This window comes from Melioribacter sulfuriphilus, assembly GCF_052656625.1.
Genome location: NZ_JBQXXK010000001.1, coordinates 304,793 through 362,463, shown reverse-complemented (window position 1 = coordinate 362,463; position 57,671 = coordinate 304,793). Strand labels below are relative to the sequence as shown.

The following is a 57,671-nucleotide window of genomic DNA, read 5'->3' as shown; positions in this document are numbered from 1 at the left end:
AGCATAGTCTGATCGCCAAGTTCGCTAAATTTTACGTCCGCCAGTCCTGCAATGTTAACTGCATTGTCGGAATTTCCGTCATTATCTGCCACTCCAGAAGCGGCAATGTTTTTTGGATTGTTTAATATATCCGGATTGATCTTAATCTTTCCGTCAACGAAAGCATCGACCACTGATCCGCCGCTAAGCGTCCCAAAAAACGGGATATCGGTAGACGACGAGCCACTTTGAACCAGTGTATATCCCTGTCGGTGCAATTCATTAACTTTGTCGATGAATACATTGGCAAGGTTTTCCAAGTCGGTTTTGTACTTTGGAATTTGCTTAGAATAAAGATCTGTGAGTGCGTACAATTCACCGTTATTAAGTACTACAGAACTACTTTCATCCGACTTAGGTACAACTTTTAATTTTGTCCCATCAAGTTTTACTGTAAATTCAGTATACACATTACGGTCGGCTGCTAGAACACCACCAACACTAACCGTCACAGTGCCATATTCATTATTGCTGATTGTTATATTTGCCAATTTACTTAACTCACTCAACAGTAAATCTCTTCTATCCTTAAGCTCGCTGGCTTTAATTCCAACTGCTTCGCTATCATAAATTTTCCTATTTAAATCATATATTTCTTTTAAGTAAGAATTCATTTCGTTTACTTTCGATACGGTTTCATTTTTTAGAAGATGCTGTATGGAGCTGATACTATCATATACCTCCTTAAAACGTTCACTGAGTCGTTGAGCATTTTGAACAATCTGAGTACGATACTGGATCGATGTTGGATTTGTAGCCAGCTGACTCCACGAATTAAAGAATTGGTTGAAATAGCTCGATAATCCGTAATCTCCGGGTTCAGCTAATATTGTTTCGACCTGTTGAAGTAACTCTGAACGTTTATTGGCATCTGAATAAGTCGACTGGTATTGATAAATCTGCTTATCAATCAAATCGTTTTTCACACGAACTACATCCTGAATTTTAACACCCATTCCGATACCAGCTTGAGTTTGTTCAGTCCCAAATACAACTTTCTGACGTGTATATTCCTCATTACCAGCATTCGATACGTTTTGAGAAGTCACATCCAGAGCACGCTGGTATGTTGCCATCGTACGCACAGATATATCGAATATTTTACCAATACCCATAACTAAACTCTTTTATTAACAAGCGATTTTTTGCTTTTGCTCAGTAATGTAGTTACAGTATCACGAATAAGATTACGCGATACTCCAACTAAAACCGTAAGCTGAGAATTAATTTTTATAATTTCAGCAGCTTTTTCTTTAATTGAATCCCTAAGATTCTTTAATTGACTGCTTAGATTTGGCAATTTATTCAACAACTCTTCAATCGATGCGTTTTTTAAGTCGATTGAATTTTCCGTTGCGAATACATATGTAAGTCGCTTTCTTTCTCGCTCTTCTTTTTGAATTAAATGGAGCAATTTTTGTTCTGCATCGACGGCTTTGTCGAGTTTTGGAATATCGTTTTCTAGCAATGCTTCTTTTTTGGTTTTGATTGTATCAAGAAGCTCGCTAAAATTTTTTTCCTGCCTTCTTAGAGATTCAATTAACTTTTCTAAGTTCATGATTCATTCTCATTAAAATGATTTAAATAAGAAATTACTTTTTCAATATATCTTTGTGTTTCCTTGAAAGGAGGAATACCATTGTATTTTTCAACATTATTTGGTCCGGCGTTATAAGCCGCCAGTGCAAGCTTCAGATTTCCATTGTATTGTCGAAGCATTTTAGCCAGATATTTAGTGCCTCCAAAGATATTCTGTTCTGGATCAAAACTGTTTTTTACACCCATCTCTGTTGCAGTCGAATCAATCAATTGCATGAGTCCTTTTGCCTTTGCCGGAGATATGGCATTATGATTAGCGGCCGACTCAGCCAGTATAACCGACCTGATCAGATTTTTGTCAACTCCAAATTCATTCGATGCCTTGTCGATAATATCCTCATATTTCCTGAGACGATTCAAAGAATCCGACGCAGGTTTAACACTTTTGAATTCAGTATCATATTTTCTTGTATCCACATCAACTGTCCGCTTGAAAGAGCTTGTCTTAATATTTTTGGGCAACTCTTCACCGGTGACTTTTTTATAGACGGCGTCTGCGATGCCAATACTTTTACCCCTGGTCATAAAGTCAGCAAACTGTTGTTCAAAAATTGCATCGAAGCCGTCGGGCAATCCGAATAAGTTGGAATTATTTTTAACACCGAATTCATTTTCGCTGTTATCAAATATTTCTTCAGTAGCACTATTCATCGAGCGAAGTAGCATCGATGTAAAGAGCGCTTCGAATTGCAATGCCGCTTGAGCAATTTTTGATTTTTGCTTACTGTCGTAGCGTTCATTGACATTTTGCATCTGATTGAGATGCTTGCCCGGTTCGGTTATTTTTACACTCAAATTATTCATATTACATTATCACCAATTCTGCAATTAATGCTCCAGCTTCTTTGAGAGCCTGGAAAATAGCAATTATATCGCGCGGCGATACCTTGAGCGAATTTAATGCAGCTGCAACTTCCTGAACATTAGTTGCACCCTGTATGGCTACCGTTTTAGTTGAATCCTGTGAAACATACGGTACCAGATTATTTAATACGATTGTCTCACCTCTCGAGAATGCATTGGGTTGAGAGATTATCGGGTAAGAACGGATTTGTATATTCAAACCGCCGTGTGTGATCGAAACCGGTTGAATTTTAACATTGCTGCCAGCCACTACTGTACCGGTCCTCTCATTGAGCACAACGCGAGCAACTTCATCCACTTCCACGTTAATGTTTTCAAGTTCTGCCAGAAAACCAATTAAATTATTTTGACGCTCCTGCGGTACCGACACTCTTACTTCAGCTGCATCGACAGCTCTTGCAATATTGCCGCCAAATGTTGTATTTATAGCGTTACTTATATTGTTTGCTGTCGTAAGATCAGGCTCTTTAAGATAGACGGCAACTTCTGATTCATATAAATCAGGAAAAGAGACGGCTTCCTTTAATCTACCTCCGCGTGGCACTCTACCGGCGAGTGAGTGATTTTTTGAAATTCTATTGCCTGAAAAAGTATTGACATCGTAACCACCCACTGAAATTGGTCCCTGAGCAAAACCGTAGACCCGCCCGTTTATTCCAGATAATGGGGTCATTAGCAATGTACCGCCTTGAAGACTTGTAGCATCTCCAATTGAAGATACGGTTACATCGAATTCAGCGCCAGGTTTCAAATTTGCATTCAACGTAGCAGTAACCATTACTGCAGCTACATTTTTGGTTCGGATATCCTCCTGCGGGACTGTAATTCCAAACCGTTTTAGCATGCTTGTTACTGATTGAATCGTAAAGGACGACCTGTAACTGTCACCCGTTCCAGCAAGACCGACAACCAATCCATACCCGATTATTTGTTCGGCGTCATTTCCATTTAAATATGCAATATCCTTGATGCGCTGTGCATTCAAGGTCGTCATTAGAATAAATAGTAATACTGTTGCCTTAATTTTCATTTTCACACCTTAAAATAACCAATGGAATAACCTGGTTAGCCAGCCTGGACTTTGAGAACGGTCGATCATACCGCTACCTTCGAATGTAATTTCCGCTTCCGATATATTATATGAATAAACGGAATTGTCCGGCATTATGTCACTCGGTCTTACAATTCCTTTTATTTTTATAACCTGCTCTTCTCCATTGATTACAATTTTTCTGCTGCCAGTAATTAACATGTTGCCATTTGCATAAACTGTATCGACCAGCGCGCTTATTTTAGTTCTTACAAGACCGGTAGTTTTTGTAGAACCGGTACCTTCGAAAGTATTAGTTGTGCCCAGACTTCCATCTGCTTTTGGTAAAGGAGTGCTGTCCATATTACCCGAAAAATTACCTCCGATATTGCTCGTCCTGCCTGTAGTTGTCTCAGCGTTATTTGATGCCTGTGAAGATTCCATAACAATAATTGTAATTGCATCGCCGATTCCAACAGCTTTGTTATCAGCAAAAAGAGAATAGAGCGAATTCTGTCGCATATTTTGACCGAATACAGTTGCGGTCGTAACTATTAATAAAATCATTATATTTTTCATATTAGTCTTCCAGTATTACGTTTTTCTTGTCGATTATTCTTGCTTTGAATATTTTATTATCAGCTGTAATTACTCTAATTATCTCACCAATTCTTCCTTCCTGACGCGCTGTTGCTTCGACCGAAACATCTACATTTCCTTTTATAACATGGAGTGTAACTTTACTATCAAGATAAATGTCGGGTACAGGTTCAATTATTTCTTCCGTCACTACCACACCCTCATTAATATCGGTTCTGCTTCTTTTTCCTGCAATTTCATCAATTTTGAAAAGTGGAGTCCCTTTAATCGACGTTATTTCGACTTCTGAAGAATCGAACATGTCTGCGTTCAGTATTTCTCCTTTTTTAATTTTTCTATTTGCAGTGAGCACAGTTTTATAAAGTTCAATTTCAATGGTTATAAACGAGTTGCTGATATTGTTGTATGCATCGTAAACCTGCACTGGCAAGAAAGCATATCTGTTACTAATCCTCATCTGTCGACTATCGTCAATTTCAATTCTACTATTGTTGATAGGAAGACCGTTAACTTTGTAAGAAAATCTGGAATACTCCGACAATTTTTCTGACAAATAATTTTGCAGTTTCGATTTGAACGAATCCTCAGGAAATAGTTGAAGCAATATGATTAAGAATATTGCTAACATTATCCCCTCTTCAGATTGTTTGCCATTGTCATCATATCTTCAACTGTTTTAACAGTTTTTGAATTGATTTCGTAAGCACGCTGAGCAGCAATCATTGCAATCATTTCTTCAACTATATCGACGTTGGAAGTTTCGAGATAGCCCTGATGAATTTCGCCGTAGCCGTCTTCACCTGGTGTGCCGAGTATTGGTTGCCCGGAAGCGGGGGTTTCTCCATACAAATTGTCACCGAGTGCAACCAAACCACCGTTATTCATAAATCGGGCTATTTCGATGCTGCCAAGTGTAACTCGTGAACCGTCCACCAATTCAGCTTCGACAGTACCATCTTTGGCAATCATTAAATTTACTACGTCATTATTAATAGTAAAACCTGGATCGAGTTCGTATCCGCTTGAAGTTACGATTCTACCGTCGGCATTTAGTTTGAAGGAACCATCACGAGTATAAGCGAAAGTTCCGTCACTTTTGCGTACCTGGAAAAATCCGTCGCCGTAGATTGCCAGATCCATCTGATTGTTTGTCGCTATCAGGTCTCCCTGTTTGAAAATTTTTTGAGTCGAAGCCGGCTTGACACCATTTCCTATCTGGATTTTATTGTTCGTAGTTTCATAAACACCTGGCGTTGAGCTTGTCAATGGATTGATGTTGACCTCCTGATACATCAGATCCTGGAAGTCGGCTCGGTTTTTCTTAAAACCGGTTGTGTTGATGTTTGCTATATTGTTCGATATAACTTCGATATTAATCTGTTGCGCGTACATTCCGGATGCAGCCGTTCTCAAAGCTCTCGTCGGCATAATCTACCTCGTTTATATTTTGCCAATTTGATTTGCATGATCAAGTGACTGATCAAGCACATTTATTATTTTTTGTGACGTCTCATACGATTTGTTCAACGAAATCATCGCTTCCATTTCCAGAATCGGATTCGTATTCGATTCTTCCAGATATCCCTGTGCCAGTTTGAAATCATTTTCATTCAATTCTTTAAATGGCTGATTTTCCAGCAAAAAGTTCGAAGCACCAATACGGTTTAAACTTTCCGGAAATTCTACGTCTACAACGAGGATCGTATCAATGTATTGGTTGCCAACTCTAATTTCTCCGTTATTGGAAATTTTAACTTCCGCATCTTTATTCCTGATCAATTCACCCATATAAATTTCGCCGCCCTTGCCCTGCACTCTATTCCCCTGTCCGTCGACAAGATAGCCGTCGTCCGAAAGTCGAAATCGACCGTCTCGAGTCAATTCGTACTCACCGTTTCTGTTTTTAATCATAAAAAAACCTTTTCCATAAATGGCAACGTCGAGAGGATTTGAAGTAAGTACAGCTTCACCCTGCTGCATGCTTGTTAATTTTTTGAATTGAGCTTCGCCCGCTTCGTTTATATACTCGGAGAACGGAATTTCTCTTTTATATGCGGTTGTGTTAATATTGGCAATATTATTGGCAATGATGTCGATATTCTGCGATCTCTGCACCATCCCTCTTGCAACAGTATAAATTCCTTTAATCATATAAACTCCTCAGTTATGAAACTCGTAATATTTAAGCCTGGCTGCCAGCATCAACTCACCCTGCGCCACTTTGAGTTCCTTAGCCTTCTTGCTAATATTTTTATCATTCAATTTATTTATTACAGGATTGTTCAATAATTCTTTTCTGAATTTACTTTTTCTGTGGTCGGTTACCAGCTGCAATTTTTCTTGTCTCATCATTCCGATGTTATTTTTCAGTTTCTTCTTCGACATTTTCTGTGCTCTAAGCACGGCTCTTCGAATGAAGATTAGGACGAATAAAAACGCCGAGAAGGAAATCAATAGTTTTATATTAAACGGCAATTCCAGATACAATTGATAAAACGATTTTTTCTTATTAATCACTACGGGCATCTCGTTTTCATATTCAGGAGCTGTTTCAATAATATCAGGCTCTTTAACTGCATTATTTTCGTTTTTAATTTTTGCCATAAGAATTTGTTGAGCGACGAGTTCTCTTATATCGATCGAGTCTTGAACGTCGTCTTCATAAGCCGTTTGCAAAGAGAGCGTATCTTCCTGTGCCTGAGTAGAGAAGCCAGCTAAGAGGATCAATATTGCAACCAGAACTTTCATCTTGTTAACTTCCTTTTTAATGGGAATAACAAATGAATAGAAGTACCTTTTAGCGGCATCGAGTCGTATTCGATTTTGCCGTCACATTTTTTCATTAATTCACCGACAATCTTTATAGTCAGATTGGATATATAGTCTGTCGATTTTCCGAAATCTTCCCAGTAATCTGTAACAAAAACAGAGAGGACAATAACTTCGTTAATATATTTAGTTTGAATTACGATACCGCTGCCGCGTTTCGATTTCTTTTTAATCATTGAAAAGATATTCGTTAGGATTTGCTTAATCTCTTTAGCGTTTGCAAGTACTGGTGGAATATTATCTTCCAGGTCGAGTTCACATTCAAGTTCTAGACTTTTGAGAGTTGCTACAACCACGCCATAGAAATCTTTTACCAGAGAATTGAGGTCGCACGGCAAATTTTGTTTTTCAAAGTTTTTATTTATTTCATTGAATTTGAAAAGCTTTTGAGACAGGCCGCTGAGTCGTTCTACTCGTTCTCTTATTTTTTCGAAAATTTCGGTTTCAACGCCTGTATTCAAACTTTCGATATAATCAACATTACTCAAAATAACCTGCAGCGAGTTGAGCATATCGTGAATAATGCCTTCGGCAAATTCTCCGACGGCATAAAGTCTGAAATCATTATTTAATTTAGACTCGTAAGTGTGTAAATCGTCGTAGAGTTTGTTTATTTTATTTTTCTGCTGTATTGAGATAATTTGTGGTACAACTGAACTCAACAAAATATAGATGGCCTGATTTTCGAGCGAGTCCTCAGATATCTTATAAGCCGGTCCTAAGAGCGACACCACTCCAATCGGATTTTTCTGAAAATAAACCGGAAAGATTGTTTGATATAATTTCGAGCCTTCACCTGTAATTGAACTTAAATCCGGAATAAGTGTCGGCTTTTGTGTTTCGAATATCCAATCCAGTATTCCGTTTTTAAAGGCTTTATTGACCAATTTATTCTGGAGCACCGACGAGTTTGTACTTACAGAGTTTAAGATTGTGCGCGAATCGTCAAACATAAATAAATCGACTTCTTTGGAAGAGATGATCATCTTAACATGATGGCTGAACAAAGAATGGATCTCATCGATATTTTTCAGACCCGCAAATTTTTTCTGAAAAGTAAAAAGCGATTGAATGATGTAGTTGTACTTTTCGAACAAATTGTTTCTCGAACGATGAGTTTCGATATTAATCAGCTGGAAATCCCCTGACGAGTTTCCTTTCGTATAGTATTGAAGCGATTTCGAGAACGATTCGAATCGCGCGGTATTATCTTTAATTACTCTCAAAGCAAATTCCTCAATGATTCTATTTGTGATGAAATTGGTTCTCTGTAACTCTCAATAAATTCTTCAATTTCCTGCATATCTTTAAACTGCAGAATGGTAGCTGCTTCGGCATTTAATTCGAGGTCATTATCCCAATCAAATTTTCCGATATCGAGTTTCTGAGTCATATAATCGCTCAGATGAATAATTGAGGATAGAATTTTTGTATTTGTCGATTGTTGAGGATTGTGGTGATATTTTACCATTTCGCAAATATGCTCTGGAATATTCCAGTTGCGTAAAAGAGTATAGCCGACCATCTGATGGTCCATACCAAGTTGTTGATTTTCGGCCTCTGAATATTTCGAACCCTTTTCCACGCTTTCTTTGATTTTTACAAAGTCTGAATGCATATATCGATGGATAACCGATATGCCCAGGTCGTGAAGCAATGCGCCAATAAACACATCGTTGCTTTCACGAATATTCATATCGTCGGCAATCTTTTTTGCAGTTGTTGCAGTTATATATGAATGAAGCCAGAAGTTTTTCTGGTTCATATATTCATCGTTTTTATTTTTCATAGTTTCCATCAACGAAAGCGCCATAACAATATTTCTGATTTCATTGAAGCCCAAAATCATAATGGCATACTCGATGGACGATACCCTTTTGGCTAGTCCATAAAAGGGCGAATTGGCTATAGTAAGAATTTTAACCACTATGCTCTGGTCCTTCGAAATAGCTTTAGCCAGTTTTTGTGGACTTGTATTGAGATCTTTCAACAATTCCAGAACTTCGGAAAGTATTTTAGGTACCGGCGAGAGCGTCGTTACGCGCTTCAATACGAGTTGTGTACGTTCCCTTTTTTGTGCCTGGTCAAATACTATTGTGTTCATTGCTCTTATCTGTTTAGTGATTCAAAATGTTGATTAAATAAAGGTTTATAACTTTCAATAAATTGTTCGAGATATTCCATATTTCCGAATTGAAGTATATCGAGAATATTGTCGTCCAGAGGCATATTGTTGTCGCACATAAAAGCCCCGATATTAAATTTTTGAGTCATATAGTCAGTTAAATGGACGAGCGAAGTCAAAACGGGATTATATTCCGATTCAGATGGTGTGTGATGATTAACCACGGCATCAACTATATTTCGGGGGAAATTCCACTTGTCCAATAGAAATTCCGCTATATGACTATGAGTATAACCGAGAATTTTATTTTCGGCTTCAAGAAAACTCAATCCCTGATTTTCAACCAATTCAATTATTTGTTTGTAATCGTAATTCATGTATTTATAAAGAATAACCAGTCCCAGATCGTGCAATAGACCGGCAGTAAAAACTTCGCCCGACCTGGGATAGCGTAAATCGTCGGCAATTCTTTTAGCGCCGGTGGCAGTTAGAATCGAATGTCGCCAGTAATCCTGATGATTCCAATCTTTTGCATTTCTTACTTTAAATGTATCGAGAAGAGAAAGCGCCAGAAGAATATTTTTGATGTGATCAAAACCGATAATTACAACGGCAAATTCTATGGTAGAAACTCTGCGGGGTAAACCGTAGAGCGGAGAATTCGCAACGGCAAGAATTTTGGCTGCCAGCGCCTGGTCCCTCGAAATTACTTTGCAAAGATCCGAAGCACTGGTCATTTCATTGTCGAGCATCTGAGAAACTTCAGCTATTACCTGTGGCACAGCAGGTATATTGCCAATCCCTGATAGCTGCTTGCGTATCTTTTCTTTGATATCTGTTGTTCCCTGTTCAACCATTTTTTTCTGTCAGTTTTTGTTTGAGTATTTTCATTATCTTAGAATGCAACTGAGATACGCGCGATACGGTTATATTCAAAACTTTTGCAATCTCCTGATAGTTTAGTTCTTCATAATAATAAAGAGTAATCAACATTCTATCGCGCTCACTCAATTCCTTGATAATCTTAACGAGTCTTTCTTTCATTTCATTTTTTTCAAGAATCTGAAGAGGCTCCTCGCTATCGTCGGCCATCATCTCGTAGACCTGCATTCCCTCTTCTTCGATATAATTGCTGTTGAGCGATACCGTTCCGCTGCTAATTGTGGCAACCGGTTCAGGTTCGCCAATCATTTCGTATTTATGACTGTACTTACGAATTTCATCGTAAATTTTGCCTCGTATTCTTTGGATTGCATACGTTTCGAACTTTGTCCCGTAATCCGGGTCAAAACGATCGATTGCCTCGCTTAAACCTTCGATGCCAAATTGAAAAAAATCTCTCCTGTCGAATAATTCGCTTTGATTGAGATTTGTTTTGTGGATTACATAATGGACAAGATTGATGTAGTTGAGTATTATCTTTTTCTTCAATTCAGGCGAAGGATGCGCCTTGAAGGATTCCCATAATTGTTCGTTTTTATTCATTACTGTCTTTTCCTGATGGTTCTTCTTTTATTTTTTCGAGCGAATTGCGATTGATGGCTTTGATTAAACTGATTGTGACGAAACTTAACATTATCGTCAAAAGGAGAAATATCGAAAGGGAATTCAGTATTACTCGCGTTACATCGAGCCCCTTTTGAACAAAATAAATAACGGAAAAGAAGAAAACGAGTAATCCGAACTGCATTATTATTTTGTTCATCACCTCTCCAATTATTTTGATTAAGAAAGAGGCAAAGACTATACCATTCGAAAAGCTTTATTTTTAGGCTATATTGAGGGTTTTTGACTGAAAAGCTGGCTACTATTAGCCATCTGTGCAATATTCAGGAAACGATGTGCCAGGTCTTCTATCTGGAGGGCAGCCATAGAATTCGGATAGTGTTCGACCAGTAATTCCTGGTTAATAATTGATTTATATGCAGTTCTGTCGTGTCCAATCACACCGAGAAGCATTATTTCTTTGTTGAGAAAATGGCGCACAGCAGTAGATAAATTTTGAAATGCCTGTTCGCCTTCTTCTTTGTCTTCGGCTTTATTGATAACCACTATGTTTTGCGGCATATTCATATACTGCTTTTCAGTAACTAACTCAGTAATCATCTTAATCAACACGTAAGCATCCATAATTGCCGTCGGTTCTGGCGAAGCTACAATCAAGTTCAAATCTGACCGACTGATTTGATACATTGTATTCAAATCGGCTCCAGCAGACGAATCGATAATAATAAAATCGTAATTTCGAGCCGACTTATCGAGATGAATAAAGAAATATTCGATCAAATCATTTGTAATTTTCGGGAAATTATTGCTACCGGAATCTCCAAAAATCAGATGCAAATTTTCGTTATATCTAAAGATCAGCTCGTCAAAAGTAACTTTTTGATGGAAGAAATTGGAAAGCGGTTCTTTTACAGTTTCATTTAAAAGTAAATGCAAATTCGATAAGTTGAAATCGAAATCGACCACAAGTACTTTTTTGTTCAGTCGCGATAGTTTATATGCCAGATTTAACGAGACAAACGATTTGCCAGTTCCTCCTTTTCCAGAACATACGGAAACAATAAGAGTAGAGTTCGCTACCCTCTTATTTTGCAGTCGACGCAATTCCAGCAAACGTTTTATCTGATCGTTCATCAGTAGAGCTTTCCTTTATAAATTACATTGGCAAGGTATTCCGGATTGACGGATAAAATATCGTCGGGAATTACCTGACCATTCGTAAGAAACATAACCGGCAAATTAAATTTATTCGTCAGGTTTAATATATTGCCATAGGTTACTGCTTCGTCAGCTTTTGAAAAAATAACCGAACTGTAATTGAGCACTTTGAACTTCTCGGCTACATCAAAAAGCGTTTTCATAGAACTCGTTGCACTTACGACCAATACAGTTTCGTCCACTTCGGCGGCTTCAAGATATTCATTAATCTTATTCAAATTTTCTCTACTTTTTTGGCTTCTACCAACTGTATCGATAAATATCAGATCTTTATCTTTGAATTTCTTAATTAGCCGGGGCATATCCGAAGGTTCATATGCCACGCTCATTTCGATATCGCTTATTTCCGAAAATATCCTGAGTTGATCGATTGCACCCAGACGGTATGTATCAATCGAAATTAGTCCGACTTTAAGTTTGTGAATAATTTTTGAAATGACTGCCAGTTTGGCTATACAAGTAGTTTTACCGACGCCAGTAGGACCTACAAGTGCAACTTTTGTATTCCGATTTTTTTTGATTTTGAATTCTTTGGTCGGTATCATTGAAGCCATCCCTGCAATCAGATAGCTCTCCAGATTCGATTCTCCGAGCAGACCGTCGTAATTCTTTAATTGTTCTATTAGTTCTTTTGCAAGCTGACGGTTAATCTCCAGATCGAGTAATTTTTCAAAATATTCGTCAAGCTGCGATGTGGTCAATTTTTTTGTTTTTGTATGGACCTCTTCGGCAATAACTTTTTTATTTTCTTTAGCCTCAAATATTTTTTTTGTTAGTTTGGACAATTCAACATCGATATCAACTTTTTCAGATTCGTAATCGTTATCTAACGTGGGAGTTTTTTTAATTTCTTCATCCACTCCAGCAGTTATTTCGAACATTTTCCTAAGGTTAAATCTTCTGTCGTTTTCGATAACTCTTGTTCCCAGAATTATTGCTTCGCCGCCGAGTTCGTTTTTCATTTGTTCTTTGGCTTCTCGTAATGTTGGCGCAATAAATTTTTTAATTTGCATTACCCACCTCTACTTTTCCTATAAATTCAATTTCGATATTTGACGGCAATTCACTATAAGAGAGCAAAACGAGGTCGGGAAAACTCGAATTGACCAGTCGATAAAAATATGGTCTAATTGCCGCCGAGGTTATTATGATTGGAGGATATCCCATATTGTTGAATTTTTCTATCTCTTGTTGAATTCTGATATTCAATTCACGCAGCACTTCGGTTGAAAGTCCAAGTGTAATTATATTGTCTTTTTGAGCCTGGAGCGATTTGGTTATCATCATCTCCAAATTTTCACCCAATGCAACTGCGTGAATCACTCCGTTTGAATCTTTATAGAGGCTTGCAATAGTGTCTCCAATTGAATGCCTAACATATTCTGTAAGCACATCGATATTCTTCGTTATCTTTGAATAATCGATCAATGCTTCGAGAATTCTCACAAAATCTTTAATTGGAATTCCTTCTTTCAAAAGATTCTGAAGCACTTTTTGAATCATACCGAGATTGAGGATATCCGGATTAATATCTTCGACAACAGCGGGATATTCTTTTTTGAGATTCTCTAACAATTGTTTTACTTCCTGACGTGAAAGTATTTTGTCAAAATTTCGTTTGAGAGATTCCTGCAAATGTGTTGCGAGGACAGAAATAGCATCCACAACCGTATAACCCAGCATTTCAGCTTTCTCTTTCTCCTCGTGAGTTATCCAGTAGCTCGGAAGTCCGAAAGCTGGATCGTTCGTAGGAATACCGGATAACTCTTCTTCTGTAACTCCCGGATTCATTGCCAGATATCGATCGGGGTACAACTCATAAGTTGCGACAACATTTCCTTTAATCTTTATTACGTATTCATTTGGAGAAAGCTGTAAATTGTCTCTAACTCTTACAGGCGGAATTAAAACCCCGTATTCGAGGGCAATTACTTTTCGCGTCGATGATATCTTCTGAAATAAATTACCACCCTGTTTTTCGTCAACAAGACTGATTAATCCATAACCAATTTCGACTTCGATCGGGTCAACCTGCAAATATTGTTCGACTTTTTCTTCGGCAGGTTTCGATTCTTCTTTTATTTGTTCGCCTTCGGCTTCTTCAATAACGGTATCCGAAGCGGCTCCTTTTCTGTTCATATACGAAGTAGTTCCGAGCACACCGCTTAGAATTAGGAAAGGGATTGTAGGCATGCCGGGAATAAATGCAAATAAGAAAACTGCACCCGAAACTGTGGCCAGCACTCTCGGATTTGAAAACAATTGAGTTTTCATCTGGTAATCGAGAGCTGTGCCAGATGCACTACGCGTAACAACCAAACCGGCTGCTGTGGAAATAAGTAACGCAGGAATCTGCGACACAAGTCCATCACCAATCGTTAATATTGTATAAGTATGGACTGCATCCAGGAACGACATCCCCTTCTGAGCCACACCTATTATAAATCCGCCCACAATGTTAATAGCATTAATTATTAGTCCCGCAATAGCGTCGCCTTTAACAAACTTGCTGGCGCCATCCATAGCTCCGTAAAATTCAGCTTCCCTTTCGATCTGTGCTCTTCTTCTTCTTGCTTCAGCTTCGTTTATCAAACCTGTATTTAGATCTGCATCGATAGCCATTTGCTTGCCCGGCATGGCATCGAGTGTAAAGCGCGCAGCCACTTCCGAAATTCTTCCCGAACCTTTTACGATTACAATGAATTGAATGATGACAAGGATTATAAAGACTATAAAACCAACCACATAATTTCCCCCAACTACAAATGAGCCAAAAGATTCGATTACCTGACCGGCATAACCGTCAATCAATATTAAACGGGTCGAAGAAATATTGAGCGCTAAACGAAACAGTGTAAGAACGAGTAGAAGTCCGGGGAACACAGAAATATCAAGTGGCGATTGGATATACAACGATACAATCAGAACAAGTACTGCTAGTGTTATATTCAAAGAGAGCAAAAAATCGAGGAATCCTGCTGGCAATGGAATAAGCATCAAACCGAGCATTAATATCAAACCAAATGCAAGGACGATATCGCTATTTTTGCCAAAGAGTTTCATATCAGATTATGCTCTTCTGTTTTTTGAGTTTTTTCATTTGATAGATGTAAGCCAGAATTTGAGCAACTGCTTTGAACAGGTTAGTTGGAATTTCATCCCCGATTTCACAAGCTTTGTAGAGAGCACGTGCCAGTTCGACATCTTCGTATAGCGGCACTTTATTTTCTTGTGCAATCTTTTTAATTTGTTGAGCCACTAAATCCAAGCCCTTGGCAACAACTTTAGGAGCATTGTCTTTGCCCATTTCGTATTTGAGAGCTACTGCCACGTGTGTGGGGTTGGTTATAACCACATCTGCTTTGGGTACTTCGTGCATCATTCTACGACGCACTGCCGAAATCATTTCTTTCTTTATCCTTCCTTTAACTATCGGGTCGCCTTCCGTCTGTTTCAATTCTTCTTTTACTTCTTCTTTAGTCATCATCATATCTTTTCTAAATTTATAACGCTGAAAAACATAATCCACTGCAGCAATAACTACAAAAAAGAGAACTATTTTCCATATTAACGAAAAAGAAGAATCGAGCATAAATTCGACAGTGTCTTCAATACTCAAATCAATTAACTGAATACTCTTACTAATTAGTTCAGAAATGATGAAGTAAGTAAAAATACTGATAATCAACAGTTTGAGAAGGGACTTACCCAATTCGACGAAGGAGCGCGTGGAGAATAAAATTCTTTTAATGCCATTTAAAGGATTAAATTTATCGAGCGATAAGGAAATTGCCTTGGGCGTAATTTTAAAACCTACTTGCGACACATTGCTGACAATCGAAGCAACAAAAACAGCTAAGAGTACCGGCATTAATAACATTAAATAAAAGATTCCCCATTTTAATGCGTATGTCTGTAGCACAGTAATGTTCATTTCTACATGATTGAGTTTTGAAAATATATCTGTCGAAAATTCATAGAATTGTCCGCCGATGTAGTTTTTAAATAAAAAGACAATTATCAGGCCACTGCCAAAAATTGCAAGTGAATTAATTTCGGTACTTTTTGCAACCTGTCCTTTCTGACGCGCATCTTCGAGTTTCTTACCAGTTGGTTGCTCAGTCTTTTCCTGTCCTTCTAAGTTCGGCATTCTTTATTGTCCCATTGCTTTTATTAAATCGAGTAGTCGATATTCATAGCCTTCAAGTAAATTTTTTAATACGTATACGTAAAATGGTATTAAAGAAAATATTATAAAAAGTCCCAATAACGATTTCAAAGGCTGCGTTATGTATATTATTTGCATGTTGGGAATTACCCTTGCAATAATACTTTCTGCGAGGTGAACCAGAAAAAACGATACTATTACAGGCGATGCGATTTTAATTGCTATAGTAAAAACGAGAAACGAATATTTAATTAACAAAGTGTAAACGGGTTCATTAATTACGTATTTACCAATCGGCACGACCTTGAACGATGCCACCAGTCCACTAATTAAATAATGATGGCCGTTAATCATAAGAAAAATCATAAGCGCTGCATAGTATAGAAATTCACCTACGATGTTTGTTTGTATTTCCTGGACGGGATTTAGTGCATCCGCCAGCATGAGTCCCATATCGAATCCGATATAATGCCCAGCATACGAAACTGCCCAGAAAATAAAATTCATTACAAAGCCGAGTATCATTCCAATCAAAAGTTCGCGTACCGAATAAAGAATCAGAGTGATTAATCCCGATTGATTTGTAAAATCGAGATTGATATTTATATTTGACTTATTCAAAGTAAAAAAAACAATATATGCAATTACAATTGATAGAAATATTCTTGCCAGTATCGGAAAGCCTCTAAACGAGAGTACCGGTGCTGTAAATATTAATCCACCGATTCTCATAAAAACAAAAATGAACAATATAAAATCCGAGACCAAAATATTGGCAATCATATCACATTAAGGAACATTGTGAACATTTTATAAGTAAGCGACATCATTTTTTCGGCAATCCATGGCAGCAAAAAAATTATAACAAGCACAGTTACAATTAATTTCGGCACAAATGTAAGAGTCATTTCCTGCAACGACGTTGCAGCCTGAAATATTGATATTAAGATACCGATTATTAATGAAGCCCCGAGAATGGGCAGCAAAATTATAAAGGACGTATAGAATGCGTCTTTTAATATTTCTATAATTAATTCTTCGGACATTAATGAAAACTCCTTACAAGAGAACCAACTATTAAATTCCACCCGTCGACGAGTATAAATAACAATATTTTAAATGGGAGAGAAATCATCATTGGCGGCATCATCATCATACCCATCGACATCAAAATACTCGAAATAATCATGTCGACCATCAGGAAAGGAATAAAGAGGAAAAATCCGATAATAAAGCCAACTCTAAGCTCGCTCAAAACAAAAGCTGGAATCAATACATAAGTGGGTACATCTTTTCTTGTTTCAGGTCGTGGCAAATTCGAAAGTCCGACAAACAACTCGAGGTCTTCTTCTCTTGTATTTTTAAACATAAATTCCCTGATTGGCTCAATACCTTTATTGTAAGCTTCTTCTACGGTTATTTTATTATCCATCAGAGGAGAGAGTGCATCTTCGTTAACTCGAGACCAGGTGGGTGCCATAATAAAAAATGTTATAAAGAGCGCAATACCTGCAAGAAGTTGAGACGGTGGCATCTGCTGTGTGCCGAGTGCACTTTTTAGAAAATGGAATACAATAATAATGCGCAGATATGCCGTTGTCATTATTACAATTGACGGTGCTAAGGCAAGTATTGTCATCAACAATAATATCTGGAGAGTTACCGAAACATCTTCTCCTGAAGTGGCAGTTCCAATTCCGAGGTCAATTTTCGGAAATGGAATAACTGGCGACTGAGATTGTGCCTGAAGGGATGTAAATCCACTTAACAATATAATGCCAATAATTATCCACTTTTTCATCGCATTCCTAAATTCTGCTTGAGCAATTCATAGAAAGACTTTTTCTGGTTATTATCCTGAACTTCGTTATTCTCTGGCAAGTCGATACTGTCGAATTCTTTAATTAAAGTAATTCCAGCTTCGCTTACACCTAACAATATAATTTTATTTTCCACGCGTACAATTGAAAGATATTTTTTCGGCATAATAAGCTGGTTGCTCAGTACTTCTATCTTCAATGGTACTCGCTTTCCGCCTTTCATCGTAAATGTGTAACGTTTTACAAAGTAGAGAGTAATCCCTAAAATAATTATTACCAGTAAAAGCGGTAAAAAAGCCTGTGTTATATCGAATATGGACATTAATAGATATCCTTAATTCTTTGTGCTGGATCAACCAAGGAAGTGATTCTGATGCCAAAATGCTTATCGATAACCACTACTTCACCTTCGGCAATTTTTTTATTATTAACAAATACGTCTACAGGTTCACTGGCAAGTTTTTCCAGTTCGATGACGTATCCCCTTTCGAGTTCGAGTATATCTTTTATTTGCATTTGAGTTCTGCCCAATTCGATATAAACATTCATCTGGAGGTCTTTCAAAAGATTCAATTTTTCTTCGGCTCCACCTAATGTACGCGTAGAATCGTCGAATTCGTCGAACTGAGCTAAGGAAGCAGTAAAGTTATCTTCCATGTTTTCCATTGCATCGGGATTGTTGATATTTTCACTCATATTTCCCTCTTTAGAGTTTTTTTTCGAATACTTTTTCGGTTATTTTTATTGCTTTATGATTGTTCAATACACCGGCTCTGCCAAGGAATAACAATCTATTGCCGGTTTTAACTTTGTGTTCTTCGTGAACTTTATTTTTCAATTTGATTATATCTCCTACTTCAAGTTCCATAATTTCTTTTACAGTTAGCTTGGTTGTACCAAATTCCACAGTGATCGGAACGACTGTTTGAGCCAGATGTTTGGTGAGAACTTCTCTGGAAGTAACGCCAAAATATTTTGTGGCTCTAATTGAGGATAACTTTTGAGTAGTCATCTTAGCCAGGATAGCATCAAATGCAAAAGTGGCAAAGCAAATGTTCATCATGTAGGATTGATCACCAATGATAAGTTCGAAAGAAATCAGGAGTACAGATTCGCTTTGCGAGGTTATCTGTGCGAAGTCAATATCAGGCTCAAATTTTTCAACTTCAAATTCGAGGTCGTCAATAATTTGCCACGATTTTTTTAAGTCATACATTATACGGTCGACGATAACCTGCAACACTTTTTGCTCAATCAGCGTAATAACTTTTACCTGTTTTGTTGTCAATCCATTGCCACCCAGCAACTTATCGACAAACAAGAATGCCAGATCGTTGTTTAGTTCCAGTATTCCTTTGATATCTGTGTTCTTGATATTGAACGTATAAAGACAAGCCGGATTTGACACCGACAGTACGTATTCCGAGTAATAAATTTGATCGATTGAAGCTACATTAATGTTAACATTGGTTTGGAGTTTAGTTACCAGAAACGATGTAAAACTTTCGCCAAAGTTATCGCAGATACTCCGAATAATGCGGAGCTGGTGTTTTGAAATACGATTTGGAAGGCGGAAGTCAAAAAGCACCGCCTCCTTCTCTTTATCGCTCTGCTCTTCAGGTTTCTGTTTTTGGCCGCTCTTTATGTTATCGAGCAGTTGATCAATTTCTTGCTGCGAAAGTATCTCTGCCATTGTTATTGAAGAATATATTTACTGAAATAAATATTGTTAATTTTTATATCGGGCATTAACTGTTTAATTTGATCAGAAATCTGAATTTTAAGCGAATCCCGATAAAGCGCATCGCTCAACTGAGTCATATCTTTACTGCCCATCACGGAAATGATTGCGTCTTTCACCAGTACTTCTTTTTCTTCGAGTTCCTTTTTATTTTGTTCTGTTGCAATATCAAACCCGATCGAAGCAAGCAAAAGACGTTTACCATCTGTTCCAGCAGGATTAATAATAAGGTCTTCTACAACGTAGATAAATTTTCCGAATTCAACGTCTTCTTTTTCGGAAGCCGAAGAATCACCAATTTGAGCTTCATCATCCTGCGTGGCTGCATAGTGGGATTGAATTTTGGGCAGCAATATATTGGCGGTAATAAAATAAACCGCAACGAGTTGAACGATGAAAAGAGGCAATCCAATAATCAGGATTTTTGAACTGGAACCTTTTTTGGTTCCGGAATTTTCAGACTGTTCTAAGATATTTTCATTTTCTTGTGCCATAGTGACTAATATTTTTCAATAAATATGCCATCCATTTAAGCCTTAAAATTCATTAAATAATTATAGAAGCAAGCTTAATGTTTGGCTAATATTAGTCACCTGTTCATACTGCTGCAGTCAGCAAAATTGAATTTTAACCAGGAAGAAGGGACTGCCCTGAAAAGAGCAATCCCTTCAATTTTCAAGAATTATCTGATCAGATTTGTAATTTCCTGGAGAAGGTTATCGGCGGTTGTAATAACACGTGCGTTAGCCTGGAAACCTCTCTGGGAAATAATCATTTTGGTGAACTCTTCTGATAGGTCGACATTCGATTGTTCGAGCGCACCGGATTGTATCGTAGTTACTGAATTTTCTCCAGGAGTGTCGATACGCGGATCACCACTGTTGGCAGCAACATTGTACATATTATCACCAACACTTACCAGTGCATTTAAATTCTTAAAAGTTGCGACCATGATTTGTGCTAATATTCTGGAATTCCCATTTGAAAAAATTCCGATGATATTACCGTACTGGTCAATATTTAAATTTGATAATGCAGCCGAGGCAGAACCGTTTTGTGATAGTGCAGCTATTTGAGATGTAAGGTTGGTTTGTGTTACTCCTGCAGTGCCCGAACCGAAATCGATATCAATAATTTGAGCTTCGGCACCACTTGCTGGAGTGAATGTCACTTTAGGAATAGGTGGAGTCGATGTAACTTGATTTCCAGCCTGCCATACGCTCTGAATCTGTCCATTCGGGTCAAAGTATATTTCTCCATACGAATTCGGACTCAGAGAACCACTTGTCGAAGGTATCGATACATTCCACTTCCAGCGATTATTGTCGACATGTTCGAATTTTACAGAAAGTGTGTGTGGATTTCCCAATGAATCAAATATTGTTACAGCACCAAGAACTGGTTCCGGAACTTCTGCTTTATCTATTCTAGTTACAACATTGCTATCAGCAATTAAATTACTTAATGAAGAAAAATTCAGTTTATAATCGATTTTTTCAGTTGTATCTTGAATAACGACTTGATTTGTAGTACATACACCCGTTAAGGTATCAAATGTTAATGCCTGGCTTCCTGTAATTGGGGTGGCGAGCGGATTTCCATCCTCATCCCTTATTTCATAATAATACGTCCATGCACCAGTGGTATCTTCTTCGTACCTGCTCCAGAGCTGATATTCATTACCATCCTTATTATAAATTGTACTTACATCCCAATCTGTATTTGTTGGACCCGGGTAATATTGAGTAGAAGTTGGGACTTCTTTTTTCAAGTTACCAACGAGTTCCACAATGTCTGTCCTGATAGTAGTTGAACTACTTTGCAGGTTTCCACCCCATGAAACAGTTGTTGTTTTAACTGCAGGCAGTCTCAGATTTTTGTCTATCACAATATCCTGCAAGGTAGTGCCAGCAGGAATTTCACCCAGCCCATTTGCAATTTTACCCTGTACAACAGCTCCGTTTTGAGGATTTACTAATTTACCATCTGCGTCAAAAATAAATGCACCGGCTCTTGAATAGAATTGTTGACCGTTACTTTTTAATATAAAGAGACCCTGACCCTGCAAAGCTAAATCAGTAGTAATTCCAGTTCTTTCAAATGTGCCCTGGTTCCAATTACGATCAATTGAGTTAATCTTCATTCCAAGACCAATCTGGAAAGAGTTAGTACCGCCGGAAGTAGTAGTTGGATTGGTACCCGATTTTACGAACTGATTAAAAGTGTCGCTGAACGTAACGCGCGAGCCTTTAAAGCCAATTGTGTTTACGTTCGAGATATTGTTACCGATAACATCCATCATCGATTGGTGATTGCGCAGACCGGAAACGCCTGCAAAGAGAGAATTGAGAAGTGCCATTTTAACCTCCTTGGACTTAAATTATTAATTTAATTTTAATTGACCCGGCTTCAGTCAGTCCACCAGGTCCGGAGCGTCCTCGGAAGGTCCCGCTCCAAATTATTACGTTTAAGCAAAAACTACACTATCGATATTTGTAAATACATTTTCTTCAGCGTTTTCGACCTCGATTGCAGTAACAACTGTTCGGTTCGGAATATTAACAATAAAAGCTGCCTTGCGTTCTGTTGCAGAAAGGTCCATCAGAATTAACGAATCACGCGCACCTTTCGATTCTGCTTTTTCAACAGCATTCTGAATCTTAGTTAAATCTTCCTCGCCCAGTTGAATGTTTCTCGATTCGAGGCGTTTTAGTGCGTGATTGGAAAATTTAACCTTTTCGAGTTCCTGTTGAAAAATCGAATCGAACGAGGCTTTAACAGGATCACGGGAATTCCTGACCGAATTGTTGTTCCCGACAATCGGAACAAAAGGAACCGAAATGCCATTAATTTCGGCCATTAACTATCACCTCCTTTTTTGTTGATTATTTCGAGAATGTCTCCTGCAGAATATTCTACTCCGTTTATTATTAATAATGTGCCTTCTTCAGTGTATTTAACCCCGTCAATTGGTCCGGATTTGTATTGAGTAACTTCGACTTCTTCGTTGCTATAATTATATGCTTTTACTTCAAATGTATATTCACCGTCAGGGACACGATTTCCATTGCTATCCGTAAAATCCCATTCAAAAATATTACTACCCTTCTTGTTCGAAGCTTCAATTGATTTAACTAATGTTCCATACTCGTTGTATATATTAATTTTTACTGACTTAACGCCGTCTGGTAGATCGTAGCCTAATGTAATTGAATCCTGCCCATTTACTTTTATGTCGTTTCCACTAATCTTCACTTCCTTCCCGATTAGATTTGCAAGCATTGTATTGTTAATCGACTGAGTCAACATATAATTTGCATCGACACTCTGCTTGAGATACTCGTTGAGATTAGTAATTTGTTCGAGCGAACTAAATTGTGCCAGCTGCGAAGCATACTCAGTACCATCCATTGGATTAAGCGGATCCTGATTTTTTAACTGCGCAATCATTAATTTCAAAAAATCGTCCTTACCCAAAACACTTTTGTTAGCAGATACATTTGAACTCGTACTAACCGTACTACTTGAACTTACATCCGATACCATTTTGATTCTCCTATACTAAAAAGTCGTATGTGTTGTAACCCATCATTTTCTTAACTTCAGAAGGATTTTCCGTTTTAATTTCCGCAATTTTTCCATAGAACTTTCTTTTGGGATTTACATGTTTTGTACTTTTTTGTTCGCTGTTATTAAGTCCCACATTCAGACTACTTACCTGTATGCCGTTATTCTGTAAATTGCTCTTAAGCTGCTCGAGATTGGACTGGACGAATTGCTTAATCTGTTCGTTTTCGACTTCAATGTTTGCATGTAATTTATTATTGACATAGTCGATGGATACTGTCAATTTTCCTAAAGTTTCAGGTTCAAGTTTGAAGCTGAGATGCTGTTTCGAACCGTCAACGTTTTTTACAATTTCAGATATTATTTCTGATGCCTTTATAGTTTTTAAGATTTCTTTCATGTTTTCAGTTTTGTAACCACCGTACTCGACTTTTGCATGGCTATCGTTTGAGATAACTTTCCCAGCTTGAGTTTCCGGCTTATTAAATACGCTGTCTTGTTGTTTACTAAATTCTTTATTGAATTGGTCGTTCAGTAAATGTTTTTTGTCGGTCTCTTTTTGTTCTCTTACTATAGTTTCTTTTGCTTCAACATATTGTTCCTTTGGCTGATCGTTTTCCTTATCGTCTTTACTTAAATGCATTTCGGGTTTGCCTACGTAGTTCGTTTCACCGTTAGTTGACGAAGTCGGATTCGTTTCAACAACTTTTTCCGTTTTAACTTCAGAATTTATTTTTACTTGTGGTGCTGCTTCTGATTTTTCTGTTTGAGTTATTTTTTCGAACGAAATCGCATCGCTTACTTTTTTATTAACGTCAACAAGTACACTATCACTTAATTTATTGCCCTTCCTCACCGATATATCATCAATATTTTCTTTTATATTACCCTTTAAATTATCTCCTACATTATCTTTTATATTACCTTTATCTTTTTGATGCAGACTTTCTTTTAAATGTAATTCTTCTTTATCATCTCTTAATAATTTTTTGTTAGTCAGTATCTCTTTTTTAATAACTGGAGGATTAAATTCAGTAATGTTCTTATTATCGTCGACTGTAATAATTTTTGAATTTACCTTTCCTGAAGAATCGACTTTTCTTTCTTTCGAAGTGAGTGCTTCCTGTAACTTGCTAAATTCTTCTTTTGTCAGTTTTGTATTTAAGTCCTCAAAATTGATTTTCGTAAGGTCAATTCCTTTGTTCTCCATTTCCTGCAGCTTTGGAACCTGATCATCATTTACAGCAGGTTTTATCTCGCCGATTATTTTATCCGAACTAAATTCTTTATTACTTTCCGATCGATAGAGTTTTGCCCCTTTTTCATCTATTTGATCACTTTTATCGGGAGTAATTTTAGAATCCTCAATTTCCGGTTGCCTTATCTCACCGGTCTTTATATCGAATATTTTTTGTTCACCCTTATGAATATGGATGATTTCAATTTTATAATATTCAGAGTTAGCTTTTTCAAGCTGGTTGAATCCAGGGATATTTAATAATAAATTCTGGGAGTGGGCTAACTTATCATGCTCAGTTGTAAATTCGCTCGAATGGCTTTCATCTTTTTCATTTACCTCCGGAGCGCTCTCATCCACGTTTAACTGACTAATTGTAACCGTTAACTTCTCTCCGTTTGTTGTAAAATTGAATTTGATGGAATCTTTATTCGACATAACGGAGAATAATTTTTTGATATCCAGGAGTTGGCAATTAGAATTAACGTCTCCCTTGTGGTTATTCTGGAAATCGTTCAGATAAAATAAAATACTCCCTGAGGGGTTTGGGGGTTGTTCATTTCTAGTTTCGGAAATAATGTTGTTTATACTTCCGAGGAAAGCAAGCAAATTATCCGGGGTTAGCACAAATACTTTCGAAGAAATCTTGGCATCGTCAATGTTAAATGAATTTGAATTGGACACTAAAGAGATCTCTTCGAGATTGTTAAGACTATTCTGGAATCCTTCAATAACTTTCGTATCCGTCTTTGTAACAATAAAATCTTTCAGACCTTCGAGGTTTACCAGTAGATCATTGTTCAGCTTAGAGTTTTCTACGTTTAATTCCTCTTCGTAAACTTTAATGATATCCGCAAACAGATAATTTTTGTTTCCATCGGCAGGCAATGCTTTGCCACTAAGAAATAGCGAGCTAATTCCAGCATTGCTCAAATTATTATCTATAAATAACGGATTGAAGTTCATCATTGTAAACTGATTATTCTGTTTGCGATTTCAGGTTTTAGTTCTGCTATAATTTCTGCTGCTTTTTTCTTCTTCATAGAAAATATTATATCTCTCGCTATATTATCGGAATAATTCTCGATTATTTTAGCAGCTTTTTTTGTATCCATCGCTTCATACAGTTTTACCGTATTTTTTATCCATTCTTTATACTTTTGTTGATCTTTCGGAACCTCAAAATTTTTCTCGTCTTTAATAGTCTTCTGATTTTCAAGTAGTTTTTCTTTCTCAGTTTTCAATTTGCGAATTTCAGCAAGCAATACGTTTATACTGTCGATTAACGAGGATGAATTTTCTAGGCTAACCGTCATTGTATCGTATGCTCCATTATCGGAGAAGTCATAACTCTTTTTTTCCTCTTTATTATTCATCGGATTGAATTTTTCTTTTTTCTCTGTGGCGGTGTTCTTTGCAGCTTTCGCCTGTGCTGCTTTAAGTTCTGATACAGGTGTAAAGTCGAAAGCAAATATATTCCGATAATTTGTAGCACCGTAAATCATTAAAACGGTGACTACTATAAATGCAAGAATAAACGATATTATTACTTTGCCGTTCACTTTTATTTCCTGTTAAAATTATATATTGCGATTTCGTCGAGATACTTAAGTTCTTTTCTATTGGTTTCCATCATAAATTCTTCAAACTTCTTTTCCTTTAACTTCTCGATTATTCGTCTTTCTTTCGTTCTCTCTTTTAATTCCTCGTACTTCAACTTTTTTTTATTATTTAGATCAAATATACTGCGCTCTGTATTCTCAATATCTTTTTCAATCTGTTTACAATGAGCTTTTAGACTTTGATATTCGAGTGCTTTTATTTTCCCTTTCAATATGGATTCATTCAAGTTTTTTAATTTCTGTATCAAGTTTTTTTTATAATCTTCAGCTCTATTAATTTCGAGTTCGATTGACGCTATTTCTTTCAATACTTTTTTTTCAAGAATATTTTTAATGCGCAATATCGCTTCGAATTTGTATTTAAACACAGCCATTCATCTTTCCTAATTATAATCGATCAACTGACGTAGTTTTTCAATGGTATCTGGATAATTTGCTTTTTCGAATATTCCCTGTCTCAGGAAAGCGTTCAAAGCTTCAATTCTACTAATCGCGAGGTCAATTTTGGGATTACTTCCTTTTGCATAAGCTCCAATATTAATCAGATCCTCAGCTTCGCGATAAGTTGCCAGTAGCTCGTTAAAAGAGATGACTTTTTTATAATGTTCAGAATCGATAATATCTGGCATAACTCTGCTTACGCTTTGAAGAGTATCAATTGCCGGATAATGACCTTTGTTTGCAAGTTTTCTGGAGAGTACAATATGTCCATCGAGAATCGACCGAACAGCGTCGGCGATGGGTTCAACCATATCGTCTCCGTCTACAAGTACAGTATAAATTCCAGTAATTGATCCTTTGTCGGAATTGCCCGCTCTTTCGAGTAATTTTGGCAATAATGCAAAGACAGATGGAGTATATCCTTTAGTTGTAGGCGGCTCGCCAATTGTAAGGCCAACTTCACGTTGAGCCATTGCAAAACGTGTAACCGAATCCATCATCAGTAGTACGTTGAGTCCCTGATCTCTGAAATATTCGGCGATAGTAGTGCCTACATAAGCGCCTTTCATTCTTATCAATGGGGATTTATCACTTGTGGCAACTACAACCACAGAGCGTTTTAATCCCTCCTCACCGAGGTCACGTTCAATAAATTCTCTTACTTCTCTTCCTCGTTCGCCAATTAATGAAATAACATTTATATCAGCGCTTGTATTCCTTGCAATCATTCCGAGTGTAACGCTTTTACCAACACCGCTACCGGCAAAGATTCCAATTCTCTGTCCCTTTCCAATTGTTAGCAAACCATCGATTGCACGTATTCCTGTTTGCAATGGTGTTGTAATCCTTTTTCTTGCCAGCGGATTTGGAGCTTCTCGATGTGCCTCGCGGAACGCTGTATAATTAATTTCTCCTTTACCATCTATCGGATTGCCCAGTCCATCTATTACCCTGCCCAGTAACTCATGACCAACTCCAACATAAAAGCCTCTACCTGTGGCTTTGATTTCGCAAGCTGGAGAAATTGAGTGCACTTCTCCCAAAGCTATCGACAATACTTTCCCTTCTTTGAAACCGACAACTTCCGATTTGCATATTTCGTTGCCATCCCTGTCGACAATACTACACACTTCACCCATAACTGCATTAGGTCCAACAGAAACTATTATTAAACCGACTACATCTAAGACGCGCCCGTTTACTTTTAATGGATCTGTTGTTTCAATAACACGACGATAATTTTCGACTATGTTCTCCAGTTCGATCATTGGTTTTTCTTATTTATCGATTCTTCCAATTTTAATCGGATTTCCTCAAGCTGGCTCGAAATACGTGCATCAACGTTGCCAATTTCAGTTTCCACCAGGCAACCTCCTTTTTCAATCCTTTCGTCTGATTCAAATTTGATTTTATTGAATGAACTGTTGTTCAATAGATTTCTACTGTATTCGTTTAACTCATCTTTGTCGGAAGGGTTAAGTTTTATAACCACTTCGTTTGCACCAATAATTTTTGAAATGGCATCTTTGAGATTTTCGTTTATCAATGTCTCTTTTTCTACTTCATGTCGTACGATTTTGCGAGCAATTTCTACGGCTGTATTAACGACTAATAATTCGAAAGCTGTTTCATATTCTTCCATTTTTTGTTCGTATGCCGTTAAGACATGATAAATTTCTTCGTACTTTTGAAAAAGTTTTTCGGAATAGTCCTTTTCGATCTCCATGCGTCCTTTTTTACGTCCTTCCTCGAAGCCTTTCTTATAAGCTTCTTCAATTCGTTGCTGGGCAGATTCGTAATTATTTATTTCTTCAACCACCTGAGTTTTCGAAGAAACTTTAACAGTCGGTTTTGTTTTGCCAGCATTAATTTTAAGGACGTTAGACATAAACCTCCTCCGGACCGCCCCTCATATTCAATGATATTTCGCCTGCTTCTTCAAGATTTTTAATTATGTCGATTATTCTGCCCTGAGCCGTTTCAACTTCTTTCAATTTAACTTTACCCATATATTGAAGTTCTTCCCTGAGGAGGTCGGCAGCGCGCTCGGACATATTTCTAAAGATTTTTTCTTTTAATCTTTCATCGGCAATTTTTAGTGATAGCGCCAGGTCCTTACGGTCAACTTCGCGCAATATTTTTTGAAGGTCTTTATCTGAAATATTTATAATTTCGTCGAAGATGAACATCAATCTCTTAACTTCGTAAGCTGTTTCCGGATCAATTTCTTCCATTTTATTGAGTATATCTTTTGTGAGGGTGACATTTAATCGATTCAAAATGCCGGCCAGGCATTTAGCGCCACCAAGTTTGCCTACCGATTGACTCATTGAAAGCCCAGCAATTTCATCTACAACGTGTTCTATCTGTTTTAGTGTTTGAGGAGCTATTTTGCCCAGTGTGGCAATTCGGTGCGCAACGTCGATGCGTAGATCTTCTGGTAATTCTTTCAACGCAGCCGCAGTTTGGTCTGGACTCAGCTGTGAAAGAATCAATGCCATTGTTTGTGGATGTTCTTTACTGAGGAAGTTAATAAGCTGCGTGGGTTCGGCTTTTTTAAGAACATCGAAACCTTTTAATGTAGTCAGTCTTTTTACTTTTTCAATAATCTCGGCTGCTTTTGGTGGTCCAAAAGTTTTTTCAAGTACAGCCTGTGCATAATCGATACCCCCTTCGAGTACATATTCACGTGCTGTGACCATACCATAAAATTCTTCAATAACTTTATCGGCCACCTTCGAAGGGATATTTTTAACTTTTGTAATTTCAGCAGAAATCACTTCTATATCGCTAGGATCGAGATACTTCAGTACAGCCGAGGCAGCTTCTACATTCAATGCCACCATCAGCATTGCGGCTTTTTGTACACCGCTAACATCTTCGAGCAATACTTCCTGTTGTTTCTCAGATTTCATCTTCATGCATCCATGCGTTTATTAATTTAGCTGCTTCACCCGGATTTTTTGTTACGTAATTGATAATTTTTTCCTGCTGTGTTTTTTTAGCAACGGCTTCATCTGAAATTTCATCTTCGATGTCATTAACTTGAAGCATGGGTCTCTTGCGCGGTTGAGCTAATTGATTCATCAAATTGGACGAAGCACGCGATTGAGTCAAAGCGCCAGCGCTGCTGCCTCCGCTCAGTGCGAGTGTATCGGCTGCAGCAGCAGTGTTTATTGTTCCTATTATTATTTTTTCGTTCTTAAGTTTCTTCATCAAACTCTTAAGTACAAAGATTGCAGAGATAATAGCGAAGAGCATAATCAATACATTCATCCATTCGTCGGCATTCGGGATGCTACCGAGCGCACCTTTCTCATCCTGCATTTCTTCAATTTGATTCACTTCAAACGGAATGCTCACAAGAGAAAATTGATCATTCCTTTGAGGGTCGATTCCTACAGCATTTTTGACGAGTTCTTCCAGTTTTTTTAATTGCTCCGGAGAACGAGGCTCGTAAACAATCTCCTTTTTACCTTCTTTTTCAACTTCTTTTGGGATATCATTGACCACGGCTGCAACGCTCAAACGTAATATATTTCCACTGCCTTCAACAACCTTCTGAATGGTTTTGCTAATTTCATAATTAGTGAGTGAATTTTCGCTCGACTGAACTGTTGTGTCTTTCAAAGAGCTACCAGCATTATTCGATTTGATAGTCTGCTCGCTTATTGCAACCTGCGATTCGGGGTCGTATTGCTCCATCGTTTTTTCAACCTGATCAAAATTGAGATCTGCATTTACCTTGACTACCGAATTACCATAACCCAGAATATTGTCGAGCAATGATTGAGCTTTTTTGGCGAGATAATTTTCAACCGATTGCTTAACTTCATACTGTTTTGTCGAAGCAAAAGCAAGTGGTCCTTCTTCCGAGTCGTTGGAAAGAATTCTTCCTTTTGTATCGATAATCGATACTCTGCTGGGCGGCAATCCCTCGACGCTGCTCGAAACCAGATTAACTATTGAAGAAATATTTTCTTTACTTATAAAATTACTATTGCGCAATTTTAGAACGACAGATGCCGAAGGTAATTTTTCTTCCTCTTTGAAAATTGTTTTTTGTGGGATGACGATATGAACACGTGCGCCTTCCACCCCGTCTATTTGTGTAATTGTTCGCGCCAGCTCGCCTTCCAGAGCTCTTTTATAATTCAACTTTTGCATGAACTCCGACATTCCCATCGTAGATTTATCGAATATTTCGTAGCCAATAACACCCGAACTCGGTATTCCTCTACCGGCAAGTGCCAGACGTGTTTCATAAACTTTTTCTCGAGCAATTTTAATTGTCTGGCCATTATCGTCAATTTTATATTGAATCTTCTGGCTGTTCAAGTATTCGACAACCTTCGAGGCATCTTCGGCAGACAATCCTGTATAAAGCGTAGTGTAATTTGGCTCGTTAAGAAAAAAGATCATGACGACCAGCAAAACCACGGTGGAAATTACACCACCGGCTAACATGAATTTCTGCTTTGGATTAAGTTTATTAATTATCCCAAGTAAAGCTTGTAATGGACTTGAATTCATAATTATATCGGTATTTTAGTTAGTTCTTTATACATATCAATTGTTTTGTTTCTGATCTCCATGAGCAACTCGAGACTTGTTTTTGCCTTTTCACCGGCAATCATTACTTCGTGGAGTTCGATACCGTTGCCTGCAATAAAGTCTTCAATAGCTTTTGCAGATTCAACCTGCGCTTGATTTACGCTTTTTAGTAGTTCAGCAAAAACATTTCCCGAATCGACCTGCTTTTTTTGCTCCTGGTTAATAGCATTGGCAATAAATCCGTTTAATCCCTCAATTTTCATGATTAACCTCTTTTATCAAATAATGACCCAACTGCCACTCCGCTTACTTTTCCCTTGGCGTTATAGAATTCGTATTTGAGAATTTCATCCGTTTTTTCCGGATAAAGATTAGCGAAGAATTGCTTTTCGGCGTTGGTTAATTCGTTTTTTTTATCTGTTTGAGTTCTTTGAATCTGTTGATTTTGATTAATACGATTGAGAGAATAATTACCAAATGAATTTGTAGTAATCTTCATATTATATCTCCAGAGAATCTTTAATCATTTGCTTTGATGAATTTAAAGCTGTTAGATTGGCTTCGTAAGCACGTGTAGCTGCAATCATATCTACCATTTCGTTAATAATATTTACATTCGACAGACGCACATATCCGTTTTCATCGGCGTCGGGATTGTCGGGCATATAAACAAGATCGCCGGGTCGGGAGTCTGTAGTGACATTAACTTCAACATCGTTATTTACAGGCGGCAATCCAACTGAATAACCGTTTTCCCTGACTAAATGATTCGGATTGGTAGTGTTCAACCTGATCAGTTCGCCTTCTTCTAACTTCAGTCTGGAAGCGAAACTGTTTTGTTCCTGTCTCACCTGTAAAAATTGACGTTGATATGGTTGCCCGTCAATAGTTCGCACGGTGTCGGCATTTGCAATGTTCTGGGATATGAGTTCCATTTTTTTTCTCTGAATACTCATGCCCCGCGCACTTATACTAAGGCCGAACATACTACCGGATAATTTCAAATTCTTCCTCCTCCGCTTATTACTTTTTGAATCATTTTATAGTATTCGCTAACTTTTTTAGAAGCAAACTTGAAACGCAATGTATTTTCTGCCAGCTCGGCCATTTCCTGTTCAATATTTACATTATTTATCCCCGATAGACTTTCAGTATTATCGTCTGTAACAATTCTAAATCGATTCTGTCTGTCAAAAGGATCGTTTAGTGATTTTAAATGCTTCGATTCGGTTGTCCTAAGAAGTGTGTTGGAATTTTCTTCCAGGAGGTTTTTAAATTCTACATCTTCCCGTTTGTAATTTTCAGTCTGAATATTTGCAATGTTATTTGCAATTACTTTATTCTTTACAGCACAATAGTCTAAAAGATTTTCGAGAAGCTTTATTGAATTTTCCATTTCCACTTATTCTGGATAATTTTATATAAAACTATCCAAAACAAGTGCCATTTAGAAAGGCTTAAAAACAAGCGTTTTGTGTGATATGAACGCTCAATGATTGGCTAAAATTAGACAGTTGACAATTATTACTCATTATAATCGAGTATAACTGTTTTGGTCTGGCCACATGAGCAGACGAATTTAATTTCTTTGACAACGTCGTTAATATCTTTTTTCAGATAAATTTTTACGTCTTCGTTCTCGTCGTCTTCGACGGTAATTTTAGAGTAGCCATTAAATTTTACATCCCTGGCTTTAATTAAATTACCCGATCTGGCAGAAGTAATATTAAAGTCTCTCATTACTATATCTTGGAACTGGTTCTTTTCCATTTACTAATGCTCCGTTAATTGTGGCTGGTATTTTTTCGAGTGGTAAAATTAAATCCGCAAGTCCCGCTTCGACAATAGCTTTTGGCATACCGTAAACCACGCAGGTTTCCTCGTCCTGGGCGATTGCAATGCCTCCTTTTGATTTTAATAATTTGACAGCCTCGAGTCCGTCTTTGCCCATCCCGGTCATTATAATTGCGAGAGTATTTTTTCCGTAATGTTCAACTACGGAAGTCATTGTAACGTCGACCGAAGGACGATGCAGAGTTGTGGCAGGTTCCGGTGTAATTTCTATTGCGTGATTAAGATTGCTTACTTTTTTTAATTTCATATGCATCCCGCCTGGGGCTAAATAAACAACACCTCCTCTGACCACTTCTCCATCTTCAGCTTCTTTTACTTCGAGCTGGGAGAGAGTATTAAGTCTATCAGCCAGCGATTTTGTAAATTTAGGTGGCATGTGTTGTACGATGAATATTGGTATATGAATCTCTCCAGAAAAATTGGGTATAATTTTTTGTAGTGAAAGAGGACCTCCCGTTGAAATTCCGATCGAAATGGCATTGTAATTTAATTTGGGCAGCTCTTTTCCCGAAATATATACAGGTTTCTTTTTTTCTAAATTACGTATACTGTCTAAGCGGGATGTAATAAGTTTATGGCGTGTGATCTCTTTAACTTTGGTAATTAGATCTTCTTTAATCTTGCCGATATTGACATTTACATACGAAAGTTCTTTAGGAATAAAATCGACAGCGCCCAATTCCATTGCTTTGATCGTGGCTTCTGCACCTTCTGTCGTAAGAGAGCTAATCATTATTACAGATGTAGGAGCGGTATCCATTATTTTTTTTAGAGCAGTCAGTCCGTCCATAACTGGCATTTCAATATCCATCGTAATCAAGTCGGGTCGTAATTTCTGAGCCAATTCGACGCCTTCCTGACCGTTGCGTGCAGTTGCCACTACTTTAATTGAAGGATCGCTTTCAAGCATTAAAGAGATCGATTTCCGCATGAAAGCCGAATCGTCCACCACAAGAACAGAAATGTTATGCATCTAAACGTTTTTCCATTTTATTGAATAATTCATTAATATCAAGGATGATGACAACGGTTCCGTCTCCCATAATTGTTGAACCTGCAATGCCGTCAATTTTACCGAGATAATTTCCGAGCGATTTAATTACCACCTCCTGCTGACCGATGAGATTATCTACTTTAATACCAAATCTCTTTTCAGCAATTCCAACTTCAACGATATACTGCCATTGCCTTTCTTTGCCGTTGCCATTGCTCGAATGATTAATTAATTCGTCGAGACCTATAATTGGTAAAACCGTGTCTCTCAGATTGATTACCTCTTTGCCCCTTATGGTTTCTATTTGTTCTTTATTTACTCTTATTACTTCAATAACGGAATGAAGTGGAATTACTAATTTTTGACCGCAGGCTTCCACGATCATGCCGGATATTATTGCAAGTGTCAAAGGAAGACGGAGTATGATTTTTGTTCCTTTGCCAACTTCAGATTCAACGGCAATTGTACCACGTAATTTTGTTACATTTGTCTTAACCACATCCATTCCCACTCCACGACCGGAGACATTACTGACCTGTTCAGCAGTCGAAAAGCCGGGGTGGAAAATCAAATTATAAGCTTCCTGTTTGGAGAGTTCTTTGGCTCTTTCGGGAGCAAGGAAACCTTTCTTAATTGCCTTATCTTTAATCACTTCAGGATCAATTCCTTTTCCGTCGTCTTCAATTGTAATTACGATATTATTACCCTCGTGCTCTGCTGAAAGAATAACAGTTCCCGTACGCGGTTTGCCTGCAGCTTCGCGAACCTCTGGCTTTTCAACTCCATGATCAACGGCATTACGAATTAAGTGCACAAGGGGATCGTTAATTTCTTCGATCAGATTTTTATCTACTTCGGTATCCTCACCAAAAATTTTCAATTCCACTTCTTTATTCAATTCTTTGCACAAATCCCTGACTAACCGGGGAAATCTATTGAAGACTTTACCAATCTTAATCATTCTCAGTTTCATTACCACAAGCTGTAACTCTGTAGTCATAAGGTCAATTTGTTTGGTGGCGTCGGCAAGGTCTTTTGCGTAGTTGGTGCCTTCATACTCTAAAGCAAATTGATTGTTGACCTGAGTCAGTCTGTTCCTTCCCAATACCAGCTCCGACGCTATATTCAAGAGCGCATCCAGGCGTTCAATTTCGACGCGAATAGTATTGTCTGTTTTCTTGGACTCTGTCTTTGGAGCTGCTTTCGGTAATGAAACTTTTTTCTGTTGGACGGTCACTACAGTTTCATCGGTTTTCTGATTATTTCCGTCTGCAAAAGAAGAATTGTTTTCCTCCTCAGTAACTGTTTGTTCTGTAGGAATAGTCGAATTTTCTCCTTTCGTTTCGGAAGGGCTGGATGATTCGTTAGGGGTGGTATCAGAATTTAGGCCTGTAAGAAGATTTTGCAAAACGTTAATTACATTAGCTATCTCTACATCTTCGTTTTTATCGTTTTCAATTTTCACCAGTAATTCTTTGATCGTATCAAATCCAAGCAGAATACCGTCCATCAGTTCACTGGAAAGCTTTGCTTCCCCTTTTCTTAACTTATTCAAAATATCTTCGCATTTATGCGTAACTTCCGGCAGTTTTTCTAATCCTAAAAAACCGGAGGTTCCTTTGATGGTATGAAATGACCTGAAAATCTTGTTCAGGAGGTCCAGATCCTGAGGTGACTTTTCAAGTTCCATCAAGTCGACATCGAGATTTTCAAGAATTTCTTTTGTCTCCAGCAAAAAGCTGTCGACAATTTCTTTCATCTCCGGATCGACGAGCATTGGGTTTTGTGTTATGTCAGCCATTGTTCCGAAAAAGTTTGTCTATTTCTTCCTGCGACGTTTTATTTCCGTTATCGTTATTATTTCGTTTTGCCTGTTCAATTAGCTGGTCAGCAACCGACTGATGAGCTTCGCTTCTATCGTACTTAGCATTGGGATTAAATGCTTTGGGATCTACTTTTGGAGTTTCTGCATGGGGCAATACAAATCCTTCCTGTTTATTGAAATCGATCAACAACGAAGATAATTTTTCCTGCACAGAATGGATGAGGTGATTGACAGAAGCAAGTTGCTGCGCCGTTATATCCTGTACCTGAAGTGAAATCGTAATGTTTGTAGCATCCAGTTCAATCTTATTAATAACTTCCTCGAGCGAAATAACTTTACTTTCCAGCTCGTCAATACTTAAATTGGACTTCAGTTCCTCCAGCGTTTCGCTCGATGCAGGTACTTTTTGCGCAAATGCATCGAGAGCAACTCTTTGATTGAGAAATCCGTTTTTCAGATCGCTCAATTCGTTTTTTATTTTTATCATATCATTCGACATTGAATCTACAATATCGAGTATTTCACTGGTAGCAATTTCCGTTGCGCTTGTAACACTGCTAATTTGATGAGCCGCTTTCGGAATTTTACTTGTGGTATCCTGTATTGAATTGTTAACATTTTCAAGTAGCGGGACTATGTCGGTCATAAAATCGATAATTTTTTTGAAGAGGGGAACAATTTTCTGACCGAATATAAAAAACTGCTTCAAGTCCCCTAACTTTTCAAATACCTGTTCCATACTGAGTTTATTTTCCATTATGTACCTCTTATTAAGCGCTGGCTAAAATTTGTTCAATTTTTTCACGTAGAATTTGAGGAGTAAAAGGTTTTACAATATAATTGTTCACTCTTGCCTGTAATGCCTCAAGAATATCTTCTTTTAATCCCCTTGTAGTAACCATTAAGATGGGGATCGATTGTTTCTTTTCGTCCGAACGAATAGCTTTGACCAGTTCGAGTCCCGAAACTTCGGGCATATTCCAGTCAGTAATTACAAAATTGATTGAATCATCGGAATTCAATTTCGTCAGAGCTTCTTTGCCATCGCTGGCTTCGACGAAATTATCGTACCCGATTGATTTGAGGGAATTTGCAACAATTCTCCTCATTGTAACAGAATCGTCCACAACTAAGAATTTTAGTGCCATTTTATTACTCCTAATTCAAATATTTTGAAACTTCGTATAGTACTCTTTCCGGATCAAAGGGTTTAATTAAATATGAATTTGCGCCGTATTCCAGTCCGCGATGTATGTCTTCACTGCTGCCTAATGAAGAAAGCACAATTATTGGAAGTTCTTTATATTCTTCATTTTCCCTTATCGATTTGATCAACTGAAAGCCGTCGACATTCGGCATATTCAGGTCTGTTATCAGCAGATCGATTTTATTACCGGGTAATTTTTCCAGAGCTTCCATACCATCGGCGCAGGCAATGATTTCGTATCCCTTCGTGCTTAATGCTACACTAACAAACTTTCTGATTGTGGGAGAATCGTCTGCTATTAATATTACACGTTTCATTTATAAAACTACTCCTTTTTATATCCAACGGTTTTTGGAAAACTGACCACCTTAAAAGCTTTCGAAATTCCCTGCAATGTTTCAGAATATCCAATAAAAAGATAGCCTCCGCGATTGAGAGAATTATATAAATGAGAAACCACCTTTATTTTCGAAGCAGTGTCGAAATAAATTAAGACGTTCGCACAAAAAATAACATCGAAACCAGTCATTGTACGCATCATTATGTCGTCATAAAGATTCATTACTTTAAACGAGACAAACTGCTTAATTTCAGGTACCACTTCATACGAATTTCCATTTATTTTGAAATACTTCTTGAGATAATAAGGTGGAATGTTCCGAATTGAATATTCTTTATAAACTCCCTCTTTGGCAGTTTCCACTACACTTGCGTTGATATCAGTACCCACAATTTCCAGATTAACATCGGGAAATTTCGGTTGAATTAAATCGTGGAAAACCATTGCAATTGAATAAGCTTCTTCACCAGAAGAACTTGCAGCACTCCAGATTCTAATCTTATTTTTCTGAGCAGGCAACAAGCCAGGTTGAAATTTTTTATTGTTGATAATTTCCTGAAATATTTTCGATGCCATAGCATCGAGCTGAGGTTGATTTCTAAAAAAGAAGGTTTCGTTGATTGTAATTGCTTCGTAAAAATATCGTTTTTCTTCTGGGTTGGAATTTCGCTTGAGAAGCAAAAAATATTCATCGAAACTCTTTAGCCCCAGATAATTTATGCGTCTTTGTAATCTGCTTTCGAGAAGATATTTTTTATTATCCTGGAAATAAATTCCGGTATTTTCATATATATATTTCCGAATTTCCTGGAATAACGGAAGTGACATTGTCATTGGCTTGGGAAGTACATTACCCAAGTTTTTTCTGAAGTCCGATAATTTCAAATCTGATGGCTGATTCATAATCTTTTCAATTAAATAGTGGATTTTCTGTAATTAACAATTTCAGCGGCGCGTTCGCGTACCATTTCATCCTCGTCGTTACTCAACCTGGCAAGTGTCTCGGTCGAAGCATCGATTTCGAGTAACTCGAGAATTTCAATCAATCTCATTTTATTCCAGATATTCTCGTCTGCCACCATCGTATCTACAAAAAGAAACGCCGTTTCTACATCGAGATAGAAAAGGATTTCCATACTTGTACGTCTTACTTCTTCATCCGGATGACTTAGATAATTGCTTACCGCGTGGAGTATATTGCGAATTAAGAGTAATGGTATCGCTTCTTTTTGTTCTTCACCTAATGACGAGATAATGCCCATCAGGAGGTTCAATATATGTTTTATATTTTCGGGTTTCGAGTCGAGCAGATGCGGAATTTCTTCGAGAAAATATCCAATATTGTTGTAAATTTTTTCACGCACCATATCATCCAGCTCGTAATCGTCACCCAGGAATTTTAAACTTGCGATAAGAATATCCTTATCGTTAAATATCTTTACCATTTTCAGGGCAATTTTTTTGTGGTCGGCACTGCCTTCATTAAGCGTATACAAAAGAAGGCTTTTCATCTTGTCTTCGTATGGAATATCAAGATTAAACTTTTCCTTTAACTGGTAAATTGACGTAATTAATGGCCACACGAGCGGCCCGTGTATATTGGGAATTTGTTCTAATAAAAAGAAATATGTATTAATATCGCCGATCGTGCCCAAACTTTCGATAATCGAATATTTTGTCAGGTCGTCTTCTCTGTTGAATCTCGAAAGGAGAAAATCGAGAGCTCTTTGCGAACCAATTTTACCCAGCGCTTCGACAATCGTAGGTTTATACAATTCATTCCGTTCGTAAAAAAGAAGCAAGATATCGATTGACTCTTCGAACTTGATATTTCCAAGCGCTTCGATGCATGCAAGAATTACATTATCGTTATCTGTTGCGCTTAATACTTCCATTATATGATTTCCTGCTGCTGGGTCGCCAATCAATCCGAGCAAATCGATGATAAATTTCTGGTCGTCGTCGCTTTTATCGCTATTGTATTCGATCAGCCATTGGACGGATAGACTCCCAAATTTTACCAGAATTTCGCCAGCAAGATTGCGGACTGAAATATCTTCAGAGGAAATAAAAGGGACTATCAGTTTAGGTGCTTTCTCCGGCTTTCTGCTCAATAGCAGCATACTTGCCGCATTACGGACTCCTTTATCTTCATGAGAAATCAGTCCGCATACAAATTCAAGGTCATTCTCCAAATTTTCTTTATCGACAAGTGAATAGAGTTCCTGAATGATGTCGTCAGCAGACTTCTTTTCTGAACTTGCAGTTTGGTTGTAAATGTCTTTTCCCATAATGTCTTATGTTTTGTTTGCTTTATTAATACAAGAAATATGCCTCTTTAATTAGCATCTTTTTTAACCCTATTTAATCGATATCTATTAAATACTCTGCTGAATATTAGCCAGCTGTCAAAAAATCTTCATTGTATTATCGAACTATTTATCGAAAGTTTTAGGAAAAATTGAATATATTTTGTCTATTTTTCTTCAAAAAGATTTTCTAATTAAATTAAATAATTAAAAATTTTTTTCGATAATTATAATGTTTATTAGAATGTGTTTATTAAATAAAAAGATTGTTTTAAAAAGAAGGGCAAAAATATGGGCAAATTGGCGGAAAAATCAGATAACTTTTTTATATTAGAATTACTATAATGGCACTTAATGCAAAAAATATCGATAACAGCCACATTCAAACATTATTTTCATTACTTAATAGTTTGGATGTAGGCTTTTTTATATCCGACAAAAGCGGTAAAATAATCAACACAAACAGCTCACTTTATAATTTATTTAATATCGGATTCGATTCGACTATAACGAAGGATACAGGTAAATTTTTTGAATATATAAAAGAGCACTTTATCAGCAATATATTCAATTTTGAGCCTATCGAAAAATTCACATATGATTTCACTCAGAATTTCAGTACGATCTTACCTGCAAAAGGCAATAGTTTTATCAAAATAGTAACATATCCTCTCATTGGTCTATCACAGGAAATGAGGTTATGGGCTTTTTTTGACATTTCTGAAAAAATAAGAGGCGGCTTAACTTTACCGGTTAATTTACCTGCCGTCACTGACGAACAATTAGAGGAAATTGAGGGGGTAGATAGCGTCAATAAACTCAAAGAAGAAAACAAGGAATTGAGAGAAGAACTAAACGCTAAGGATAAATTTATATCCGTTATTGCACACGATTTAAAAAGCCCTTTTCAGGGATTACTCGGAATTTTTGATATAATATCGGAAACCTTCGACGAATTGAATCCAGAGGAACTAAGACGTTATCTCGGATATGCAAAATCGTCCGTAAAAAATCTCTACAATCTTGTTGACGAACTTCTCAACTGGTCGAGACTACTGCTCGGACAGGTGAAAGTAAATCCAGCCAGAATAAATCTGACAGATATTTACAATAACATAATTGAACTGAACAAACACGCTCTTAACAACAAAAAGTTGACTGTTATTAATTATCTGAGCGAAAATTTAATTGCCTATGCCGATGAAAATATGGTGCATACTGTATTTCGTAATCTTCTTTCGAACGCAATTAAATTTTCTCATCGAGGTGGTACAATCATTATCAATGGCAAACGAACAAACGGTAATATTGAGATTTCCGTAAGTGATCAGGGTATCGGTATGGATAAAGAAACGCAGGAAAAATTGTTCAAATTGGGTGAACAGGTAAATATGCTTGGCACCGAAAATGAACCTGGATCAGGTCTTGGGTTATTGTTATCAAAAGAGATGGTAGAACTAAATAACGGTAAAATCTGGTTTGAAAGCGAAATCGATAAAGGGACTACATTCTTTGTTTCATTACCCAAAGCAGAATAAACAGGAATTTGTAGATGAATAATAATCTCTCAAAACTATTGGAATTATTCAACAGTATGAAATCGACTCCAAATATTGATTCACTTCTACTCAATGCTTTCGATCATTCATTCGATGCCATTGTTATCTTAAAAGATTACTCAATTATTTATCACAACAAAGTATTTCGTAATACTTTCGGTTACATCGATAGGGACCAGCTTATTTACCGTCAATTCACAGAATTTATCCATGAGAAATATTTCAAACGCTTCAAGGAGAAAGTAGAAGAATGTAGAAACACTTCGACTGAATTGAAGAATTATCATCTTCGTGGTATTAAAAAAGATATGACAGAGTTCGACATAGAAATTAATCTTAAAACTATTCCGTTAGACAACGAAGTTTATGATTTAATATTTATTCGAGACATTACTGAAAAAAAGAAAATTTCCGAACAGATAAATAAACTTTCCCGCATTGTGGATCAAAGTTCCTCAATTATCATCATAACCGACCTCGAAGGGAGAATCGAGTACACAAATCCAAAATTCACCGAAGTAACGGGATATTTTTTCGAAGAAGTTTACGGTAAAAAAACCAGTATACTAAAATCGGGATATACCTCAGAGCACATTTATAAAGACCTGTGGGAAAATATATTGTCTGGAAAAGAATGGCGTGGCGAATTTAAGAACAAAAAGAAAAACGGTGAATTATATTGGGAATCAGTTAGCATCTCACCCATTCGTAATGAAGACGGCGAAATAACGAATTTCCTCGCTATCAAAGAAGATATTACTGAAAAGAAAGAAATGGAATTTGAGCTCAAAAGAGCTCTTGACAGTTCGGAAGAAGCCAATCGGCTTAAATCCACTCTACTTTCAAATATGAGTCACGAATTGAGAACTCCATTAACTGGGATAATCGGATTTGCCAGCTTACTGAGAGACGACCTTAAAAATACCGATCAGGTGGAAATGGTCGATAAAATTTTGAAATCCGGCAAGCGTTTACTCATTACCCTTAATTCAATTCTTAATTTATCTGAAATCGAATCCGGCACAATACCAATCAATATAACAGAATTCAATCTCGGCTCGTATACGAAGTATTTTCTTACAAATTATAATAAAACAGCAGCGGAAAAATCCCTTACGTTCGACATAAAAGTGCTTAATAATGATATTAATGCTGTAGCAGACGAAAATTTATTTAAACAAATTTTAATGCACATAGTAGACAATGCGATCAAATTTACTCAAAAAGGTGGAGTGACAGTAGAAGTCAATTCAAAAATTGGACCGGATAACCAGATACTGGCAACCATAAGAGTAATTGATACTGGTATTGGCATAGCTAAAAAGGATCAGGAAAAAATATTCAGAGAATTCCGCCAGATAAGTGAAGGCATTAGGAGAAATTTTGAAGGCAGCGGACTCGGCCTTGCAGTTGCAAAAAAAATGGCAAACTTGATGAATGGTGACATTAGCGTCGAAAGTGAACTAGGCAAAGGTTCAATCTTTACAATCACTCTGCCGGGCACATTTAACAATAAAGAACTTGCTCCTATCGAAAAAAAATCACGTCGAACGGACAAAAATAAAATTATCTCACCTGACGAAAGCAAACCCAGAATTCTAAGTATAGAGGACAATATTCTCAATGCCGAACTTGTAAGCCTCTATCTAAAAGAAATTTGCGAAGTTGATACTGCATTCGATTATTATGAAGCTATCGAAAAATTAAAGCATGGCACTTATACTGCCATTCTTGTTGACATCAACCTTGGAAGTGGACCTTCAGGAATCGATTTTGCAAGAGAAGTAAGGAAAAATTCAGCATACAAAAACCTGCCACTTATAGCAATAACCGGGTATGCGCTCCTTCGCGACGAGAAAAAACTCCTTAAGGAAGGTTTCGACTATTATATTGCTAAACCTTATGAACAGGATGACCTTCTGGAAATTATCCATACTATAATTAAAAAATAATTTTTAAAGTGGGGGACCACAAAATATGTGGTCCTTTCAAAAGATTGGTAGGTATGGTTCCTTAGGGCAATTTATTATCGTAAAAGAAAGAAAAAAGTTTAGGGATCATTTTTAAGTTTTTGCAGAAGCAATTGAAAATCTTCCGTTAACTCGGAATCGAAAAACATTTTTTCTTTGGTGTGTGGATGAATAAATCCAAGCGTTTTAGCGTGAAGTGCCTGACGTTCCATAATATTCAAGAGATTTTCAACCCTGCTTTTCATTTTCGGAAGTTCTGCACCATATACAATTTTTCTACCGCCGTATGTTGGGTCGCCAAAGATGGGATGATTAATATGCGACATGTGCACTCTAATTTGGTGGGTTCTGCCAGTTTTCAATCTTAATTTTACAAGCGATGCAAAATCATATTCTTCAATGACTTCATAAAATGTGTGGGCATATTTCCCTTCACTTTCACTGACGGCAAATTTTTTCCTGTCCTTAGTTGACCGCGCAATGTTTCCGATTACCTCACCTTTTTTTTCTTTAAATAATCCCCAGCACACCGCCCAGTATTCCCTATCGATGGTATGCGCAGAAAATTGCTTTGCCAGTTGGGCATGTGTCCATTCGTCTTTGGCAATCAGAAGAAGCCCGCTTGTGTTTTTATCGAGCCGATGAACTATCCCCGGCCTTCCTTTATCGTTCAACTGACTTAATTTATTCGTATAAGCAAGCAAAGCATTTACAAGCGTACCCGTGTAATTACCAAATGCGGGATGCGTTACCATTCCTGCAAGCTTATTTACAATCAATAAATATTCATCTTCGTAAACAATATCCAGTGGAATTTCCTCTGGAATTGTTTCTTCAGGGCGAGGAGAAATCGGAATTGTTACGTCAATAATATCTCCAGGGTTAACAAGATAATTGGCTTTAACAATTTTACCATTTACAAAGACGAGTTCAGATTTAATTAATTTCTGAATTTTGGATCGCGTGGAATGTTCGATTGAATTTGATAGAAATACGTCTATTCTTTCTTTTTTTTTGCCTGGAGGTATTTCAATCCTAATCTTCTTTTCCGTTACTATCCTTGACATCAGCCACAGACAAATTTATTGTCGATAGTTCATCATATTTTTTTACAATTTCACCCGAATCGGTCGTTTGCTTTATATGAACATCCTCTTTTACACTGCCATGAAAGATCACCAGTAAAATTACTCCAATCGTTACAGAAGCATCCGCAATATTAAAAATAGGCCAGCGGTCATATGTTCTTCCCAGAATTGTAAAGTCAAAGAAATCGACGTTGAAAAAGTCGACTACTCTACCGTAAAATATTGGCGCATATCCATAAATAACACCGTAAAAAGTGCGGTCTATCAAATTACCAATAGCCCCACCAAGTATCAAAGCAAGAGCAGCACGCACAACAAGTTTCTGGTGTTTCGATTTATATAAATAGTAGAAGATTCCAGCACTAGCAATTAACGAAAAGATTGAGAGCAACAATTTAGCACTGTCATTTACATCGATTCCAAATGCCAGTCCGGGATTTTCAACAAAAGTAATCTTAAAAAAATCGCCTATGACGTTGATACTTTCACCATACGACATGCCTTCAAAATGGAGATTCAAAAAGGGGATCGAGATTCCCTTTACAATTAATTTAGTTATCTGGTCAATTACTATTACTGTTAAAGTTACATAAAGTGCTTTCACTTAATATTCCGTAAATTATTTGGATTGCATCTTTTGTTTTACCTGCAAACAATGCTGGGTATGCGGCACGGCTTTTAGTCTTTCTTTTGGAATTAATGGACATGTTGGACAAAGATGTTGAGGCTCGTCGATACATTCAATACAAATACCGTAGGTTCCATTTTCGATTCTTTGCAATGCTTCGTCGAGATAGCCCAAAAATTTGTTTTCACGCTGTGCCCAGAGATAAAGTTTTTCACGTTCCATTGCGTCTGTACCCTGTTCGGCCATATGGAGCGAATAAGGCGAATTCTCGTTTACGTATTGTCCAGTGGATGGATCCATCATTTGTTCTTTAAGCGCCTGAAGTTGTTCGATTATTTCATTTCTTTTTTGAATAATAATTTGTTTGAATTCTTCAAGTTCAGCTTTCGAATACCCTTGAATTTTTCTTATTTTTTTGGTTGGGGACATTACTTCAACTTTATTATCAGATGTCATTTTTTTCTGCTCCGTAGTTTTCGGGATTTTTTTCTTTGTTTTTGTTTCAGCATTAGATTTCTTCGATGCAACGCTTCTTTTGAGTGTCGCTTTTTTCGAAGTTTTAGTTGTCGCTTTTTTGTCGAGCGTCTTCTTTTTTGAAGCAGCCGAGACAGTATTTTTCGTTTTAACACTCTTGGCCGACGTTTTTTTTGAACCGGCAGAACTCTTCTTTTGAGTCTGTTTCTTTGCCATGTTTCCTCCGTTACTAAGTTATTGCTTTTTCAATACCGATCTTGCACCTGAAATCTCCCAATTCCCATTCTTGAACATTACCGCCTTCAGCATTAAATTTAATCGTTTTTGCAAGGACTTCATTTGATATATAATCGTTAAAATTGCTCAAATATTTAATTAACTTTTCGTCGCCGTCAACATAAAGATCGATTCTGTCGGTTACCTCAAAATCGAGATCTTTTCTCATGTTCTGAACTCTATTGACGAATTCTCTTACATAACCTTCTGCAATAAGTTCCTCTGTCAGTTCAGTGTCAATTGCGACTGTTACTCCTTCTTCCGTCTCTACGAGCCAGCCTTCGATCTCGCTGCTTACAATTTCCACGTCTTCTTTACCGATCGACACCCTTTCACCTTCGACGTCAATCTCAACTGTTTCTCCTTTTTCAATAAGTTTAATCGACTCTTTATCGAGTTCTTTAATTTTTTCCGCCAATTTTTTTACGAGTTTTCCAAATTTTGGACCAATCGTTTTGAAATTCGGTTTTGCACTTTTGTTTACTATACCAGCGTCGTCTTCGAGAATTACCATTTCTTTGATATTAACCTCCTCAAGAACCACATCTTTCATTTTAGTGAGCGCATCACGTAAATCTTTATCGACATAGACCATCATCTTCCGTAGCGGCTGACGTACTTTAAGATTATTTTTTGCTCTGATCGAACGAGCAAGATAAACAACCCTCTGAGCTACGTCCATTTTTGTTTCGAGCGCTTTGTCTCTGTAACCCGATTTTGGATAATATGCCAGATGTACCGACTCAAAATCTTCTTTTTTCGTTACCTCATTCAGATTAAGATAGATCTCTTCGGCGATAAACGGAGCAAATGGAGCTGTTAATTTTGAAACGGTAATTAAACATTCATATAATGTTTGATAAGCTGATAATTTATTTTTGTTAATTTCCGATTTCCAGAATCTGCGTCTGTTTCTCCTTACGTACCAGTTGGATAATTGGTCGATAGTAAAATTCGATAAAGCTCTGGCGGCTTTGGTAACCTCGTAATCTTCCATATATTTTTCGTATTCTTCCACGAGCGCATTTAATTTGGATATAATCCATCTATCAATTTCTGGACGCTCTTCGTAAGGGATTATTTCTTCTTGATGAGTAAATTTGTCGATGTTTGCATAGAGTGCAAAGAAGGAATAGGTATTGACAAGCGTTCCGAAAAATTTTCTCTGTACTTCTACAATGCCATCTTCGTCGAACAAAGTTGGTTTCCATGGTGGACTTATGGTTACCAGATACCATCGGGTTGAGTCGGCCCCGTATTTTTCAAACAAAGCAAAGGGATCGACTGTATTGCCCCTCGATTTGGACATTTTAAGTCCATTTTTATCGAGCACAAGTTCATTTACAATAACATTCTTAAAAGTAATGCTGTCGAATAGCATCGTACCAATTGCATGCAAAGTATAGAACCAGCCACGTGTTTGATCGATGCCCTCGCAAATAAAATCTGCAGGGTAATTTTGTTCGAATAATTCTTTATTTTCAAAGGGATAATGAAATTGTGCGAAGGGCATGGCACCGCTATCGAACCAGACGTCGATCAATTCCGGAGTTCTGGAATAGATCTTCCCTCCTTTTTCGAACTTGATTTCATCAACAAATGGTTTATGCAAATCGATTTCGTCATCTGGTAAATCTTTTACAGCAATTTTCTTGCCGTCCCTAATTACAAAGCCTTCCTTCAATTCAGCAATTGAACCAACTGCAAACATCTCCCCATCTTCGTTAATCCAGATTGGAAGCGGGGTTCCCCAATATCTATCTCTAGATAGCGACCAGTCTTTATTTTCTTCCAGCCAATTTCCAAATCGACCGGCACCAACTTCTGGTGGATGCCAATTAATTGTTTTGTTGAGTTCTATCATTCTGTGTGCTATCTGTGTGGTTCTAATATACCAGCTGTCTCTGGCATAATAAATTAAAGGATTGTCGCATCGCCAGCAATGAGGATATGAGTGAAGATAATCCGTTGTTGCTCTGTAAATCAATCCTCTTTCTTTAAGATTTTTAATGATATCCGGATCGACTCCTTTTTCTTCGTGCGTTTCGAATTTAATTGACTTAATCAGCCTACCTGCAAAATCTGTAACTTCGTCAGTAAAACGACCGTTTTTAGTAACAGGTTGAATAAATGGAAGATCGTATTTAATAGAAACTTCATAGTCGTCAGCGCCGAAAGCAGGGGCTATATGCACCACTCCCGAACCGTCTTCTGTACTAACAAAATCTCCTGCTATAATGTACCACGCTTTTTTATTAACCTTTATGTAATTGAATAACGGAATATATTCCCTGTTGAGTAGGTCTTTGCCCTTCAACTCTGCCAGTATTTCATAATTTTCAGTTATAACCGAGAGTCGAGCTTTTGCCAGGTAGAGCACACCGTGATTCTCTGTCTTAATTTTAACATAATCGATCTCTTCTCCAACTGCTAAAGCCACGTTCGAAATAAGCGTCCACGGCGTAGTTGTCCATACAAGTACCGATGCGTCCTCGTCTTTCAGTTTGAACTTTACATAAACATTCGGATCACGTACATCTTTATAGCCAAGTGCAAGTTCATGCGACGACAGAGGAGTTTCACAATGTGGGCATTGCGGAACAATCTTGAAGCCCTTGTAGATCAATCCTTTTTTAAAGTATTCTGACAGTGCCCACCATACCGATTCAATATATTCATTTGTACATGTAATATACGGGTCGTCGAGGTTAATCCAGTAGCCCATTCTTTCGGTAAGTGTGCGCCATCCTTCCTTCATTTCGATATGATGGTAAACAAGTTCTTTCGCCTTTTTATTGAACTTGCCGACGCCGTATTTTTCGATGTCCGACTTTTGAGTAAATCCGAGTTCTTTTTCGAGTGCAATCTCGATAGGAAGACCATGAGTATCCCACCCAGCTTTACGTTGAATTCGAAATCCTTTCATGGCTTTATAACGGCAGACGAGGTCTTTCAGCGTACGTGCCATCACGTGATGAATGCCCGGTTTGCCATTTACAGTTGGAGGACCTTCATAAAACGTGAAATGAAAATTTTTATTCCTTGTTTCGATGCTTTTCTCGAATATTTTATTCTCCTTCCAGTACTTGAGAATTTTTTCTTCGATTTTCGGGTAACTTATTTTTTCATCAAATTGCTTGAACATCTTTTATCTCTATATTAATGAGTAACTATTCTTCTGCTTCATATTTTTTGATTAATTCTTTTTCAGTTGCAATTAATTCTTTCAATTGCATTTCGAGCTGATTTTTACGACTGATAATTTCGTCGGCTGTTTTTTGAGCTTCGTATATAATTTTGTCGGCAGCAATTTTAGCTTCGTCGATTATAATATCAGCTTCTCTTTTAGCCGATTGAAGTAAATTTTTAATCTCATCCCGACTTTTTGCTCCAGCTATTTTATCGCGCTGCATGATTAAAAGTTCACACGTGACCATCCCAAATAGTGCCATCGAGCCAAGCATAACGTTTCGCAACAAATAAAGAATCATGTTTTCAACCAGCAGATCATTAAGACCGAAATATTCCCTGAACATCGTTATCATAACAACGCTTATGAATGAAACAGAAATTATCACTGCAAAAATAACTTTGCCTCCATGATTATAACCGAGTGTCTTATTAATAAGCCATCCGCATACAAATGCAAAGAGCGAGAGAAGAAACCATACAGAAAAATCTTGATAACCCGACTTGAATATTTCAGTACTCAAAAAATCCGACGCAAAAATTATTACAGCCAATAATCCCGGTGTTGCATAATAGATATTTTTTCTTTCTGTCATAATGCTTCGATCACTTCCTTCATTATCAAAGTCATTTTCGGTTCAGCTTCGTTTGCTGCTTGCAGAATTTCATCCAATGATACCGGTTTGAGAGCTTCGGGAAAACATTCGTCTGTGATAATACTTATACCCAGTACCTTCATTCCCATGTGATTGGCAACTATATTTTCAGGAACGGTAGACATTCCAACGACGTCGGCGCCGATTGTTCTCAAAAATCTGTATTCTGCTCGAGTTTCTAAATTTGGTCCGGGGACAGCCACATAAACCCCTTTTTGAATTCGTATTTTATTTCTCAAAGCCGCTTCTTCCGCTAATTTTATTAATTCCTTGCTGTAAGGCTCGCTCATATCTGGAAATCTCGGTCCTAACTGGTCTTCATTCGGACCGATTAAAGGATTATCGCCCAATAAATTTATATGGTCGACAATCAACATTATGTCTCCTCTTTTGAAAAGAGGATTCATGCCTCCGCATGCATTTGAAACCATTAAATATTTAACTCCGAGAAATTTCATTACACGAACAGGATAAGTAATTTGCTTCATGGAGTATCCTTCGTAGTAATGAAATCTCCCCTGCATTGCAACGACGTTTTTGTTACCGATTTTGCCGAAGATCAATTTTCCCTGATGCGACTCTACAGTTGAAAGTGGGAAGTGAGGTAGTTCGCCATAGTCGATCGTATGTTCGACATCAATTTCTTTTACCAGACCACCCAATCCAGTTCCTAAGATGATCCCCACTTCGTATTTCTTATCCGTATATTTTTTTATAACATTCAAAGTTTCATTAATATTTTCGATAAGTTTACTCATAGCAACTTCTCCAGTATATCGTCTACGTTAATATCGGTTTGCTCTTCCTTTTGGGAATCGTCTTTTATTTCTCTCCTCAATTTAAGATCCGGCATTGTTTTATTTTTATCAGCTATCATTTCCATTAAATTGGATTGTGTATCGACCATAGCTTTTAATTTTGAAATCAACAATTTTTTTTCTTCTCTCAGTTTAACTATTGACTCTCTCAATGCATCTGCGCTTGCTTTGGCTTTTTCGATCATTTGGGTAGCTTTAATTTCCGCTTCTTTAATCATTAATGCGGTTTGCTTTTTTGTAGAATCGACCGCTTTTGATGTTGTTTCAGTCGCACTTAGCAGCGCTGCCTGCAAATTTTTTTCGAGTCTTTTATACTCAGTTAATTGTTCCTCCTTCAACTCGAGTTCTTTTTGCAATTTTTCGTTTTCACTTGATATTTTTTCAAACTCATCGGCCAATCGTTCCAAAAAGGCTTTAACCTCGTCTCTGTCGTAACCTCTGACGGATTTATTAAATTCCTGATTCTTTATGCCGTAAGGAGTAAACTTCATTTTTATTTACTCCTCTCTCCAAAAATTGCCGTTCCAATCCGTACCATCGTTGCTCCTTCTTCAATAGCAATTTCAAAGTCGCTCGTCATACCCATCGACAGTTCAGTCATTTCAAAACCGTCGCTTGTCAATTTTTCTTTTAACTTTTTCAAATTTATAAATGCATTTCGGACGATCTTTTTGTCATCTGTAAAAGGAGCAATAGTCATTAAACCCGTTAGTTTTAAATTTGCAGATTTTTTACAAAATTCTGCTAAGCGATAGATTTCATCCGTATCTGTCAATCCGAATTTGGAAACTTCTTCAGAGGTTTTAATTTCCAGTAGAACGTTCTGGATTTTCGAAATTTTCTGTGCTCTTTTTTCAATTTCTTCAGCAAGTTTCAACGAATCGACCGAATGTATATATTCGGCTTTATCAATAACGTACTTAACTTTGTTCGTCTGCAGATGGCCGATAAAATGCCATTCAATATCGCTGTAATCGGCAAGATTATCTGCTTTGTCTTTTAATTCCTGGGCTTTATTTTCGCCAAATACTTTGAGCCCGGCATTATAAGCTTCGATAATAGTTTCTTCAGGAACGGTTTTAGTAACGCCGATTAACTTAATTTCCGTTGAGCTGCGCCCGCAACGATTGCATACTCTCTCAATTCGATCCAGTATATTTTTAATATTTTCGGCAATCATAATTCTAAATCAAGACTGAAAAACTATCCCTTTTAGGGTAAAAAGTCAATTAAAATGGACATAATCAAAATGAACTGGGTAAATATAAAAAATCTCGTAATCCTTTATAAAAATAAAAAAGGGGGCAATATGCCCCCCTTCGTAAAAAAAATCAACTGCAGCCGGTAGTAGCTCCGCAAGTAGTGCATTTCAAACAAGTTCCGTTACGTACCATCGTCATGCTCTGGCATTCGGGACAAATATCGCCGGTGTATCCTTGTTCGCGTGCTTTGGCTACAGGATCGTTACGCGAAATCATTTTAATTTTGTCTTCCACCTTAGGAGAGGAAGTCCATTTGCCATTGTCTTTTTCTGAATTTTTATCGAGTTCTACCATTCTTTCACTAACCACTTCCTCGTCGACATAGTCGGTTTCGACAATAGTACGGCAGGAAGCAGCGGCTTGTTTCCGATTACCCGCTACTTCTTCTTCGTCGACATGCGCCAGGTCGTTTCTACCGAGATAAGTGACAGCCAGTTCTCTGAAAATATAATCGATTACAGAAGTTGCCATTTTAATTCTGCGGTGACCAGTTACAATACCACTCGGTTCGAAACGAGTAAATACAAATGCGTCCACAAATTCTTCGAGAGGTACACCGTGCTGTAATCCGAGGGAAATTGAGATGGCAAAACAATTCAAAAGACTTCGGAATGCAGCTCCTTCTTTGTGCATATCAATAAAGATTTCGCCGAGCTGTCCATTTTCATATTCTCCCGTACGAAGATAAACCGATTGTCCGTTAATCTTCACTTTTTGGGTATAACCGGTTCTTCTGTCGGGCAGTCTTCTTCTTTTGGCAATATATCGGTGAATAATTTTTTCCGCAATCTTTACAATATCGTTTTCTTCTTTCTTTTCGAGAATTTCCTCAATTTCCTCTTCGGTCATAGTATTAAGAGGTTGTGAAAGCTTGGAACCATCGCGATAGAGTGCATTGGCTTTACATCCAAGTTTCCACGACAGCATATATGCATTTTTAATATCTTCGATTTCAGCTGAGTTCGGTAGATTTATGGTTTTGGAAATTGCACCGGAAATAAAAGGTTGAGCGGCCGCCATCATTCTTATATGAGCTTCTGGCTTTATAAAACGAGTTCCCCTTTTGCCGCACTTATTGGCACAGTCAAAAACGGGATAATGCTCGTATTTAAGAAAAGGGGCACCTTCAATTGTCATTGTACCACAAACGTAATCGTTGGCTGCCGAAATTTCTTCACGTGTAAAGCCGAGTTCAGTCAATAAATCGAATTCAATGTCATTAATTTGCTCTTCGGTAAAACCGAGCTGTTCTTTCAAGAACTTTTCACCTAAGGTATATTTATTGAATGCGAAGCTGATTTCGAATACAGTGGGAAGTATATTATCAATTTTGTTCAGTATTTCTTCAGTAAAACCTTTTGCTTTAAGGGATTCGTGATTGATATAAGGGCATCCTTCTAAGGTTCCTGACCCTTTGGCATATTTAACGATTTCTTTAATCTGATCTTCGTTGTAGCCAAGTTTTCTGAGCGCAGGAGGAATCGATTGATTAATAATTTTGAAATAACCTCCACCTGCGAGTTTTTTGAATTTAACGAGCGCATAATCGGGTTCAATTCCTGTGGTATCGCAGTCCATTACCAAACCGATTGTGCCTGTAGGAGCAATAACGGTAACCTGAGCGTTTCTGAAACCGTATTTTTCGCCCATTTCCAGAGCGAGGTCGGCATCCTGACGGGCTGCTTTCAATAGATCGGATGGGCAATATTCAGGGTCAATTCCCATCGGAATTATCGAAAGTCCTTCGTATTCTTTTGCAGGTACATTATAGGCAGCTCGGTGATGATTTCGAATTACCCTCAGCATATCCTCTTTGTTTTCAGAATAACGTTTGAATGTACCTAATTCTTTTGCCATTTCAGCCGATGTAGCGTAAGCATGCATATGCATAATTGCTGTCAATGCACCTGTAATTGCAGTGGCCTCTTTGCTGTCGTACGGTATTCCCTGGCGCATCAATAAGGAGCCGAGATTTGCATAACCCAGTCCAAGTGTTCTGAATTCATAACTGTTTATCGCCACCTCTTTGCTGGGATATTGAGCCATCAATACGCTTATTTCCAGTACAATCGTCCAGAGTCTTACGGCATGCCGATAAGCTTCGATATTAAATTTATGGTTATTTTCGTCATAGAAACGGACAAGATTTAAAGATGCCAGGTTACAAGCCGTATCATCGAGGAACATATATTCACTACATGGATTTGAAGCCCTAATCCTACCACTTTTTGGACAGGTGTGCCATTCATTAATTGTAGTGTCATATTGTAAGCCGGGGTCTGCACACGACCAGGCCGCGTATGCAATTTGATCCCACAAGTCTCTTGCTTTCAATGTCTTGCATGGAACTGGTTTTCTTCCTTCTTTGGCAGCTTTCTTTTTTTCGGTGCGCCAGTAAAGATTCCATTCTTCGTCGTTTAAAACAGCTTTCATAAAATCATTCGAAACGCGTACAGAGTTATTCGAATTCTGCCCCGAAACGGTTGCGTAGGCTTCTGAATTCCAGTCGGTGTCATAAATTGGAAATTCGATTGAACGGAATCCCATCTTGGCTAATTTGATTACGCGATCGATATAATTTTCGGGAACTTTTGCCTTGCGTGCTTCGATGACTGCTTTCCTCAGTTTTAAATTTGTTCTTTTGTTAAAACGGTCGTTTTCGGGATGTTCTTCGTAGCAGGCCTTCATTATATTATTTAAGTGAAAATTGCAAATTTTCGAACCTGCCACCAGCGCTGCAACTTTTTGTTCCTCAACAACTTTCCAGTTTATATATTCCTCAATATCGGGATGGTCGATATCGAGAGTTACCATTTTAGCAGCGCGACGTGTAGTGCCGCCGGACTTAATAGCTCCGGCCGACCTATCGCCGATTTTCAGGAAGGACATCAAACCGGACGATTTACCGCCACCGCTGAGAGGTTCATTTATTCCTCTGATATCAGAAAAGTTTGTGCCTGTGCCCGAGCCATATTTGAAGAGGCGTGCTTCGCGTACCCAGAGATCCATGATACCACCTTCGTTGACAAGGTCGTCTTTTATCGATTGAATAAAACATGCGTGTGGCTGTGGATGTGTATATGCATCTTCAGATTGCGTTAATTCGCCAGTTTGGAAATCGACATAATAATGGCCTTGAGCTGGTCCGTTGATGCCGTATGCCCAGTTTAACCCTGTATTGAACCATTGTGGCGAATTGGGAGCTGCATATTGTTTTGCCAGCATATAAACCAGTTCATCGTAAAATGCCCTTGCATCCCCTTCTGAATCGAAATATTTAGCTTTCCAGCCCCAGTAAGTCCATGTGCCGGCCAATCGATGAAATACCTGCCGTGCGTCGGTTTCGGATGTAAATCGGTCTTTTTCGGGCAATTCACTTAATTTTAGGTCAGGTACAGAGGGCTGCAACCACTTGGGCACCCCTTCTTCCTTTACCTTTTTAAGCAATTTAGGTATACCCGCTTTTCTGAAATACTTTTGCGCAATAATATCTGTTGCTACCTGCGACCATTCTTTAGGTACCGTAACTTCTTCCATTCGGAAGACTATTGAACCATCCGGATTTTTAATCTCAGATGTACGTTTTACAAACTCAATTGATTCAAAAGGGTCCTTCCCCTCGACTGTAAAGATACGATTAACCTTCATGTGTTCTCCAATCAATTGGTGAACGAAACTTGTTTATTACTTTAAGAGCTTCTGTCTCTCACGTGGGAATGGTAACTTAATTAAAAAATATTTTTTTAGCAATTGCCTAAAACAAAAAAAATAAAATTACTCAATTGATTTATTTATTCCCTTCGTTTTTGGGCCGTTTTCAAAATGTGAGGGAAAATTTTTTCTCTCTAGCTACAAATAATCAAAATTCTATCAATTATCTTTTTTATATTATCCGACGAAATTTCATACGAATATTGGAGTAAATTAAATGTCGAATCTCGATGCTATCTTAAAGAATCAAAAATCTAACAAAAAATTACAATTAGCAGCCGCTTCTATCTTTCTTGAAATTGCAAGAGCGGATAATCAATTTACAAACGACGAAAGACAAACCCTAATTAAATCGATAAAAAAATTATTCAAATTAAACGACGAAGAAGTCCATGAGCTTCTCGATATTGCCGAAGATGCAGTGTTACATAGCGTAAGTATTTATGAATTCACCAATGTTATTAATCAATATCTCAACGAAGACGAAAAATACACGCTGGTCAAACATATATGGCATTTGATATTTGCAGACAAAGACTTAAATCGTTACGAAGACCATCTAGTCAGATTAGTAACTAACAATCTGAAATTGAGTCACAGAGACATCATTGCAGCTAAACAGGAAGTTAAGCAGGAACTGGGACTTAATTGATTTTCAGTTAAGTAATTTTTCAATTTGTCCGATAACTTCCCTGCTGTCTGGTTTTACAGCGCTGCGAAATCGGGCGACAACTTTCCCGTTTCTATCAACAATAAATTTTTCGAAATTCCACTTTACGTCGCCGGTTTCAATCCCGTTGTAATTAATCAGGAATTCATAAAGTGGCGCTTTATTTTTTCCAAGTACGTGGATTTTATCGAACAAATTAAATGTAACATTATAATTTGTTGTACAAAATTCTTTAATTTCTTCATTTGTACCTGGCTCCTGGCCATTAAAGTCGTTGCACGGGAATGCAAGTATCTCAAACCCTCTCTCTTTATATTTTTCATATATTTTTTGAAGTCCTTCATACTGGGGCGTAAAGCCGCATTTACTGGCTACGTTAACAATTAACAAAACCTTTCCTCTGTACTTACTTAGTGACACGTCTTTCCCATCGATATCTTTAACGTTGAAATCATAAATATTGCTTTTGGTTTGTGGAAAAACCAGAGTGAATGATAAAAATAAAAAAACGACTTTCCTTAACATAATTCCTCCATTTATTGAGATTGTAACATTTATCCCAGTCATCCAGTTCATTAAAATAAATTGTAATTTTGCTCGATAATAAATAAAGATATAACTATTTTACAGCATGCACAATTTGATAGATTTCATAAAAGGGCAGTTGCCTGTTACTTATATATTATTTTTTTTAACACTCTATTTCAAATCTGGAATAACAACCGCTCAAGAATATCGTTTTGAACATCTAACCTCAGAGGATGGTCTTTCCCAGAATACAGTATTATGTATTTTTCAGGATTCTGAGGGATTTTTATGGTTCGGAACTTTTGACGGTCTCAATAGATACGACGGTTTTGGTTTTAAGGTCTACAAAACTGATCCAGATGATTCAACCAGCATTTTGGGCCAGGGGTTTTACTCGATTGTTGAGGACAAAAACAAAGACCTCTGGATAGCTTCATTAGGCGAAGGTTTGAATCGATATATTCGTTCTCAGGATAAATTTTCAAGATATCGAAGAGAAGATAGAAGTAATAATCCCTTGATATCTAATCGTGTTAGAGCACTATTATACGATTCAAAAGGAAGGCTATGGATTGGTACAGAAAAAGGCCTATGCAGATACGACTTTGAAACCGACCGTTTCATCGATTACACACAAATTATTCCTTTTCATAAATACGAACGTTCGGAATATATAACCTCGCTTGCAGAAGACAGTACGGGAATTATCTGGGTGGGTGCCTGGAATGGATTGATCAAGTTTAATCCCGAAAATAACAGTTCAGAATTTTATTTTAATATTCCTGGCAACGATAACAGTCTTCAATCTAATTTTGTAAATGCCCTCTTCGTAGATAAAAGAGGTCAACTCTGGCTTGGTACAAGTGAAGGACTCCATCGGTATTCTTCTAAAAATAATAACTTCATCCGTTATTATAATCCTTTCACAGCAAAAAGCCCTGATAAAACAATAAGATCGATCATTGAAGATGACGACGGTAATTTGTGGATTGCAACAAATATAAACGGATTGTTCAGATTCGACAAATCGAAAGAAAAATTCACTTCTTTTCATTATCAGCATAATAATCCCTACAGTCTTAATAGCAATAATGTATTCTCACTTTACAAGGATAATGGTGGAATAATCTGGATTGGAACAAACGGCGGAGGGGTGAATAAACTTGATTTTAAAAAATCTCGTTTTCGTTTCGTTAATTTGCCAGACAACGACTCATATGGTAATCCTGCAATGATCTATTCCATACTTGAAGACAAAAATGGATATTTATGGATTGGAACTTACGGTAACGGAGTTTACAGATTTAATCCATCGCGCAAAGGATTTGTTAAATTCACGAATAATGCAGACGA

61 protein-coding genes (2 of these 61 running past the window's edge) are annotated in these 57,671 nt (G+C 37.4%); 4 read left to right on the top strand and 57 right to left on the bottom strand.

Annotation, left to right across the window (positions count from 1 at the left end; translation table 11 throughout):
* From flgK to ACUN8G_RS01425, 47 genes are all read right to left on the bottom strand, one after another.
* Window positions 1-1,154 carry the 5' portion of a flagellar hook-associated protein FlgK gene (flgK, locus tag ACUN8G_RS01655; RefSeq protein ID WP_437347061.1) on the bottom strand. Its footprint begins 238 nt before the window's first position, so 1,154 of the gene's 1,392 nt are visible here — the first part of the coding sequence; it begins with the start codon at window positions 1,152-1,154; its stop codon lies beyond the left edge, outside the window.
* Window positions 1,155-1,156: 2 nt separating this feature from the next.
* Complete coding sequence (flgN, locus tag ACUN8G_RS01650) at window positions 1,157-1,597, bottom strand: flagellar export chaperone FlgN (RefSeq protein WP_437347060.1); 441 nt, start codon at window positions 1,595-1,597, stop codon at window positions 1,157-1,159.
* Complete coding sequence (locus ACUN8G_RS01645) at window positions 1,594-2,442, bottom strand: transglycosylase SLT domain-containing protein (protein ID WP_437347059.1); 849 nt, start codon at window positions 2,440-2,442, stop codon at window positions 1,594-1,596. The genes flgN and ACUN8G_RS01645 overlap by 4 nt, the downstream gene beginning before the upstream one ends.
* A gap of 1 nt (window position 2,443) precedes the next feature.
* Window positions 2,444-3,532, bottom strand: coding sequence for a flagellar basal body P-ring protein FlgI (locus ACUN8G_RS01640; protein ID WP_437347058.1), 1,089 nt, complete (start codon window positions 3,530-3,532; stop codon window positions 2,444-2,446).
* Window positions 3,533-3,541: 9 nt separating this feature from the next.
* Entirely contained in the window at window positions 3,542-4,111 is a 570-nt protein-coding gene (locus tag ACUN8G_RS01635) for a flagellar basal body L-ring protein FlgH (RefSeq protein WP_437347057.1), read from the bottom strand.
* Window position 4,112: 1 nt separating this feature from the next.
* Window positions 4,113-4,760 carry a flagellar basal body P-ring formation chaperone FlgA gene (gene flgA / locus ACUN8G_RS01630; protein WP_437347056.1) on the bottom strand — a complete coding sequence of 216 codons (648 nt, stop codon included), beginning with the start codon at window positions 4,758-4,760 and terminating at the stop codon, window positions 4,113-4,115.
* Entirely contained in the window at window positions 4,760-5,560 is an 801-nt protein-coding gene (gene flgG / locus ACUN8G_RS01625; protein WP_437347055.1) for a flagellar basal-body rod protein FlgG, read from the bottom strand. The genes flgA and flgG overlap by 1 nt, the downstream gene beginning before the upstream one ends.
* A 12-nt stretch (window positions 5,561-5,572) precedes the next feature.
* Entirely contained in the window at window positions 5,573-6,283 is a 711-nt protein-coding gene (locus ACUN8G_RS01620; RefSeq protein WP_437347054.1) for a flagellar hook-basal body protein, read from the bottom strand.
* A 9-nt stretch (window positions 6,284-6,292) separates the two neighbouring features.
* Entirely contained in the window at window positions 6,293-6,880 is a 588-nt protein-coding gene (locus ACUN8G_RS01615; protein WP_437347053.1) for a hypothetical protein, read from the bottom strand.
* Window positions 6,877-8,187 (bottom strand): sensor histidine kinase, encoded by a 1,311-nt coding sequence (locus ACUN8G_RS01610; protein WP_437347052.1) that lies wholly within the window; start codon window positions 8,185-8,187, stop codon window positions 6,877-6,879. Before ACUN8G_RS01610 ends, ACUN8G_RS01615 begins: the two co-directional genes overlap by 4 nt.
* Entirely contained in the window at window positions 8,184-9,065 is an 882-nt protein-coding gene (locus tag ACUN8G_RS01605) for an HDOD domain-containing protein (RefSeq protein WP_437347051.1), read from the bottom strand. The genes ACUN8G_RS01610 and ACUN8G_RS01605 overlap by 4 nt, the downstream gene beginning before the upstream one ends.
* A 5-nt stretch (window positions 9,066-9,070) precedes the next feature.
* A complete protein-coding gene (locus ACUN8G_RS01600; RefSeq protein WP_437347050.1) occupies window positions 9,071-9,943 on the bottom strand; it encodes an HDOD domain-containing protein in 873 nt (290 codons plus the stop codon).
* Complete coding sequence (locus ACUN8G_RS01595) at window positions 9,936-10,571, bottom strand: sigma-70 family RNA polymerase sigma factor (protein ID WP_437347049.1); 636 nt, start codon at window positions 10,569-10,571, stop codon at window positions 9,936-9,938. The genes ACUN8G_RS01600 and ACUN8G_RS01595 overlap by 8 nt, the downstream gene beginning before the upstream one ends.
* The gene (locus tag ACUN8G_RS01590) at window positions 10,564-10,791 is read right to left on the bottom strand and encodes a hypothetical protein (RefSeq protein WP_437347048.1); all 228 of its coding nucleotides are present in this window, start codon (window positions 10,789-10,791) and stop codon (window positions 10,564-10,566) included. The genes ACUN8G_RS01595 and ACUN8G_RS01590 overlap by 8 nt, the downstream gene beginning before the upstream one ends.
* Before the next feature lie 68 nt (window positions 10,792-10,859).
* A complete protein-coding gene (locus ACUN8G_RS01585; RefSeq protein ID WP_437347047.1) occupies window positions 10,860-11,726 on the bottom strand; it encodes an AAA family ATPase in 867 nt (288 codons plus the stop codon).
* On the bottom strand, window positions 11,726-12,823 hold the full coding sequence (gene flhF, locus ACUN8G_RS01580; RefSeq protein WP_437347046.1) for a flagellar biosynthesis GTPase FlhF: 1,098 nt from the start codon (window positions 12,821-12,823) through the stop codon (window positions 11,726-11,728). The genes ACUN8G_RS01585 and flhF overlap by 1 nt, the downstream gene beginning before the upstream one ends.
* Window positions 12,813-14,873, bottom strand: a complete 2,061-nt coding sequence (gene flhA, locus ACUN8G_RS01575) for a flagellar biosynthesis protein FlhA (RefSeq protein ID WP_437347045.1) — start codon at window positions 14,871-14,873, stop codon at window positions 12,813-12,815. Before flhA ends, flhF begins: the two co-directional genes overlap by 11 nt.
* A 1-nt stretch (window position 14,874) precedes the next feature.
* A complete protein-coding gene (flhB, locus tag ACUN8G_RS01570; RefSeq protein ID WP_437347044.1) occupies window positions 14,875-15,960 on the bottom strand; it encodes a flagellar biosynthesis protein FlhB in 1,086 nt (361 codons plus the stop codon).
* A gap of 3 nt (window positions 15,961-15,963) precedes the next feature.
* Window positions 15,964-16,761: a flagellar biosynthetic protein FliR gene (fliR, locus tag ACUN8G_RS01565; protein ID WP_437347043.1), complete on the bottom strand. Its 798-nt coding sequence runs from the start codon at window positions 16,759-16,761 to the stop codon at window positions 15,964-15,966.
* On the bottom strand, window positions 16,758-17,024 hold the full coding sequence (locus ACUN8G_RS01560; RefSeq protein WP_437347042.1) for a flagellar biosynthetic protein FliQ: 267 nt from the start codon (window positions 17,022-17,024) through the stop codon (window positions 16,758-16,760). Before ACUN8G_RS01560 ends, fliR begins: the two co-directional genes overlap by 4 nt.
* Window positions 17,024-17,779: a flagellar type III secretion system pore protein FliP gene (gene fliP, locus ACUN8G_RS01555; protein ID WP_437347041.1), complete on the bottom strand. Its 756-nt coding sequence runs from the start codon at window positions 17,777-17,779 to the stop codon at window positions 17,024-17,026. The genes ACUN8G_RS01560 and fliP overlap by 1 nt, the downstream gene beginning before the upstream one ends.
* Window positions 17,776-18,120, bottom strand: coding sequence for a flagellar biosynthetic protein FliO (locus ACUN8G_RS01550; protein ID WP_437347040.1), 345 nt, complete (start codon window positions 18,118-18,120; stop codon window positions 17,776-17,778). The genes fliP and ACUN8G_RS01550 overlap by 4 nt, the downstream gene beginning before the upstream one ends.
* Window positions 18,120-18,494 carry a flagellar motor switch protein FliN gene (gene fliN, locus ACUN8G_RS01545; RefSeq protein ID WP_437347039.1) on the bottom strand — a complete coding sequence of 125 codons (375 nt, stop codon included), beginning with the start codon at window positions 18,492-18,494 and terminating at the stop codon, window positions 18,120-18,122. Before fliN ends, ACUN8G_RS01550 begins: the two co-directional genes overlap by 1 nt.
* A 10-nt stretch (window positions 18,495-18,504) precedes the next feature.
* Window positions 18,505-19,491 (bottom strand): flagellar motor switch protein FliM, encoded by a 987-nt coding sequence (gene fliM, locus ACUN8G_RS01540; RefSeq protein ID WP_437347038.1) that lies wholly within the window; start codon window positions 19,489-19,491, stop codon window positions 18,505-18,507.
* 2 nt (window positions 19,492-19,493) lie between these two features.
* Complete coding sequence (locus ACUN8G_RS01535; protein ID WP_437347037.1) at window positions 19,494-20,033, bottom strand: flagellar basal body-associated FliL family protein; 540 nt, start codon at window positions 20,031-20,033, stop codon at window positions 19,494-19,496.
* A 188-nt stretch (window positions 20,034-20,221) separates the two neighbouring features.
* The gene (locus tag ACUN8G_RS01530; protein WP_437347036.1) at window positions 20,222-21,898 is read right to left on the bottom strand and encodes a flagellar hook protein FlgE; all 1,677 of its coding nucleotides are present in this window, start codon (window positions 21,896-21,898) and stop codon (window positions 20,222-20,224) included.
* A gap of 108 nt (window positions 21,899-22,006) precedes the next feature.
* Window positions 22,007-22,399: a TIGR02530 family flagellar biosynthesis protein gene (locus ACUN8G_RS01525; protein WP_437347035.1), complete on the bottom strand. Its 393-nt coding sequence runs from the start codon at window positions 22,397-22,399 to the stop codon at window positions 22,007-22,009.
* A complete protein-coding gene (locus tag ACUN8G_RS01520) occupies window positions 22,399-23,085 on the bottom strand; it encodes a flagellar hook assembly protein FlgD (RefSeq protein WP_437347034.1) in 687 nt (228 codons plus the stop codon). Before ACUN8G_RS01520 ends, ACUN8G_RS01525 begins: the two co-directional genes overlap by 1 nt.
* Window positions 23,086-23,095: 10 nt before the next feature.
* Window positions 23,096-25,312, bottom strand: a complete 2,217-nt coding sequence (locus ACUN8G_RS01515; RefSeq protein WP_437347033.1) for a flagellar hook-length control protein FliK — start codon at window positions 25,310-25,312, stop codon at window positions 23,096-23,098.
* Window positions 25,309-25,905 (bottom strand): MotE family protein, encoded by a 597-nt coding sequence (locus tag ACUN8G_RS01510; RefSeq protein ID WP_437347032.1) that lies wholly within the window; start codon window positions 25,903-25,905, stop codon window positions 25,309-25,311. Before ACUN8G_RS01510 ends, ACUN8G_RS01515 begins: the two co-directional genes overlap by 4 nt.
* Window positions 25,906-25,907: 2 nt before the next feature.
* Window positions 25,908-26,339 carry a flagellar export protein FliJ gene (gene fliJ / locus ACUN8G_RS01505; protein WP_437347031.1) on the bottom strand — a complete coding sequence of 144 codons (432 nt, stop codon included), beginning with the start codon at window positions 26,337-26,339 and terminating at the stop codon, window positions 25,908-25,910.
* A gap of 9 nt (window positions 26,340-26,348) precedes the next feature.
* A complete protein-coding gene (gene fliI / locus ACUN8G_RS01500; protein ID WP_437347030.1) occupies window positions 26,349-27,674 on the bottom strand; it encodes a flagellar protein export ATPase FliI in 1,326 nt (441 codons plus the stop codon).
* Window positions 27,671-28,294: a FliH/SctL family protein gene (locus ACUN8G_RS01495; RefSeq protein WP_437347029.1), complete on the bottom strand. Its 624-nt coding sequence runs from the start codon at window positions 28,292-28,294 to the stop codon at window positions 27,671-27,673. The genes fliI and ACUN8G_RS01495 overlap by 4 nt, the downstream gene beginning before the upstream one ends.
* Window positions 28,287-29,321, bottom strand: coding sequence for a flagellar motor switch protein FliG (gene fliG / locus ACUN8G_RS01490; protein ID WP_437347028.1), 1,035 nt, complete (start codon window positions 29,319-29,321; stop codon window positions 28,287-28,289). Before fliG ends, ACUN8G_RS01495 begins: the two co-directional genes overlap by 8 nt.
* Window positions 29,311-30,939, bottom strand: a complete 1,629-nt coding sequence (gene fliF / locus ACUN8G_RS01485) for a flagellar basal-body MS-ring/collar protein FliF (RefSeq protein WP_437347027.1) — start codon at window positions 30,937-30,939, stop codon at window positions 29,311-29,313. Before fliF ends, fliG begins: the two co-directional genes overlap by 11 nt.
* Window positions 30,940-30,941: 2 nt before the next feature.
* Window positions 30,942-31,223, bottom strand: coding sequence for a flagellar hook-basal body complex protein FliE (gene fliE, locus ACUN8G_RS01480; RefSeq protein ID WP_437347026.1), 282 nt, complete (start codon window positions 31,221-31,223; stop codon window positions 30,942-30,944).
* Between the two features lie 2 nt (window positions 31,224-31,225).
* A complete protein-coding gene (locus ACUN8G_RS01475; protein WP_437347025.1) occupies window positions 31,226-31,459 on the bottom strand; it encodes a hypothetical protein in 234 nt (77 codons plus the stop codon).
* 1 nt (window position 31,460) lies between these two features.
* Window positions 31,461-31,964: a flagellar basal body rod protein FlgC gene (flgC, locus tag ACUN8G_RS01470; protein ID WP_437347024.1), complete on the bottom strand. Its 504-nt coding sequence runs from the start codon at window positions 31,962-31,964 to the stop codon at window positions 31,461-31,463.
* Complete coding sequence (flgB, locus tag ACUN8G_RS01465) at window positions 31,961-32,356, bottom strand: flagellar basal body rod protein FlgB (protein ID WP_437347023.1); 396 nt, start codon at window positions 32,354-32,356, stop codon at window positions 31,961-31,963. Before flgB ends, flgC begins: the two co-directional genes overlap by 4 nt.
* A gap of 128 nt (window positions 32,357-32,484) precedes the next feature.
* On the bottom strand, window positions 32,485-32,700 hold the full coding sequence (locus tag ACUN8G_RS01460) for a hypothetical protein (protein ID WP_437347022.1): 216 nt from the start codon (window positions 32,698-32,700) through the stop codon (window positions 32,485-32,487).
* Window positions 32,687-33,787 carry a protein-glutamate methylesterase/protein-glutamine glutaminase gene (locus ACUN8G_RS01455; protein WP_437347021.1) on the bottom strand — a complete coding sequence of 367 codons (1,101 nt, stop codon included), beginning with the start codon at window positions 33,785-33,787 and terminating at the stop codon, window positions 32,687-32,689. Before ACUN8G_RS01455 ends, ACUN8G_RS01460 begins: the two co-directional genes overlap by 14 nt.
* Entirely contained in the window at window positions 33,780-35,609 is a 1,830-nt protein-coding gene (locus tag ACUN8G_RS01450; RefSeq protein ID WP_437347020.1) for a chemotaxis protein CheA, read from the bottom strand. The genes ACUN8G_RS01455 and ACUN8G_RS01450 overlap by 8 nt, the downstream gene beginning before the upstream one ends.
* Window positions 35,602-36,390 carry a protein phosphatase CheZ gene (locus ACUN8G_RS01445; protein ID WP_437347019.1) on the bottom strand — a complete coding sequence of 263 codons (789 nt, stop codon included), beginning with the start codon at window positions 36,388-36,390 and terminating at the stop codon, window positions 35,602-35,604. The genes ACUN8G_RS01450 and ACUN8G_RS01445 overlap by 8 nt, the downstream gene beginning before the upstream one ends.
* A gap of 13 nt (window positions 36,391-36,403) precedes the next feature.
* The gene (locus ACUN8G_RS01440) at window positions 36,404-36,781 is read right to left on the bottom strand and encodes a response regulator (RefSeq protein ID WP_437347018.1); all 378 of its coding nucleotides are present in this window, start codon (window positions 36,779-36,781) and stop codon (window positions 36,404-36,406) included.
* Window positions 36,782-36,791: 10 nt separating this feature from the next.
* Entirely contained in the window at window positions 36,792-37,157 is a 366-nt protein-coding gene (locus tag ACUN8G_RS01435) for a response regulator (RefSeq protein WP_437347017.1), read from the bottom strand.
* An 8-nt stretch (window positions 37,158-37,165) separates the two neighbouring features.
* Entirely contained in the window at window positions 37,166-38,083 is a 918-nt protein-coding gene (locus ACUN8G_RS01430) for a CheR family methyltransferase (protein ID WP_437347016.1), read from the bottom strand.
* An 11-nt stretch (window positions 38,084-38,094) separates the two neighbouring features.
* Window positions 38,095-39,471 (bottom strand): HEAT repeat domain-containing protein, encoded by a 1,377-nt coding sequence (locus ACUN8G_RS01425; RefSeq protein WP_437347015.1) that lies wholly within the window; start codon window positions 39,469-39,471, stop codon window positions 38,095-38,097.
* A 362-nt stretch (window positions 39,472-39,833) separates the two neighbouring features.
* On the opposite strand from ACUN8G_RS01425, the gene ACUN8G_RS01420 reads away from it, so the two are divergent.
* The gene (locus ACUN8G_RS01420) at window positions 39,834-41,027 is read left to right on the top strand and encodes a sensor histidine kinase (protein WP_437347014.1); all 1,194 of its coding nucleotides are present in this window, start codon (window positions 39,834-39,836) and stop codon (window positions 41,025-41,027) included.
* A gap of 14 nt (window positions 41,028-41,041) precedes the next feature.
* Complete coding sequence (locus tag ACUN8G_RS01415; RefSeq protein ID WP_437347013.1) at window positions 41,042-43,000, top strand: hybrid sensor histidine kinase/response regulator; 1,959 nt, start codon at window positions 41,042-41,044, stop codon at window positions 42,998-43,000.
* A 98-nt stretch (window positions 43,001-43,098) separates the two neighbouring features.
* Here ACUN8G_RS01415 and ACUN8G_RS01410 read toward each other — a convergent pair whose 3' ends face one another.
* The 9 genes from ACUN8G_RS01410 to ACUN8G_RS01370 all read right to left on the bottom strand — a co-directional run bounded on the left by ACUN8G_RS01410 (window position 43,099) and on the right by ACUN8G_RS01370 (window position 55,057).
* Window positions 43,099-44,085: an RluA family pseudouridine synthase gene (locus ACUN8G_RS01410; RefSeq protein WP_437347012.1), complete on the bottom strand. Its 987-nt coding sequence runs from the start codon at window positions 44,083-44,085 to the stop codon at window positions 43,099-43,101.
* On the bottom strand, window positions 44,054-44,710 hold the full coding sequence (gene lspA, locus ACUN8G_RS01405) for a signal peptidase II (RefSeq protein ID WP_437347011.1): 657 nt from the start codon (window positions 44,708-44,710) through the stop codon (window positions 44,054-44,056). The genes ACUN8G_RS01410 and lspA overlap by 32 nt, the downstream gene beginning before the upstream one ends.
* A 15-nt stretch (window positions 44,711-44,725) precedes the next feature.
* A complete protein-coding gene (locus ACUN8G_RS01400) occupies window positions 44,726-45,424 on the bottom strand; it encodes a TraR/DksA family transcriptional regulator (protein ID WP_437347010.1) in 699 nt (232 codons plus the stop codon).
* Window positions 45,425-45,437: 13 nt separating this feature from the next.
* The gene (gene ileS, locus ACUN8G_RS01395) at window positions 45,438-48,629 is read right to left on the bottom strand and encodes an isoleucine--tRNA ligase (RefSeq protein ID WP_437347009.1); all 3,192 of its coding nucleotides are present in this window, start codon (window positions 48,627-48,629) and stop codon (window positions 45,438-45,440) included.
* A gap of 25 nt (window positions 48,630-48,654) precedes the next feature.
* A complete protein-coding gene (locus ACUN8G_RS01390) occupies window positions 48,655-49,269 on the bottom strand; it encodes a hypothetical protein (RefSeq protein ID WP_437347008.1) in 615 nt (204 codons plus the stop codon).
* The gene (locus ACUN8G_RS01385; RefSeq protein WP_437347007.1) at window positions 49,266-50,087 is read right to left on the bottom strand and encodes a purine-nucleoside phosphorylase; all 822 of its coding nucleotides are present in this window, start codon (window positions 50,085-50,087) and stop codon (window positions 49,266-49,268) included. The genes ACUN8G_RS01390 and ACUN8G_RS01385 overlap by 4 nt, the downstream gene beginning before the upstream one ends.
* A complete protein-coding gene (locus tag ACUN8G_RS01380; RefSeq protein ID WP_437347006.1) occupies window positions 50,084-50,638 on the bottom strand; it encodes a DivIVA domain-containing protein in 555 nt (184 codons plus the stop codon). The genes ACUN8G_RS01385 and ACUN8G_RS01380 overlap by 4 nt, the downstream gene beginning before the upstream one ends.
* 2 nt (window positions 50,639-50,640) lie before the next feature.
* A complete protein-coding gene (locus ACUN8G_RS01375) occupies window positions 50,641-51,327 on the bottom strand; it encodes a YggS family pyridoxal phosphate-dependent enzyme (RefSeq protein ID WP_437347005.1) in 687 nt (228 codons plus the stop codon).
* 151 nt (window positions 51,328-51,478) lie between these two features.
* Entirely contained in the window at window positions 51,479-55,057 is a 3,579-nt protein-coding gene (locus ACUN8G_RS01370; protein WP_437347004.1) for a vitamin B12-dependent ribonucleotide reductase, read from the bottom strand.
* 280 nt (window positions 55,058-55,337) lie between these two features.
* On the opposite strand from ACUN8G_RS01370, the gene ACUN8G_RS01365 reads away from it, so the two are divergent.
* The gene (locus tag ACUN8G_RS01365) at window positions 55,338-55,772 is read left to right on the top strand and encodes a tellurite resistance TerB family protein (protein WP_437347003.1); all 435 of its coding nucleotides are present in this window, start codon (window positions 55,338-55,340) and stop codon (window positions 55,770-55,772) included.
* Between the two features lie 3 nt (window positions 55,773-55,775).
* Here the strand turns inward: ACUN8G_RS01365 and ACUN8G_RS01360 are convergent, their stop codons facing one another.
* Entirely contained in the window at window positions 55,776-56,315 is a 540-nt protein-coding gene (locus ACUN8G_RS01360) for a glutathione peroxidase (protein ID WP_437347002.1), read from the bottom strand.
* A 115-nt stretch (window positions 56,316-56,430) separates the two neighbouring features.
* Between ACUN8G_RS01360 and ACUN8G_RS01355 the strand changes: the two genes are divergently transcribed.
* On the top strand, window positions 56,431-57,671 hold the beginning of the coding sequence (locus ACUN8G_RS01355) for a sensor histidine kinase (protein WP_445480890.1). Its footprint extends 2,092 nt past the window's final position; only the first 1,241 of its 3,333 coding nucleotides appear in the window; it begins with the start codon at window positions 56,431-56,433; its stop codon lies off the right edge, out of view.

What these genes read in the sequence shown, in the direction of transcription:
- flgN (WP_437347060.1), bottom strand. Translation starts at nt 1,597, where the DNA reads ATGAACTTAGAAAAGTTAATTGAATCTCTAAGAAGGCAGGAAAAAAAT.
- ACUN8G_RS01645 (WP_437347059.1), bottom strand. Translation starts at nt 2,442, where the DNA reads ATGAATAATTTGAGTGTAAAAATAACCGAACCGGGCAAGCATCTCAAT.
- ACUN8G_RS01640 (WP_437347058.1), bottom strand. Translation starts at nt 3,532, where the DNA reads ATGAAAATTAAGGCAACAGTATTACTATTTATTCTAATGACGACCTTG.
- ACUN8G_RS01635 (WP_437347057.1), bottom strand. Translation starts at nt 4,111, where the DNA reads ATGAAAAATATAATGATTTTATTAATAGTTACGACCGCAACTGTATTC.
- flgA (WP_437347056.1), bottom strand. Translation starts at nt 4,760, where the DNA reads ATGTTAGCAATATTCTTAATCATATTGCTTCAACTATTTCCTGAGGAT.
- flgG (WP_437347055.1), bottom strand. Translation starts at nt 5,560, where the DNA reads ATGCCGACGAGAGCTTTGAGAACGGCTGCATCCGGAATGTACGCGCAA.
- ACUN8G_RS01620 (WP_437347054.1), bottom strand. Translation starts at nt 6,283, where the DNA reads ATGATTAAAGGAATTTATACTGTTGCAAGAGGGATGGTGCAGAGATCG.
- ACUN8G_RS01615 (WP_437347053.1), bottom strand. Translation starts at nt 6,880, where the DNA reads ATGAAAGTTCTGGTTGCAATATTGATCCTCTTAGCTGGCTTCTCTACT.
- ACUN8G_RS01605 (WP_437347051.1), bottom strand. Translation starts at nt 9,065, where the DNA reads ATGAACACAATAGTATTTGACCAGGCACAAAAAAGGGAACGTACACAA.
- ACUN8G_RS01600 (WP_437347050.1), bottom strand. Translation starts at nt 9,943, where the DNA reads ATGGTTGAACAGGGAACAACAGATATCAAAGAAAAGATACGCAAGCAG.
- ACUN8G_RS01595 (WP_437347049.1), bottom strand. Translation starts at nt 10,571, where the DNA reads ATGAATAAAAACGAACAATTATGGGAATCCTTCAAGGCGCATCCTTCG.
- ACUN8G_RS01590 (WP_437347048.1), bottom strand. Translation starts at nt 10,791, where the DNA reads ATGAACAAAATAATAATGCAGTTCGGATTACTCGTTTTCTTCTTTTCC.
- ACUN8G_RS01585 (WP_437347047.1), bottom strand. Translation starts at nt 11,726, where the DNA reads ATGAACGATCAGATAAAACGTTTGCTGGAATTGCGTCGACTGCAAAAT.
- flhF (WP_437347046.1), bottom strand. Translation starts at nt 12,823, where the DNA reads ATGCAAATTAAAAAATTTATTGCGCCAACATTACGAGAAGCCAAAGAA.
- flhA (WP_437347045.1), bottom strand. Translation starts at nt 14,873, where the DNA reads ATGAAACTCTTTGGCAAAAATAGCGATATCGTCCTTGCATTTGGTTTG.
- flhB (WP_437347044.1), bottom strand. Translation starts at nt 15,960, where the DNA reads ATGCCGAACTTAGAAGGACAGGAAAAGACTGAGCAACCAACTGGTAAG.
- fliR (WP_437347043.1), bottom strand. Translation starts at nt 16,761, where the DNA reads ATGATTGCCAATATTTTGGTCTCGGATTTTATATTGTTCATTTTTGTT.
- ACUN8G_RS01560 (WP_437347042.1), bottom strand. Translation starts at nt 17,024, where the DNA reads ATGTCCGAAGAATTAATTATAGAAATATTAAAAGACGCATTCTATACG.
- fliP (WP_437347041.1), bottom strand. Translation starts at nt 17,779, where the DNA reads ATGAAAAAGTGGATAATTATTGGCATTATATTGTTAAGTGGATTTACA.
- ACUN8G_RS01550 (WP_437347040.1), bottom strand. Translation starts at nt 18,120, where the DNA reads ATGTCCATATTCGATATAACACAGGCTTTTTTACCGCTTTTACTGGTA.
- fliN (WP_437347039.1), bottom strand. Translation starts at nt 18,494, where the DNA reads ATGAGTGAAAATATCAACAATCCCGATGCAATGGAAAACATGGAAGAT.
- fliM (WP_437347038.1), bottom strand. Translation starts at nt 19,491, where the DNA reads ATGGCAGAGATACTTTCGCAGCAAGAAATTGATCAACTGCTCGATAAC.
- ACUN8G_RS01535 (WP_437347037.1), bottom strand. Translation starts at nt 20,033, where the DNA reads ATGGCACAAGAAAATGAAAATATCTTAGAACAGTCTGAAAATTCCGGA.
- ACUN8G_RS01530 (WP_437347036.1), bottom strand. Translation starts at nt 21,898, where the DNA reads ATGGCACTTCTCAATTCTCTCTTTGCAGGCGTTTCCGGTCTGCGCAAT.
- ACUN8G_RS01525 (WP_437347035.1), bottom strand. Translation starts at nt 22,399, where the DNA reads ATGGCCGAAATTAATGGCATTTCGGTTCCTTTTGTTCCGATTGTCGGG.
- ACUN8G_RS01520 (WP_437347034.1), bottom strand. Translation starts at nt 23,085, where the DNA reads ATGGTATCGGATGTAAGTTCAAGTAGTACGGTTAGTACGAGTTCAAAT.
- ACUN8G_RS01515 (WP_437347033.1), bottom strand. Translation starts at nt 25,312, where the DNA reads ATGATGAACTTCAATCCGTTATTTATAGATAATAATTTGAGCAATGCT.
- fliJ (WP_437347031.1), bottom strand. Translation starts at nt 26,339, where the DNA reads ATGGCTGTGTTTAAATACAAATTCGAAGCGATATTGCGCATTAAAAAT.
- fliI (WP_437347030.1), bottom strand. Translation starts at nt 27,674, where the DNA reads ATGATCGAACTGGAGAACATAGTCGAAAATTATCGTCGTGTTATTGAA.
- ACUN8G_RS01495 (WP_437347029.1), bottom strand. Translation starts at nt 28,294, where the DNA reads ATGTCTAACGTCCTTAAAATTAATGCTGGCAAAACAAAACCGACTGTT.
- fliG (WP_437347028.1), bottom strand. Translation starts at nt 29,321, where the DNA reads ATGAAATCTGAGAAACAACAGGAAGTATTGCTCGAAGATGTTAGCGGT.
- fliF (WP_437347027.1), bottom strand. Translation starts at nt 30,939, where the DNA reads ATGAATTCAAGTCCATTACAAGCTTTACTTGGGATAATTAATAAACTT.
- fliE (WP_437347026.1), bottom strand. Translation starts at nt 31,223, where the DNA reads ATGAAAATTGAGGGATTAAACGGATTTATTGCCAATGCTATTAACCAG.
- ACUN8G_RS01475 (WP_437347025.1), bottom strand. Translation starts at nt 31,459, where the DNA reads ATGAAGATTACTACAAATTCATTTGGTAATTATTCTCTCAATCGTATT.
- flgB (WP_437347023.1), bottom strand. Translation starts at nt 32,356, where the DNA reads ATGGAAAATTCAATAAAGCTTCTCGAAAATCTTTTAGACTATTGTGCT.
- ACUN8G_RS01460 (WP_437347022.1), bottom strand. Translation starts at nt 32,700, where the DNA reads ATGAGAGACTTTAATATTACTTCTGCCAGATCGGGTAATTTAATTAAA.
- ACUN8G_RS01455 (WP_437347021.1), bottom strand. Translation starts at nt 33,787, where the DNA reads ATGCATAACATTTCTGTTCTTGTGGTGGACGATTCGGCTTTCATGCGG.
- ACUN8G_RS01450 (WP_437347020.1), bottom strand. Translation starts at nt 35,609, where the DNA reads ATGGCTGACATAACACAAAACCCAATGCTCGTCGATCCGGAGATGAAA.
- ACUN8G_RS01445 (WP_437347019.1), bottom strand. Translation starts at nt 36,390, where the DNA reads ATGGAAAATAAACTCAGTATGGAACAGGTATTTGAAAAGTTAGGGGAC.
- ACUN8G_RS01440 (WP_437347018.1), bottom strand. Translation starts at nt 36,781, where the DNA reads ATGGCACTAAAATTCTTAGTTGTGGACGATTCTGTTACAATGAGGAGA.
- ACUN8G_RS01435 (WP_437347017.1), bottom strand. Translation starts at nt 37,157, where the DNA reads ATGAAACGTGTAATATTAATAGCAGACGATTCTCCCACAATCAGAAAG.
- ACUN8G_RS01430 (WP_437347016.1), bottom strand. Translation starts at nt 38,083, where the DNA reads ATGAATCAGCCATCAGATTTGAAATTATCGGACTTCAGAAAAAACTTG.
- ACUN8G_RS01425 (WP_437347015.1), bottom strand. Translation starts at nt 39,471, where the DNA reads ATGGGAAAAGACATTTACAACCAAACTGCAAGTTCAGAAAAGAAGTCT.
- ACUN8G_RS01420 (WP_437347014.1), top strand. Translation starts at nt 39,834, where the DNA reads ATGGCACTTAATGCAAAAAATATCGATAACAGCCACATTCAAACATTA.
- ACUN8G_RS01415 (WP_437347013.1), top strand. Translation starts at nt 41,042, where the DNA reads ATGAATAATAATCTCTCAAAACTATTGGAATTATTCAACAGTATGAAA.
- ACUN8G_RS01410 (WP_437347012.1), bottom strand. Translation starts at nt 44,085, where the DNA reads ATGTCAAGGATAGTAACGGAAAAGAAGATTAGGATTGAAATACCTCCA.
- ACUN8G_RS01400 (WP_437347010.1), bottom strand. Translation starts at nt 45,424, where the DNA reads ATGGCAAAGAAACAGACTCAAAAGAAGAGTTCTGCCGGTTCAAAAAAA.
- ileS (WP_437347009.1), bottom strand. Translation starts at nt 48,629, where the DNA reads ATGTTCAAGCAATTTGATGAAAAAATAAGTTACCCGAAAATCGAAGAA.
- ACUN8G_RS01390 (WP_437347008.1), bottom strand. Translation starts at nt 49,269, where the DNA reads ATGACAGAAAGAAAAAATATCTATTATGCAACACCGGGATTATTGGCT.
- ACUN8G_RS01385 (WP_437347007.1), bottom strand. Translation starts at nt 50,087, where the DNA reads ATGAGTAAACTTATCGAAAATATTAATGAAACTTTGAATGTTATAAAA.
- ACUN8G_RS01380 (WP_437347006.1), bottom strand. Translation starts at nt 50,638, where the DNA reads ATGAAGTTTACTCCTTACGGCATAAAGAATCAGGAATTTAATAAATCC.
- ACUN8G_RS01375 (WP_437347005.1), bottom strand. Translation starts at nt 51,327, where the DNA reads ATGATTGCCGAAAATATTAAAAATATACTGGATCGAATTGAGAGAGTA.
- ACUN8G_RS01370 (WP_437347004.1), bottom strand. Translation starts at nt 55,057, where the DNA reads ATGAAGGTTAATCGTATCTTTACAGTCGAGGGGAAGGACCCTTTTGAA.
- ACUN8G_RS01365 (WP_437347003.1), top strand. Translation starts at nt 55,338, where the DNA reads ATGTCGAATCTCGATGCTATCTTAAAGAATCAAAAATCTAACAAAAAA.
- ACUN8G_RS01360 (WP_437347002.1), bottom strand. Translation starts at nt 56,315, where the DNA reads ATGTTAAGGAAAGTCGTTTTTTTATTTTTATCATTCACTCTGGTTTTT.